Consider the following 55777-nt stretch of genomic DNA (forward strand, 5'->3'; position numbering starts at 1 on the left):
GGCACGCGCGCGTGCCGCCCGCCGCGAGGCGCCGGAGTGGGCGCGGTACACCTCGGCGATCTGGTCGCCCACCGCGTAGTACGGGTCGAGCGAGGACAGCGGGTCCTGGAAGACCATCGCGGCGACCGGGCCGCGCAGCCGCCGCAGTTCGGCGTCCGTGGCCGCGCCGACGTCGGTGCCGCCGACCCGTACGGAGCCCGTCACGCGCGCGCCCGTGCCCCGGTGGAGCCCGAGCAGCGCGGACGCGACGGTCGACTTGCCTGATCCTGACTCGCCGACGAGGCCGAGGGCCCCGCCGCGCTCCAGCGTGAAGGACACCGCGTCCACTGCGCGCACGGCGCCGAACTCGACGCCGAGGTCCTCGACCTGGACAAGACTCATGACAGCACCACCCGTCGGTCGGCCACCGCGTACAGCACATCCGCGACGGCGTTGGCGAGGACCACGAAGAAGCCGGTGACGAGCACCATGCCGACGACCACCGGCAGGTCGACGACCCGGACCGCCTGCACGAGTTCGCGCCCGAGCCCGGGCAGCCCGAACAGCGTCTCGGTGAGCAGGGCGCCGCCGAACATCGACCCGAAGTCGTTGGCGCTGAGCGCGATCACGGGGGCGAGCGCGCCGCGCAGGGCGTGCTTGCCGACGACGGACCGCTCGCCGATGCCGTACGCGCGGAAGGTGCGCACGTGGTCCTCGGCGAGCGTCTCCAGCATCGAGGAGCGGGTCAGGCGGGCGTACTTGGCGGCTTCGATGAGCGCGAGGGACACCCAGGGAAGCAGCAGGTTCCACGCCCACTGCTGCGGGTCCTCGGTGAACGGCACGTACTGCGGGAACGGCAGCCACTGCAGCTGGCCGCAGATGAGGATCATCAGGAGCAGGCCGATGACGAACACGGGCGTGGCCGTGCCCGCGAGGGTGACGGCGGTCAGGATCCGCTCGGTCGCGCGGCCGCGGCGCCAGGCGGAGAGCACGCCGGTGCCGACGCCGAGGATCAGCCACAGCACCATCGCGCCGATCGCGAGCGATCCGGTGACCGGCACCTTGTTCAGGATCAGCTCGGTGACCTGCTGGTCGGTCTGGTACGACAGGCCGAGGCAGGGGGCGTCGCAGTGCAGCACGCTCGTGCCCGTCGAGTAGTCCTGGCCGACGAAAATGCCGCGCAGGAAGTCCAGGTAGCGCGTGTACAGGGGGTCGTCGAGGCGCAACTGCTCGGAGACCTGCTGCACTTGGGCGGGCGAGCAGCGCGGGCCGCAGGTGATCTGGGCGACGTCGCCGGGCGCCACGTAGAAGACGGCGTAGATGACGACGGACAGCACGAAGAGCGTGACGACGGCGCCGAGGGCCCGGCGTACGACGAACCCGGTGAAGCCGCCGCCGAGCAGGCCGCCGAACCCGGCGGTGAGCCCCCGGGACTTGGTGGCCACAGAGGTGGACGCGGTGGACGCGGTCATGAGCCGTCCTCCCGCTTCCGGCCGGTACCGACACGCTTCCGGTCGGTGCCAACGCGCCTCCGGCCGGTACCGACGCGCAGCCGCGAGGCCGCGCGCGGGTCGAGCGCCGTGCGCACCCCGTCGCCGAGGACGGTCAGCGCGAGCACGGTCACGAACAGCGCGGCGGCGGGCAGCAGCAGGTACTGCGGGGCCGCCTGGTACCAGACGTCGGCCGACGTGAGCATCTGTCCCCAGGACGCGGTGGGCGGCTTGACGCCGACGCCGAGGAAGGACAGGGCCGCCTCGACGGTGATGTTCGTGGGGACGAGCAGCGCGGCGTACGTGATGACGGGCGCGGCGAGCGCGGGCAGCAGCTCGCGGCGTGCGATCCGCACCGCGCCCCAGCCGCTGAGCCGGGCCGCCGCCACGTGGTCGAGCGACTTCAGCGAGATGGTCCCGGCGCGCACGACCTTGGCCACGCCGCCCCAGCCCACGAACCCGACGACCAGGGCGACGAGCACCGGTCGCGGAAAGCCGCTCGGCACGACGGCGAGCAGCGCGAGGGCGAGCACCATCAGGGGCAGCGCCACCATGACGTCCGTGGCGCGGCTGAGCGTCTGGTCGAGCCGGCGCCCGCCGAGCCCGCTGGCGAGCCCGACGGCGACGCCGATCACGATCTGCATCAGCGTGGCCGCGAGGGCGACGCCCAGGGAAACGCGCGCTCCGTAGACGAGCCGCGCGAACAGGTCGCGGCCGGTCTGCGGCTCGACGCCGAGCCAGTGCTCGGCGCTCATCCCGCCGAGCGGCCCGACGGGCACACCGCCGCGGGCGGAGTCGATGAGTCCGGGGTGGTACGAGGTGGGGTCCTGGCCCTCCAGGGCGGTGAGCAGGGGCGCGGCGAGCGCGACCAGGACGAGCAGGGCGACGACCGCCGCCGCGACGAGGGCGGCGCGCTGCGTGCGCAGCCGCCGCCAGAACTGACGGGCTCCGGAGGCGGGGACGGGCGCCGTGGTGGCACCCGCCCCCGGAATCTCCGAGGCCAACAGGGCCTCACTCATGACGGTTGACCTGACCGGCCCTACTTGACCGCGACCTGGGAGACGTCGAGGACGCCCGTCCAGTCACTGATCACGACGTTCTTGACGTCCTTGCCGTACAGGCGCTTGTAGACCGGGTGGAACAGCGGCACGTTCAGGGCCTGGGCGCCGATCTTCTTGTCAAGAGCGCCCCACCTCTTGGCGGCCGCGTCGTGATCGGTCAACTCGTTGATTGCGTCAATCTCGGCATTGACCGACTTGTCATTGTGGAAGCTGGAGTTGAAGTTGTATCCATCATTGACAATCTGGCGGCCGTCGAAGATCGGCGACAGGAACGGGCCGCCGGAGGGCCAGTCGGCGCCCCAGTGGGCGAGGAACAGGCCGGGCTCGTCCTTGGCGTCGTGGACCTTGTCTTCGTAGTCGTTGTCCTCGAGGCCCTGGAGCTTGACGGTGATGCCGGCCTTCTTCAGGGCGTCCTGGAGAGCGGTGGCGATCTCGGGGCTGGTCTCGAAGTTCTTGGCGTTGGAATGGGTGAGCGTGATGGTCAGGCCGTCCTTGTGGCCGGCGGCCTTCAGGAGCTCCTTGGCCTTCTTCGGGCTGCCGGAGGCGCCCGCCGGGAAGTGGTCGAACTTCGTGTAGCCGAAGGACTTCTGGTTCGGCAGGAAGGTGGTGGCGGGCTCGGCGAGCGAGGAGCCGCCGGCGGCGTTGACGACGGAGGTGCGGTCGACGGCGTAGGCGATGGCCTGGCGGACCTTCGGGTCGTCGAACGGCTTCACCTTCGGGTTGAAGGCGAGGTAATTGGTGTAGCCGAAGTGGCCGGTGCCGACCTGCGCGGCGAGCTTCTTGTCGCCGCTGACCTTGGCGAGTTCGGCGGGCCCGAGGTTGGTGTCGGTGGTGACGGCGGCGGCGTCGGCGCCCTGCCCCGCGGAGAGCCGCTGGTTGACGACGGACGAGTTGAGGCCGGAGCGTACGTCGATCTTGTCGGGGTAGGCCTTGCGCTCGGCGTCGGTGTCGGCGGACCAGTGCGGATTGCGCTCGAACTGCAGCCGCTCGCCGTCGCCCGAGTTCTTGACGACCTTGTAGGGGCCGGTCGAGACCGGGTGCTCCTCGTACTTGGTGCCCTTGTCCTTGGCCTTCGGGACGGGCGCGAAGGACGTCTGCGTGGCCACGTAGTCGAAGTCACCGACGGGCTTGTTCAGACGGAAGACGATGGTCCGGTCGTCGGGCGTCTCGACGGACTCGAGGCCCTTCTTGTCCTTGTAGGGGCCCTGGTACTCGTCGCCGCCGATCAGCCAGTCCCTCAAGAAGGGCGCGCCGCCGGAGAGTTCGGCGGCGAAGGAGCGCTCGATGCCGTACTTGATGTCCTTGGTCGTGACCGGCGAGCCGTCCTCGAACTTGAGGCCCTTCTTGAGGGTGTACGTCCACACCGTGGCGTTCTTGCTCGGCTTGCCGAGGCTCTCGGCGAGGTCGGGGACGACCTTCGCGCCCTCGGCGCCGTCCTCGCGGTTGCGGGTGGTCAGGGTGCGGAAGACGAGGCTCGGCAGGTTGCCGCCGCCGGAGGTGTACAGGCGCGCCGGGTCGAAGTCGCTCTGCGGGTCGCGGTTGAGGACGGTGAGGGTGCCGCCCTGCCGCGGCTTGCCGTCGCCGCCGCCCGCGTCGTTGCTGTCCTTGGGGCCCGCGCAGGCGGCGGCGCCCGAGGCCAGGACGACCAGGCTGGCGGATGCCGCTGCCACGCGGCGAGATATGACGGACTTCTGACGACGCAGACGCATCGGAGTGCCTCTCGGAAAGCGAAAAAGAAGGAATCAGGGATTCGCGAGAGCCCACCCAGGGCGAGGCACACCGAGTGCGGTTTCAGAACTGCCGCGCCATGCCGTGCGCACCGCGCGAAGGCGGTTCAGGCACACGGCAGGGAGAAATACGGCAGAGCAGAGGAAAAAGGAAGCAAACGCGACGCACTCGCCGGGGGCGGGCGTCAGCGACAGTGAATGTCGGCCACGCAGAGCGCGGTCACGCCGAACAGCGCCAGCTCAAGGGCGGCGCTCGCGGAGGCGTGACGGATCGACATGCGGAGAAATATGGACGATGCCGCGCGGAATGTCAACGCGAGGCCCGGTTCGTCCCCCGTACCGGTGGCGGGACCGGCTCAACTCTCGGGGAACGCCCAGGGGTTGGCCTTGCAGCGGATGCCGTCGTGGTCGAGGAACTTGGTCTGCTGCTGCATGACCGGCGCGAGTTCGCCGTCGCGGCGGCAGTCGACGTGGCCGTAGCCGAGCCGGTGGCCGACCTCGTGGTTGATCAGCATCTGCCGGTACGGGTGTATCCGGTCGCCGTAGGTCTTGGCGCCCTGCGCCCACCGGTAGGCATTGATCATCACGCGGTCCGTGGCGGCCGAATCGCACGACACATTCTGTTCCCAGGTGTCGAGACCGGATTTCGCGCACCATTTCGCGGTGGTTCCCGGGCTGGCCAGCGTAATGACGAAATCGGGCTTTCCGGAGGAGATCCGCTCGAAGGTCCGGCCGCCGCCGTGTGCCCAACTCCGGTCGTCGTTCAGGGTTTTCTGCACGGCCTGCGCGAACAGTGTCCCGTCCAGGCCCATGCCCTTCTCCACGTCGACGCGGTAGCGGAACTTCCGCCCCTTGCCGGGCGCCTTGTCGAATCCGCGGATCACGTCGAATTTCCCGGCCGCGGTGAGTTTCGCGTCCAGCGGGTACTTCTTGCCCATTTTCTCGTCGTACGTCGCCGGGGCCGCGGGCGCGGGGTCGGACGGCGTGGGGCGCTTGTCCGAGCGGGACGCCTCGGAGTCCTGGCCGTCGCGGTTGTCGCCCTTCTCCGCGGCGCGCGTGCGCGGGCCGTCGTCCTTGGCGCCGTCGGCGACCTGACCGGCCACGACGACGGCGAGGACGGTGGTGACGGCGGCCGCGGCGATGCCGGTGACGGTGCGGCCGCGGTTCTTCTCTCGGCCCTGGTCGGTGCGGGTGTCGGGGTGACCGTCGTCGTCGTACGGCCCGTCGTCCTCGGCGTCGTCGGTGCCGTCGCCACCGTCGCCGGGCCCGTCCGTGTCCCAGGTCGTCACGGATTCGTACGGGTCGTGCGGGGGCGTGCGCCGGGCGGTGCCCGCGCCGGCGGCGAAGACGTCCGCGTCGTCGAGGTGGTCGAGACCGTCGCCGGCGTCGACGTCGTCGCCGAACGCGTCGACGTACTCCCGCCGGGGCCCGGGGACCACGGGACCGCGCTGCCGCGGCGGCACGACGCCGTACCCGGCCCCCATCCGGGGCCCGCCGGCCGCACCCCCGACCTCACCCCAGCCGCCCCCGGCCTCCCGCTGCTCGGGGTGACCACCGCGGACGTGCGGGTCGTGCCGCGGGACGCCGTGCGGCGGAGTCTGCTGAGGCACCCCGTGCGGCGGGGTGTGCTGGGGGAAGCCGTGCGGCGGGGTGTGCTGCGGAATGCCGTGCGGCGGAGTCTGCTGCGGGACGCCATGCGGCGGAGTCTGCTGCGGGACGCCATGCGGGGGCGTGTGCTGGGGCACCCCGTGCGGTGGCGTCTGTTGCGGGAAGCCGTGCGGCGGCGTGTTCTGCGGAACGCCGTGCGGCGGCGTCTGCTGCGGCACCCCGCCCGGCGGGGTCGCCTGCGGGACGCCGTGGGCGGGCGTGCCGTCCTGCCCCGCCTCGCCGCGCCTGCGTCGGCCGGGGCCGACTGCGCCGCCCTTGGGCTGCGCCTTCGCGGCACCGGCCTGCTGTATGCCGGAGGTACTTGCGGTGTCCGAGGTGTCGGCCGGGCCCCGGCGGCTATGACGTCCCACGCGGCGCCTCAGCTCCTCGAACCCGAATCGTGGTGGTCACTCACACCGCCACGATCGCGCACCCCACGCGGATCACTCAACTCGTCCGGGCCTGCCACCTCATCGGTATCAGCCACGGCATCGGTCCCGGCATCGGTCGCGACCAACTCGCCCGTCTCGGCGAGCAGTTCACGGATCGCGGCGGCGACCGTCTCCGGATACTCCATCATCGCCACGTGCCCCGCGTCCGGCAGCGTGAGCAGCCGCGAGTCGCGGAAGGCGGCCGACGCCTTGCGCGCCATGCGGTACGACACGAGCTGGTCCCGGCTGCCGTACACGAGCAGCGTCGGCGCGAGCACCCGCTCCGCCTGCCGCCACAGACCGTGCTGACCGCCCAGCGTGTACGCGTTCACGATGCCGCGCGCCGTGCGCGTCATCGCGTCCCAGAAATACGGCAGCGCGAGCCGCCGCTCCATCTCCCGCACCGCGGCGCCGAAGCCCTGGGGGGTGACCCGCGCCGGATCGCCGTAACAGAGACCGAGCACTCCGCGGACCCGCTGCTCGGCCGTCCACTCCCTGGTGAGCCGGGTGAACAGGCGCGTGACGCCGGGCACCGCGAGCAGCCCCGTGGGCACCGCCGTGGGCTGCACCCGCAGCTCGGGCAGGGCGGGCGAGATCAGCGTGAGCGTGCGCACCAGGTCCGGCCGTGCCGCGGCGACGCGCGTCGACACGGCGCCGCCCAGCGAATTGGCCACCAGATGCACGGGGCCGCGCCCGCTGGCGTCCAGATAACGGATGACCGCGCGCGCGTGCCCGGTCACCGAATAGTTGCCGTCGTCCGGCGGCGGCGAGTCGCCGAAGCCCGGCAGGTCGAGCGCCGCGCAGTCCACGACGTCCTCGAGCAGCGGCATCAGCGCCGACCAGTTCTGCGAGGACCCGCCGAGCCCGTGCACGTACAGCGCGGGCGGCAGGCCGGAGCGGGCCGACGGGCGCGAGCGCACGTTCAGAGTGAGCCCGGGAAGGGCGACCGAGTCGAGCCGCTCGCCCTCGGCGACGGCGACGGCGCCCGGCTTGGGGGCGGCGACGGCGGCCAGTACGTCCGGCAACTCGGTCGAAGACATGCGGGCAATGTTACGAGACGATCACGCGTGGGATCGCGTGTTCGGCATCACAGATCCCGTACAGATCGCGTAGCGGCCGGTGCGGGTCTTCCCTAGGCTCAAAGGGAAGAGGACCGGAAGAGGACCAAGAGGCTCGCAAGGCATGACGGCAAGCCCCAGGGAAACAGAGTCACGGCAAGCCCCCAGGGAAGAGAGCCGAGGAGTCCACATGACCGTCGACCCCAGCGACCCCGACACCTTCGCGGCCGAGGAGACCGAGGACGAGGAGAGCAGCCCGGAGACCCCGGAGGCCGACTCCGCGGAGCAGCACACCGACCTCTCGCCGCAGCGGGACGAGTCGCTCAAGGACGCCGACCCGAACGCCGCCAACGAGGCCGATCTGGCCGAACAGGCCCGCGTGGTGTCAATCGACGAGGACGACTACCGCTGATCAGGAGCAGCCGCCCCCGCCGGCCCGGCAAGAACGGCAAGGACGACAAGGACGGAGCTGCCCGTGTTTGTCCTGCTACGCACGGCTGCCGGTGACTGTCGAGGGCATCCAGTCCGTGAAATTCTGCGCTCGCACCGCCCACATCACAGTTACCGAAAAGTACGATGGCGGCGCGGCGCACACCGCAGCACAAGGACGACTTTGGGAGGCGGCGTGACAGCCATCGAGCAGACAGAGGCGGCACGCCCGCGGGGCACACGCCTGCCGCGCCGTGCCCGACGCAATCAACTTCTGGGCGCGGCCCAGGAGGTCTTCGTCGCCCAGGGGTACCACGCGGCGGCCATGGACGACATCGCTGAGCGGGCGGGCGTCAGCAAGCCGGTGCTGTACCAGCACTTCCCCGGCAAGCTCGACCTCTATCTCGCGCTGCTCGACCAGCACTGCGAGAACCTCCTGCAGGCGGTCCGCGCGGCGCTCGCGTCCACCACGGACAACAAGCAGCGCGTCGCGGCGACGATGGACGCCTATTTCGGGTACGTGGAGGACGACGGCGGCGCGTTCCGGCTCGTCTTCGAGTCGGACCTGACGAACGAGCCCGCGGTCCGCGAGCGCGTGGACAAGGTCACCCTGGAGTGCGCGGAGGCGATCTGCGAGGTCATCGCGGAGGACACCGGCCTGTCCAAGTCCGAGTCGATGCTCCTGGCGTCCGGCCTCGGCGGCCTCGCCCAGGTCGTCGCGCGCTACTGGCTGCACAGCGACGGCGGCGTACCGCGCGAGAAGGCGGTGCAGCTGCTCACCTCCCTGGCCTGGCGGGGCATCGCCGGCTTCCCGCTGCACGGGGCCGAGGGTCACTGACCGCGACCGGGAGACACCGGCCCGCGGCCGAGGGGTCACTGACCGCGCGTTTGTTCCCGCGGCCCGCCGGCACCGTGTTCGCTCCTGGCGTGCACGGCCGGAGCCGTTCCCGTCCCCTCTCCGGGCTAATCTGTGCTGGGTACGGCGCGGGCGGCCGCGCACATCACTGACCGTCGGAGGGACAAAGCGTGGAGGTCAAGATCGGCGTGCAGCACGCGCCTCGCGAGATCGTTCTGGAGAGCGGTCAGAGCGTCGAGGAAGTCGAGAGCGCGGTGTCCGACGCCCTGTCGGGCAAGGCCCAGCTGCTGACCCTGGCGGACGACAAGGGCCGCAAGGTCCTGGTGCCGGCCGACCGCCTCGCGTACGTGGAGATCGGCGAGCCGACCGTGCGCAAGGTGGGCTTCGGCGCGCTGTAGGACGGCGCACGCACAGCAACACGGGAACGGCCCGGTGGCACTCGCCACCGGGCCGTTCCGTCGTTCTGCCACGCTGCGGCCGTCGTTCCGCCGCGCTCCAGTGCGCCCTTCCTGGCGCCGGTCCCAGGAGGGTTGCGTTCCGACAGGCAGGGGTAAGACCGGCTACGACCGTTTTGCACCTGGCCACGAGGGAGGGAACACACCGTGATCCTCGAAGCGCTCGGCTCCGCACTCATCGGCCTGGCCCTGGCCTGGGCGACGGCCCGCCGTCTGCCCCACCGGCTGCCCGCGCGGGCGCTGGTGCTCGCGACCGGAGTGGGCGGAGCACTGATCGGAGCGTTCATCACGCACACGGCGCTGGGCTCGGGCCACACTCCCGCGACTCTCGTCGGCGCCCTCGCCGTCTCGGCCGCGCTGCTGTCCCTGCTGCTGCGCCCCACCCGCCGCCTGCACCGCCGCCAGGCACCCGCGTAGGGCCTGGCGGCCGGCGGATGCGGAGCCGAGGACAGACAGCGAGGAAAGAAAGCCCGTCCGGCGATTGAGGACGAGCCCGCAGGGCGACCGACGGCCACCCCGCCCGGGGCCGCGGAGAAGGTGGGCGGCGCGCCAAGACAGCTCGGCTAGGCCGCCAGGCCAAGCGCGGCCATGCGCTTCGTGTGCGCCTCGGTGATCCGGGAGAACATCCGCCCGACCTCCGCGAGGTCGAAGCCGTCCGCGACGCCCCCGACGAGCATGGTCGACAGCGCGTCCCGGTCGGCGACCACCCGCTGCGACTGCGAGAGCGCCTCGCCCATGAGCCGCCGGGCCCACAGCGCGAGCCGTCCGCCGACGCGCGGATCGGCGTCGATCGCGGCCCGCACCTTCTCGACGGCGAAGCTGGCGTGGCCGGTGTCGTCGAGGACGCCGAGGACGAGGCGGCGCGTGTCACCGTCGAGCCGCGCCGCGACCTCGCGGTAGAAGTCACTGGCGATCGAGTCGCCGACGTACGCCTTGACCAGGCCCTCGAGCCAGTCGGACGGCGCCGTCTGCTTGTGGAAGCCGTCGAGCGCCTCGACGAACGGCTCCATCGCCGCCGTCGGCTCCTGCCCGACCGCCGCCAGCCGGTCCCGCAACTGCTCGAAGTGGTGGAACTCGGCGGACGCCATCTTCGCCAGCTCCGCCTTGTCGGCGAGCGTCGGCGCCAGCTTCGCGTCCTCCGCGAGCCGCTCGAACGCCGCCAGCTCGCCGTACGCGAGCGCGCCCAGCAGGTCCACGACGGCGGCGCGGTACTGCGGGTCGGCGGAGGCCTTCGCCCAGTCCTGGGCGGCGACCCCGGTGGGGGCCGCGGTGTCCGCGGTGCCTTCGGGGGATTCGGAGGATTGAGGGGATTCGGGGGGCTGTGCGGCGGTGTCAGGCGTCTCCATGAAGCGCACAATAGCCCGCCTGCCGTAGGGCGTAAGGGCCTGGTCAGCCAGTGTGACGACCACGACGTGACGAAATCGCCGGACACGCATGCGAGATTCCGGGGTACAGTGGTAATGCGCCCGCCGAATATTCGACGGGCCGCATGAATGAGGATGCCCGGTCGGTGGCCCGATCGGCTCCGACCAGACAGCCCTCCAGGGCGGTGCGCACCGTGCGTACGGCATGCGGAGGGACCCCCTCAGCGGTGTGAGCGCTCGAGCGTCGGCAGTGGTCCCGTGCCACCCGGCTCGCCCGGCTCGTTCCCCATCAGGCGGCCGGCAGTCCCCGGCACGGTCACGACCCCCATGCGTTCGCCTCGCGCCGCGTCTCACAGAAGAGGCATTGCCCTGACTACGACTTTCCGAGAGCTCGGGATCCTTCCCGAGACGGCCGAGGCCCTTGAGGCCGTCGGCATCATCAATCCCTTCCCCATCCAGGAGATGACGCTCCCCGTAGCGCTCTCCGGCACCGACGTCATCGGCCAGGCGAAGACCGGCACCGGCAAGACGCTGGGCTTCGGTCTCCCGCTCCTGGAGCGCGTGGTCGTCCCCGCCGACGTCGAGGCGGGCCGCGCCGAGCCCGAGCAGCTCACCGAGGCGCCGCAGGCCCTCGTCGTCGTCCCCACCCGCGAGCTGTGCCAGCAGGTCACCAACGACCTGCTGACCGCCGGCAAGGCGCGCAACGTCCGCGTCCTCGCCATATACGGCGGCCGTGCCTACGAACCGCAGGTCGAGGCCCTGAAGAAGGGCGTCGACGTGGTCGTCGGCACCCCGGGCCGCCTGCTCGACCTCGCCGGTCAGCGCAAGCTGAACCTGAAGCACGTCAAGTGCCTCGTCCTCGACGAGGCCGACGAGATGCTCGACCTGGGCTTCCTGCCCGACGTCGAGAAGATCATCAACATGCTTCCGGTGAAGCGCCAGACGATGCTCTTCTCCGCGACGATGCCGGGCGCCGTCATCGGCCTCGCCCGCCGCTACATGTCGCAGCCCACGCACATCCGCGCCACCGCGCCGGACGACGAGGGCCAGACCGTCGCGAACACCGCGCAGTTCGTCTACCGCGCGCACTCCATGGACAAGCCGGAGATGGTCTCCCGCATCCTGCAGGCCGACGGCCGCGGACTCGCGATGATCTTCTGTCGTACGAAGCGGACGGCCGCCGACATCGCCGAGCAGCTGGAGCGCCGCGGCTTCGCCTCCGGCGCCGTGCACGGCGACCTGGGCCAGGGCGCGCGCGAGCAGGCCCTGCGGGCCTTCCGCAACGGCAAGGTCGACGTGCTCGTGTGCACCGACGTCGCCGCCCGCGGCATCGACGTCGAGGGCGTCACGCACGTCATCAACTACCAGTCGCCGGAGGACGAGAAGACGTACCTCCACCGCATCGGCCGCACCGGCCGCGCGGGCGCCAAGGGCATCGCGATCACGCTCGTCGACTGGGACGACATCCCGCGCTGGCAGCTCATCAACAAGGCGCTCGACCTGAGCTTCAACGACCCGGTCGAGACGTACTCCAGCTCCCCGCACCTGTACGAGGAACTGAACATCCCCGCCGGTACGAAGGGTGTCCTGCCGCGTGCCGAGCGCACCCGGGCCGGGCTCGACGCCGAAGAGGTCGAGGACCTGGGCGAGACCGGGGGCCGCGGCTCCCGTGGCTCCGCCTCCCGCGGTGGCTCGCGGCGTGGTGAGCGTGCGGGTGGCCGGGCGCAGGGTGAGCGTGACCGGGCGCAGGCCGAGGAGGCCGAGCGGCCCGCGCGTACGCCGCGGCGTCGGCGTCGCACCCGTGCGGGTGCCCCGCTCGACGGTGTGGACGCGTCCGCGGTGGCGCAGGACGCCGCCGCTGCGTCCGGCGTGACCGAGGCCGCGCCTGCCGAAGCCACGTCCGCCGTGGCTGCGTCCGCCGCTGCTGCGTCTGTGGTGACCGAGGCTGCCGCGCCTGCTGCTGCGGGGGAGGCTGCTCCGCGTACACCGCGGCGTCGGCGTCGCACCCGTGCGGGGGGCGAGGACGCCGCTTCCGCGGCGGTGAGCTCTGCGGAGTCGGTGGACTCGACGGAGAGCGAGAAGCCTGCGAAGGCCACGAAGGCTGCGAGGTCCACGAAGGCTGCGGCGTCCGCGAAGGTCACGGAGGCCGTGGTGGACGTCGCGGAGGACGCCCCCGTGGCGAAGCCGCGCCGCCGCCGCACCCGCAAGCCCGCGGACTCCGCGGACAGCTAGTCCCAGCTCCACCTTCCACCCACCCGTGCCCGGGGCCACCCGCCCTGGCCACGGGTGGGTGTCGTTGTACCCCGTGCCGGGGCGCCCGCCGCCACCCCGCCACCCCGCCGCTCCGCGGCGGCCCCTCCCACCCGCCCACCCGTTTACTGCGGCCCAGAAGTACGACGGGGGCGTGCGGCGTCCCCGCCAACCACACCCAGCCGGAACCTTCGTCGCCTCGGCGGCAGGGGTCCACTGGCGTCTGCGGCCGGGTGGGGGGCGTCGGCCTCGGCGGCGGGGGTTCACCGACGTCTGGGGCCTGGTGGGGGGCACCTCGGTGGCGGGGGGGGCGGCGTCTGTGGCGGGGTGGGGGGGGCGTCACCCCGATAGCGGGGGCTCACTGACATCTGCGGCTGGGTGGCGGCATCGCCTCGGTAACGAGGGCTCGTCGGCGTCTGCGCCCCGGTGAGGGGCGTCGGCTGGCGGCCCTGGCGGCACCGCGCGCCCCTCCCCCTGTGGGCAGCTGGGCCGCCCAGAGGGCGGCACGGGTGGGCACAGCCCACGCCCACGGCGCCATTACGGCACGCGCAGAGGCACAACCCACCCCCACGGCACCGTCACCGCATGGGCGACACCGGCCCGGTCCCCTCCCCCCTGTGGGCAGCTGGGCCGCCCAGAGGGCGGCACAGGTGGGCACAGCCCACGCCCACGGCGCCATTACGGCGCGGGGAAGGGAACAAGCCCGCGCCCACGGCACCGCAAGGCACGGGGAGGGGCACCGCCCAGGGCCCACGGTGCCGATCCGGCGTGGGGAGGGGCGCCCCGGCCCAAGGCCCCCGGCCAGTAGCCTCGGTGGCATGAGTCGGCCGCCCACCTTCACCCCGCCCGAAGGCACCCTCGCGTACCCCCTCCGCACCGTCCGCGGTGACTTCGCCGTCCTGGACACCCGTCCGGCCGGCGAGGTCAAGGGCACCGCCCTGCTGCTTCCGGGGTTCACCGGGAGCAAGGAGGACTTCATCGCGCTGCTCCGGCCCCTCGCCGCCGCCGGCTACCGCACCGTGTCCATCGACGGCCGCGGCCAGTACGAATCCGCCGGCCCGGACGACGAATCGGCGTACGCCCAGGACGAGTTGGCGAAGGACGTCCTCGCGCAGGCAGCCGCCGTACACACCCCCGACGAGGGGCCCCCGCACCTGCTCGGCCACTCCCTCGGCGGCCTGGTGGCCCGCGCCGCCGTCCTCCTCGCACCCCCCGGCACCTTCGCCTCGCTCACCCTCATGGCGTCCGGACCGGCCCACGTCTCCCCGCCGCAGCAGACCCGCGCCAAGCTCCTCACGGACGCCCTCGCCGCCCACCCCATGGACGTGGTGTGGGCGGCGATGCGGGCCATGGACACCCCCGAGGACGCCGACGTCGACGGCGCCGACCTGCGCGCCCGCTGGCTCCGCAACAGCCCGGCCCAACTCATCGCCACCGGCAGGCAGTTGTGCGCCGAGCCGGACCGCGTCGACGAGCTCGCCGCCGTACCTCTGCCCAAGCACGTCGTCTCCGGCGTACGCGACGACACCTGGCCCGTACCGCTCCTCGACGACATGGCGCGCCGCCTCGACGCGCGCCGCACCGTGATCACCGGCGCGGAGCACTCCCCCAATACCGACCGCCCGCTGGAGACCGCCGCCGCCCTCGCCGCCTTCTGGGACAGGGTGAGCGGGCAGAGCCAGTAAAGAAGCGAGCGAGCGGGGTCAGTAGCACTGCTGCAAGTGGTCCCAGAAGCCGTCCCGCAGCACCCGCCGCAGGTCCGACTGGCCCCGCAGCGAGTAGTCGAGCAGCCGCTCCGCCTCCACGAGCAGCTCCTGGTCGACCGAGCCGGGCAGGTAGGGGTGGCCGGGCAGCAGGCCCACCAGCGCCTCCCGGCCCCGCGCCGAGAGCCACTTCGCGGAGATCTGGGCGCCGACGAAGCGCACGTCGTCCCGTGAGGGCCGGGGCGTCGTCGACAGGCCCTCGTACGGCACGGCGGGGCGGCGCGTGACGAACGGCTTGAAGAAGTCCGCGTCGAACGTGCGCTGGCTGTCGACCTCCCACAGCAGCGGCTCCGCCTGATTGCGGCCGTCCGGCGCGTCGATGCCCCACAGATGCACGCGCGCGCCGTACCCCTGCGCCGCCTCGACCGCCGACACCAGGTCCTCGTCGCCGCCGATCAGCGCCGCGTCGCTGATGGCGCGGTGCCGGGCCAGGGACTCCAGGTCGGAGCGGATCAGCGAATCGACGCCTTTCTGCTGGTTGTTGGCGTTGAGGTTGCCCAGGCGCACCTTGACGTCCGGGAGTTCCGCGATCGCCTGCTGTTCCGAGGTGTGGATGCGGCGTCTCGCGCCGTCGTACCAGTACACGCGCAGCAGGCGACTGTCCGCGAAGATCGTGCGGGCCTTGTCGATCAGCGCCTCGATCAGCCCCTCGGCGTCGAGGTCGAAGGAGCGCCGGTCCTCGGTGCCCGCGGCGAGGCGCCCGGCGGCCGCGTACAGATAGCCGGCGTCGACGAAGATCGCGTGGGTGGACGGGGTCTTCGCCACCTCGGCGAGCATGCGCTCGAGCAGTCCGTTGGTGCGCTCGAGGCGGGCGCTGATCCCGCCGGTCTCGTCATTGGTCTCGTCCATGTCCATACGGAACGCATTGTCCCGCCCGTCACTCTGCGGGCACAACCGGTAGCGGTTACTCAGCGAACACAACCAGCCGCGATACAGTCACGAAACAGGGCGTTCATTAGCCTCGCGAAAATTTTCTTTAGCGTAGGGAATGTTTGAACGGGTCAAGCCGTTGGACCCCTATGTAGCCAGCAGTTCTCCTTCAGGAGGATCACCAGACGAAGGGAGAAGCCCATGCGCTTCGAAATCATGCGACTCGACGACGTCGACGGCACCGCCGTGGACAGCACCGTCGTGGACGCCGCCTCCGTCAACCGGATCGTGCAGCAAGCCGCCGCCATAGGGCAGCGCCTCTACATCCGTCCGGCCGACGCCTCGGCCTCATAACGGCGCCGATCGGCCTCATCTCACACTTCAGAGCCCTGTACGCCACCGGTACGTCCGGTGCCGTACAGGGCTCTGTACGTGGTCGGAGCCTGCCGGGATCACCCGGCAGGCTCAACCGCCTCGGATCACCTGCGTGAGGCCGTTGATGATCTGCTGCACGGCGATCGCCGACAGCATCATTCCGGCGAGGCGCGTCACCAGCACCACACCGCCGTCCTTGATCACGCGGATGATCAGCAGCGAGAAGCGCATCGCCAGGAACAGCACCACATGGATGGCGAGAATCGCCGCCCACACGGAGACCTGCTCCATGCCGTCGGCGTGCTGCACCGCGAGGATCACCTGCACGATCGCGCCCGGCCCGGCGAGCAGCGGCATGCCGAGCGGCACCAGGGCGACGTTGACGTCCTTGGTCTGCTGCGGCTCGTCGTTCTTGCCGGTGAGCAGGTCGAGGGCGACCAGGAGCAGCAGCAGGCCGCCCGCGATCATCAGCGCCTGGGTGGAGACGTGCAGATAGTCGAGGATCTGCTGGCCGACGATGCCGAAGACGGTGATGACTCCGAGGGCCACGCACACCGCCTGGAAGGCCATTTTCTTCTGGACCTTGGCGGGGCGGCCCGCGGTGAGACCGAGGAAGATCGGCGTGACCCCAGGGGGGTCCATGATGACGAAAAGGGTGAGGAAGAGGGAGCCGAAGACGGCGACGTCGAACACAGTGATGGCCTTGCGGAAGAGGGTCGTACGGAGCGATGCGGGTGGGGGCGCGCGGTGATGGCGCCGTGCGCGGACGGTGGTGCGGTGGTGCGGTGGTGCGGTGATGCTTGGGCGCGGTGGCGCGCGTCGCGCGGCCGGGGCGCGGTGATGGGCTGTGGTGCGCGTTACGCGGCCGGGGCTCCGCCCGCGCCCGGGACCGGGAAGGCTCCCGTGGCCCGGCGGGTGATCTCGCCGTAGATCTCGGGGTCGGTGGTGTACTCCCCGAGCACGCATGTCTTGCGGGTGCCGTGGTAGTCGCTCGACCCGGTGACGAGCAGGCCGAGGTCGGCGGCGAGGCCGCGCAGCCGGGGGCCCGACTCGGGCGCGTACGCCAGCTGTTCCGGGTGGTCGACCTCGATGCCGTCGAGGCCCGCGGCGGCCAGCTCGGCTATCGCCGACTCGGGGACGACCTTGCCGCGCTGGGCGGCGGCCGGGTGCGCGAAGACGGTGACGCCGCCCGCGGCCTTGACCAGGCGGATCGCCTCGAAGGGGTCGAGCTCGTGCTTCTCGGCGTAGGCCCGGCCGCCGTCGGCGAGCCAGGCGGGGGTGAAGGCGTCCGACACGGTCGGTACGACACCGAGCTCGACGAGCGCCTCGGCGATGTGCGGGCGGCCGACCGAGCCGTCGCCCGCGATGCGCGCGACCTGGTCCCAGGTGACGGGGACACCGAGCTCCTGGAGCTTGCGGACCATCGTCTGCGCGCGCGGCACGCGGTCGTCGCGGACGAGTTCGCGCTCGCGGGCCAGCTCGGGCTCTTCGGCGTCGAAGAGGTACGCCAGCATGTGCATCCCGATGCCGTCGAGGCGGCAGGACAGCTCGGCGCCGGTGACGAGGGTGAGGCCGGGCGGCAGCGCGGCGATCGCCGCGGCGTGGCCGCGGGTCGTGTCGTGGTCGGTCAGCGCGACCACGTCCAGTCCGGCGGCGGCCGCGTTGCGGACCAGCTCGGCGGGGGTGTCCGTGCCGTCGGAGGCGGTGGAGTGGGTGTGCAGATCTACGCGCACGGGTTGGCTCCACGCTTTTCGGGACCGACGGGGGACGCTTAAGGATAACGGTCCGCGGCCCCCGGCCCCGCCCACGTATGGGGCTACGCCCCTCTCCCCCTCCATCGCCGCTCCGCGCCTCGCCCTCAAACGCCGGGCGGGCTGAAATTCCGCTGCGCGGGCTGTTCCGGCAGGTAGTAAGGGTGGGCGGGCGGGGAATAGCCCGTCCGGCGTTTGAGGACGAGCCGCGAAGCGGCGATACGCCCCCGCGAGGGCCGCGCCCGCCCCTACGGCATCAGCAGTCGCGGCGAAAGCGCCCCGCAAGGCAGCAGGTCCACCTCCGCGCCCGCGTCCCGCAGGTCCGTGAGCACGAGCTCGTCGTACATGAGCAGTCCCGACTGCTCGGGCCAGGCGATCGCCCACAGCCACAGCCCCCGCGCCTCGCCCGCGAACACCGCCCGGTCGTCGGGCGTGCCGGGCACGTGCCACATGGCCGTGGGCCGGCCGGCCGCGAGCACCTTGGCCTGGGCGGGCTTGCCGACGCTCATGGAGGGGCCGGGGTCGGGGCCGTCGATGCCGGCATAGCGCGCGCCGAGGCCGACACCCAACTCCTCGGCGACCAGGACGAGTTCACCGACGCCGCCGAGCGGCGCGGGCCCCGAGCAGGCCACGGCGGTGGCACGGCCGCCACTGCGGTCGTCGCCGGCGCAGACCACGCCGGTGAAGAGCCAGCCGACGGGCAGCGGCCACGGCATCCACACGGGCACCTGGGCACGGTGCACGACGACCTGGAGGGCCTCGACGCTGGGCGGGATCACCGGCTGCAGCGGGTGCACCGTCCCGTGCACATCGCACTGCCAGGAGTCGGCGAAAAGACCGGGAGCCCTGACCCGGCCACCACACTTCGGGCAACTGGGTTCGCCCCTCATAGCGCCCAACGGTCCTCCCCACTCGGCGCCCCGTCAAGGACGATCACCCGTCCGGAGGCGGCCTCCTCTCCCTCCTCCCTCTGCCTTTTCCCGAGCCCACCACCAGGCAAAACTAGATGTAGCTTGCATTAATTAGCCCATCTAACTTATTGTGTGTACGCATCAACGATCTGAAGGAGCGGCGGATGACCACCCCCACGCAAGGAGAGACGGCAGAGCCCGCCGAAGGCGACCCATTCGACGCCGGGGCGGGCGGCCTGCTGCGCCAGCCGAAGGCGGTGTGGGCCACGGCGGGCGCGTCCGTCGTGGCGTTCATGGGCATCGGCCTCGTCGACCCGATCCTGCCGTCCATCGCCCAGGGGCTCGAGGCCACACCCAGCCAGGTCTCGCTCCTGTTCACCTCGTACTTCCTGATCACCGCCGTCGCCATGCTGGTGACCGGCTTCGTCTCCAGCCGCATCGGCGGCAAGAAGACGCTGCTCGCCGGGCTCGCGCTGGTGATCGTGTTCGCCGCCCTTGCCGGTACGTCGGGGTCGGTCGGCGAGCTCGTCGGGTTCCGGGCCGGCTGGGGGCTCGGCAACGCGCTGTTCGTGTCGACGGCGCTCGCCGTCATCGTGGGTGCCGCCGCCGGGGGCAGCGCGGCGGCGATCCTGCTGTACGAGTCGGCGCTCGGGCTCGGCATGGCCTGCGGGCCGCTGCTCGGCGCACTCCTTGGCGACGCGAGCTGGCGCTACCCGTTCTTCGGCACCGCGGCCCTGATGGCCGTCGGCTTCCTGTGCATCACGGCGTTCCTGAAGGAACAGCCGAAGCCCGCGCGCAAGACCTCGCTGCTCGACCCGCTCAAGGCGCTCGGCCACGGCGGCCTGGCCTCGGCGGCCGCGTCGGCGTTCTTCTACAACTACACGTTCTTCACGGTCCTGGCCTTCACGCCGTTCGTCCTGAACATGACGCCGTACAAGTCGGGTGCGGTCTTCTTCGCCTGGGGCGTGCTGCTCGCGGTGTTCTCGGTGCTCGTCGCACCCCGGCTCCAGGAGCGGTTCGGCTCGCTGAAGGTGCTCGGCGGTTCGCTGGTGCTGCTCGCCGCGGACGTGCTGGTGCTCGGGTACGGCAGCCACACCGCCGCCGTCGTCTGCACCATCCTGTCCGGCGCCTTCATCGGCGTGAACAACACCGTCTACACGGAGCTCGCGCTGGGCGTCTCGGACGCGCCGCGCCCCGTGGCGAGCGCCGGCTACAACTTCGTACGCTGGTTCGCCGCCGCGGCGGCCCCCTACTTCGCGCCGAAGATCGAGGAGTGGAGCAATATCCACATCCCGTTCGTGGTCGCGGCCGTCACGGCGGTGCTCGGCGCGGTGGTGGTGTGGGTGCGGCGGAGCGCGCTCACACACGAGGCCGAGGAGCTGGAGACCCGGCACGCCACCGAGGACGGCGTGACCGTCTTCGCCAACTAGCCCCGCCGGGGCGGACGTTCAGGCCGGCGGTCAGTCAAGCCGTACGGACTTGCGCAGCGGATCGCGCAGGTCCGTACCACTGTTGAGCCAGCGTTCCTGGAGCGCGGGCGCGCCGTGCACCCGCTTCCACGCCGCCTCGTTGGGCGTCATCGGCAGCAGCGGCAGGAAACGCACGGGGTCCATCGGCTCGTCCAGCTCCAGGTCCTCCACCAGACCCCCGGACTCCGCGACCAGGACCGAGGTGAACGGCGCGCCCGGCCACAGCGGTTCACCCACGTCGAGGGAGGCGCCCGGCGCGACCACGAGCCCTTCCACCTGCGGGGAGGCGGCGAGCACCGCCAGCGGGCGCAGCACCTTGTCGGTCTCGACGAGGCCGCCGCGTACGGAGAGGACCAGCTCCGCGCGCGGGCCCTGGACCGGGTCGGCGAGTACGGCCGTCGGATCAGCCATCGGGTGGGCGGACATGCCGAGCGTCGCGTACCGCACGACGTCCCCGTCCGTGAACCGCAGCACTTCGATGCGGTCCGTCCCGAGGAACGTCACCGCCGCGCGCGCGTCCGGTTCCCCCAGGCCACCATGGAGCCGGGCCTCGACCAGAGCAAGAACATCAGCCATGACGCGAGCATAGAACTCGTCAGTGATGGGTAAAGGTGGGGGTTTGACGCACCGGTCGGCTGATACTGTTGGCCGCTGGCCCGGGCAGCACGCAGAAGCGTCGCCTTCAAGCCCGGACGCAGGAGACGGCGCCTTGTCGCGCCTGGGACTTCCCCCACGGGGGACCGGCCGGAGGAGGTGGGGCTGCAGTGGATCGAAGTCGACCGTGCAGTACCACTCGCTCTTCCGCCCGCTGAACCTTCCGCAGCAGCGTAGCTGCGGTCCTTCGTACGGCATCCGGGGACGACGCGTTCGTGTCCGGCGCAGCCCGTACGAGACGGAAGAGCACCGCGTTTCACCTGATCTGCATCAGTAGCGTTGCTGCCACCGCGACGGTGCGGTGCTCCCCGCTTTGTGGACGTGCCAGAACCCGCAGAGGACGTCCCCATTCCGGGCAGTTCCACCCGTCGCAGGCGGCCCTTTCGTCGAAGGAGCCTGCCCATGTCGATGATCCGCGACCTGCGTGACGCCGTCCGCCCCTCCCTGCGCAAGGACAGCGCCTCCTACAGCTCGTACGACACCACCCGCGACCCCAGCTCCGTCTCGGCCGTCGTGGACTGCGCCGTCTACCGCGACGGCCGCCGCGTCGCCTGCGACGACACCCTGACGCCGCACGAGGCGATGCTCCAGGTGCGCCGCGACGGCGGCTTCGCGTGGATCGGCCTGCACGAGCCGACGGAGGCCGAGTTCGCCGGGATCGCCGCGGAGTTCGGGCTGCACCCGCTGGCCGTGGAGGACGCCGTGCACGCCCACCAGCGGCCCAAGCTGGAGCGCTACGACGACACGCTGTTCACGGTCTTCAAGACCATCCACTACGTAGAGCACGCCGAACTCACCGCCACCAGCGAGGTCGTCGAGACCGGCGAGGTCATGTGCTTCACCGGACGGGACTTCTTCATCACCGTGCGGCACGGCGGCCACGGCTCGCTGCGCGCCCTGCGGCGCCGCCTCCAGGAGGAGCCCGAGCTGCTCGCCAAGGGCCCCTCGTCGGTCCTGCACACCATCGCCGACCACGTCGTCGACGGCTATCTCGCCGTCGCCGACGCCATGCAGGTCGACATCGACGACGTCGAGAACGAGGTGTTCGCGGCCACCGGCAAGGGGGGCTCGCGGGGCGTCGACGCCGGGCGGATCTACCAGCTCAAGCGCGAGGTCCTGGAGTTCAAGCGCGCGGTGCAGCCGCTGCTGCGGCCCATGCAGCTGCTCAGCGAGCGGCCCATGCGCCTAGTCGACCCCGACATCCAGAAGTACTTCCGCGACGTCGCCGACCACCTCGCGCGCGTCCAGGAGCAGGTCCTCGGCTTCGACGAACTGCTCAACTCGATCCTCCAGGCCAACCTCGCCCAGGCCGCCGTCGCGCAGAACGAGGACATGCGCAAGATCACCTCCTGGGCGGCGATCATCGCCGTGCCGACGGCCGTGTGCGGCGTCTACGGCATGAACTTCGACCACATGCCGGAGCTGCACTGGCGGTTCGGCTACCCGATGGTCCTCGGCCTCATCGGCGTGGTCTGCTACTCGATCCACCGCACGCTGAAGCGCAATGGCTGGCTCTGAGTCGCTGTCATCGGTGCCTCGCTAAGCTGCCTCGCATGACTGCTGCTGCTGACGCGCTGTTCGACCGCGCCCTCGTCGAGGAGGCCACGAAGAAGTCGGGGCTCATCTGGGTGCGCGGCGCCGGCCCCGGCGGCCCCGTCAGGGCGCTGTGGCACGTCTGGGTCGACGGCGCGGTCCACGTCGTCGGGGACGGCCCCGGCGAGCAGCCGCTGCCCGGCCTCGCCGACGGGGCGGGCGCCGAGGTGACCGTACGCAGCAAGGACAAGGGCGGCCGCGTCATCGCCTGGACGGCGGCGGTGGCGGAGCTCGCGCCGCGCTCCGAGGCCTGGGAGGCGGCCGTCGCCGAACTCAAGGGCAAGCGCCTGAACGCGCCCGACGGCGAGCGGATGGTGGACCGCTGGGCGACGGAGTGCCGGGTGCTGCGGCTGGCGCCGCGCGAGTCGACCACGGATCTGCCCGACGGTTCGCTGGCCGAGGCCCCGCTGCCGACGACGGCGACGACCCGGCAGCCGATCCCGGCGGGGCTGCCGCGGCTGCTGGCCCGGCGGGCCAAGAAGCGGTAGCGCTCCGCTGGGGCCGCGGTTTTTCCTCTGCGGGCCGGTGGGGGCTGGTCGCGCCCCGCGGCGGAGCCGCAAGTCGATACAGCCCCGCGCCCCTTCAGGGCGCCTTCGTACCGCAGCGTTCTCGTCCTCTGTCACTCACCTACGAATTCGGCAGTTGCTGCCCGTAGTCCACCGTCTCGTCCTTGCCCGGCTCCTCCAGTGGGAAGTCCTTGCCCCATTCGGTGAGTCGCAGCGTGCCCGCGTCGCCCGCGCGCTGGAGTCGCAGCGGGTAGGGCTTGCCCTCCAGGGACACCTCGAGCGTGCCGCCCGCGCCCTCGTCGCCGGCGATCTTGATGACGCGTCCGGCGCGTGACTCGACGCGGTCGCCCTTGGACAGCGTGCCGTGCAGCGTGAGCGTGCCGTCGAGCAGCACGTCCTTGTCGGTGAAGCCGCTGAGCTGCTGGTACGCGGGGTCGCCGGTGGGCACCTTCACGTACTTGCCGTCGAGTTTCGCCGCCGCCGAATCGTCGGCCGTCGAGCCGCCGCCCTGCCCGCCGGACTCGCCCTGGTGCGTCCAGAAGCCCGAGTCGGCCTTCAGGTACAGATGCTCGCCGACGCGCAGCAGCCGGAACGTGCCGCCCTTGGACGTGACCTCGCCCGTGCCGCCGGAGCCCTTGAGGCGCATGTCGAGCTTGTACGTCTGGCCCTTGCTGACGACGGTGCCGGACAGCCGGACCGCGGTGGCGCCCTTGGCGGCCTGCCGCGTCTTGCTCTGGATCTTCGTCGCGGACAGCTTGCCCACGCCGTTCGTGCCCGCGTCCGGGTCCTCGCCTCCGCCGCCGCATCCCGTCAGGCCCGCGCCGCCCACCACGATCCCCGCGCAGACCGTGGTCACCAGCGCGGCCCTTCGGGTACGGCGGGCCTGTCGCATCGCAGTCACAGGTGGCGCTGCCTCTCGTGCGGACGTCCTCTACGGCTTGCTCTACGGCCCCGGCCGTGGCGCGCCACGGCCTGGCGTACCGCAGCGTACCGGTGCCGCCGACGTGCCTCGGAGCCAGTCCGTCCGGACGTCCCACCAGGCCGGATGCGTGCGGTACGGGCTAGCCTGAAGCCCGTACGAAAGATCGTATAAATGGTCGCAAAGAGCGACACGGATCCGCGCGACGCAGCGCGATCGAGACCGAACGAAGCGAAACGAGCAGCAGCGAGCGGCAGGGAGGCGCCGCGCATGGCGGGAAGCGCGCCCCGGATCTTCGTCTCGCACCTGGCCGGCACCGCCGTCTTCGACCCGAACGGCGACGAGATGGGCCGCGTGCGCGACCTCGTCGCCATGCTCCGCGTCGGTCGCAGGCCGCCCCGGCTGCTCGGCCTCGTCGTGGAGCTCGCCACGCGCCGGCACATCTTCCTGCCCATCACCCGGGTGACCGGCATCGAGTCGGGCCAGGTCATCACCACCGGCGTGCTGAACGTGCAGCGCTTCGAGCAGCGCCCCACCGAGCGGCTGATCCTCGGCGAGATGCTCGACCGCCGGGTGCACCTGGTGGAGAGCGGCGAGGAGGTGACCGTCCTCGACGTCTCCGTGCAGCAGCTCCCGGCCCGCCGGGACTGGGAGGTGGACCGGGTCTTCGTACGCAAGGGCAAGGGAGGGGCCTTCCGGCGCAAGGGGGAGGCGCTGACCGTCGACTGGTCGGCCGTGGACGGGTTCTCGCTGGAGGAGCACGGGCAGGGTGCCGAGAGCCTGCTCGCCACCTTCGAGGAGCTCCGCCCCGCCGACCTCGCCAACGTGCTGCACCACCTGTCGCCGAAGCGGCGCGCGGAGGTCGCCGCCGCGCTCGACGACGACCGGCTCGCGGACGTCCTCGAAGAGCTCCCGGAGGACGACCAGATCGAGATCCTCGGCAAGCTCAAGGAGGAGCGCGCCGCCGACGTCCTGGAGGCGATGGACCCCGACGACGCCGCCGACCTGCTCTCCGAGCTCCCCGAGGACGACAAGGAGCGCCTGCTCACCCTGATGCGGCCGGACGACGCGGCCGACGTGCGCCGGCTGATGGCGTACGAGGAGCGCACGGCGGGCGGTCTGATGACGACCGAGCCGATCGTGCTGCGCCCGGACGCGACGGTCGCGGACGCGCTCGCGCGGGTGCGGCAGCAGGACCTCTCCCCCGCGCTCGCCGCGCAGGTGTACGTGTGCCGCCCGCCGGACGAGACCCCGACCGGCAAGTACCTGGGCACCGTGCACTTCCAGCGGCTGCTCCGCGACCCGCCGTACACGCTGGTCGGCTCGATCATCGACGACGATCTGCGGCCGCTGCGGCCGGAGGCCGAGCTGCCGGTCGTGGCGGGCTTCTTCGCGGCGTACGACATGGTCGCGGCGCCGGTGGTCGACGAGGGCGGTTCGCTGCTCGGCGCGGTCACCGTCGACGACGTACTCGACCACATGCTGCCCGACGACTGGCGCGAGACGGAGTTCCACCTCCAGGAGGGGGCCGGTCATGGCGGCGGCTGAGCGGGAGCGGGAGCGCGACAAGGACCGGGAGGGGCGCGGCCGGAGCCGGTTCCGGCTCGACCAGCCGCGGGCGCCGCGCCGCAAGCTGCTGCCGGACTACGACCCGGAGGCCTTCGGGCGGCTCTCGGAGCGCATCGCGCGGTTCCTCGGCACGGGCCGGTTCATCGTCTGGATGACGGTCGTCATCATCCTGTGGGTCGTCTGGAACGTCTCCGCCCCCGCCGACCTGCGCTTCGACCGCTACCCGTTCATCTTCCTGACCCTGATGCTCTCGCTCCAGGCCTCGTACGCGGCCCCGCTGATCCTGCTCGCGCAGAACCGCCAGGACGACCGCGACCGCGTCACCCACGAACAGGACCGCAAACAGAACGAGCGCTCCATCGCCGACACCGAGTACCTCACCCGGGAGATCGCCTCGCTGCGCATGGGCCTCGGCGAGGTCGCCACCCGCGACTGGATCCGCTCCGAACTCCAGGACCTGGCCAAGGAGCTGGAGGACCAGCACACCGTATTCCCGTCCGAGGACGCCCGGGTACGTGACGTAGGCGACCGCTGACAGCCCTTTCCTGCCACGGGTTACCGCGCCGTACTATCGGGTGTATGGCAGCTACGGAAGACGCGGTGCGTGACGCACTGGCGACGGTGAACGACCCCGAGATCCAGCGACCCATCACCGAGTTGGGGATGGTCAAATCCGTGGAGATCGGCGCGGACGGCGCGGTCGCCGTCACCGTGTATCTGACGGTCTCCGGCTGCCCGATGCGCGAGACGATCACGAAGAACGTGACGGACGCGGTGGCCGCCGTCGAGGGCGTCACGCGTGTCGACGTGACCCTGGACGTGATGAGCGACGAGCAGCGCAAGGAGCTGGCGTCCGCGCTGCGCGGCGGCACCGCCGAGCGCGAGGTCCCCTTCGCCAAGCCCGGCTCCCTGACCCGGGTCTACGCGGTCGCCTCCGGCAAGGGCGGCGTCGGCAAGTCGTCCGTGACGGTGAACCTGGCGGCGGCGATGGCCGCTGACGGCCTCAAGGTCGGCGTCGTGGACGCGGACATCTACGGCCACAGCGTGCCCCGCATGCTCGGCGCCGACGGGCGGCCCACCCAGGTCGAGAACATGATCATGCCGCCGTCGGCGCACGGCGTGAAGGTCATCTCCATCGGCATGTTCACGCCCGGCAACGCGCCGGTGGTGTGGCGCGGCCCGATGCTGCACCGCGCGCTCCAGCAGTTCCTCGCGGATGTGTTCTGGGGCGACCTGGACGTGCTGCTCCTGGACCTGCCGCCGGGCACGGGCGACATCGCGATCTCCGTCGCGCAGCTCGTCCCGAACGCGGAGATCCTGGTCGTCACCACCCCGCAGCAGGCCGCGGCCGAGGTCGCCGAGCGCGCGGGTTCCATCGCCGTGCAGACCCACCAGAAGATCGTCGGCGTGGTCGAGAACATGTCCGGGCTGCCCTGCCCGCACTGCGACGAGATGGTCGACGTGTTCGGCACGGGCGGCGGCCAGAAGGTCGCGGAGGGCCTGACGAGGACCACGGGCGCGACGGTGCCGGTGCTCGGCTCCATCCCCATCGACGTACGCCTGCGCGAGGGCGGCGACGAGGGCAAGCCCGTCGTCCTCACCGACCCGGAGTCGCCGGCGGGCAGCGCGCTGCGCACCATCGCGGGCAAGCTGGGCGGCCGCCAGCGCGGGCTGTCGGGCATGACCTTGGGGCTCACGCCGCGCAACAAGTTCTGACCGTTCGGGGGTATTAACAGCCCGTCCAGCGATTGCGGGGGGGATTGACAGCCCGTCCAGCGATTGCGGGGGGATTGACAGCCCGTCCAGCGATTGCGGGGGGATTGACAGCCCGTCCAGCGATTGCGGGGGGATTGACAGCCCGTCCAGCGATTGCGGGGGGATTGACAGCCCGTCCGGCGATTGCGGGGGGATTGACAGCCCGTCCGGCGTTTGAGGACGAGGCCGAAGGCCGATACGCGTTCACGCAGTGTGGGGCGCCGTCAGCGCGACGGCGCCCCCACTGCGTACCCGTCCGGAGGACTACTTCGCGTAGGCGCCGATGTCCTGTACGACGGAGAAGCCGAGGCCGTACGCGCTCATCCCGCGTCCGTACGCCCCCAGATGCACCCCCTCCTTGGTGGACCCGGCGAGCACCCAGCCGTACTCGGACTCCCGGTAGTGGAACGAGGTCGGGACCCCGTCCACCGGCAGGGAGAGGGTCGACCAGTCCGACCCGTGCAGATCGTCCGCGAGGACCCACGCGGTCTCCGTCTGCTGGTCGAGCCAGTCGTCCCGCAGGCTGTGGTCCATCTGGCCGGGCCAGGTGAAGGTCAGCAGGCCCACGCCGGCCAGCCACGCCGCGGAGGACACCGAGGTGGCCTCCAGGACGCCGGTGCCGTCGGCGCTGCGCCGCACCGGATTGGCGGCGACGGTCACCACGACCGCGAACCGCTCCTTGTCGCCGTTGCCGGACCCTTCGGCCCGCACCGACGGCTCGTCACCGTGACCGATGGAGCCGTGCTCCACGGCTCCGTCCGCGGCGGTCCCGACCTGCATCAGCCAGCGCGGTCCCGTGAAGGCCTCGTCCAGGCCGTACCAGGGGAAGGGCGCCAGCAGGTAGCCGTCGACCGTGCGCCGGGCGGAGGGCACCGCTTGCGCGGCACCGTCCGCTGCTGGCGCCTGCGCGCCCACCCGACTTGTCGTCTCCATGTACCCGGCCGCCTCCTCGCTCTCGTCGGTCCGGAGCGGCCCGCCCCCCTCGGGCGTCCTCACGCCGGACAACAAGGCAGGATAGCCACACCCATTCCGGATGCTGGTCAACCAGTCGGCGGACGGGTGTACTCGACGCCTCCGACCAGGCCCGTCGCGGGCGCCGGGCGGCGCGCCACGGGCGTCAAGGGGCGCACGTCGGCACCGGGGTGGCACGGGGCCCGCCGGGCGGGTTCTGGGGGCTTCGGGCGGGCTCGGGCCGGGGGGTGTCCGGGGCGGCGGGCCTGGGCGGCAGGCGCGGGCTCAGGTGGCGTCCTGGGCCGTGGGCCTGGGCGGCAGGCGCCGGCTCACGGGGCGTCCGCAGGCTCAGGTGACAGCCGTCGGCCCAGGTGGCATCCGGGGCCGCGGGCCTGGGCAGCCGCAGGATCAGGTGGCGTCCGCGTCGAAGGGCGGCGGGTCGCCGGCCGCCGGCTTGTCCGGTTGCGGACGCTTCTCCATGTCGAGACGGCCGCTGCCGGAGCCGTTGGCCGGGGCGGTCGCCGAACCCGTGGTGGAACGGCCGGAGTCCTCGGCGGAATCGCTGTCACGGCCGTGCACGGCATCCGCGACTTCGGCCATTTCCTTCTTCAGGTCGAAGCCGTTGCGGATTTCCTTCAGACCGAGATCGTCGTTCTCCATCTGCTTGCGGATGAACTTCTTCGGGTTCAGGTCTTCGAACTCGAAGTCCTTGAATTCCGGGCCCAGTTCATTCCGTATGTCCTGCTTCGCACTGTCGGAGAATTGGCGGATCTTGCGAATGGTCCGCGACACGTCCTGAATGAGCTTCGGCAGCTTGTCCGGTCCGAAGATGAGCACGGCGAGGATGACCAGCGTCACTATCTCGAGTGCGCCAATGTCGTTGAACACCTTGAAAGCTCCTTGCCGTCCGGACCCGCTCTACGGTACCCGGCGTGACTGTCCGTCCGGTAGCCGCACGGCGACAACGCAGCCAACGAGGACACGGCGGATGCCTCGGGCACCATGGCTCACTCCCCGCTCGCCGTGCCGAGGACCAGCGTCACCTTCCGCTCGTCCCCGTCCCGCTCGACGGTCAGCTCCAGGCGGTCCTTCGGGCGGTGGGCGCGGACCTTGACGATGAGCTCGTCGCCGGAGTGCACGCGGTCGCCGTCCACCGCGGTGATCACGTCGCCCGGCTTCAGGCCCGCCTTGGCGCCGGGGCCGCCGCGGTTGACGGCCGGGCCGCCGCTCCGGCTCTTCCGCGCGATGCGGGCGCCGTCGCCGGTGAACTGCTTGTCGATGGTGACGCCGATGACCGGGTGGGTGGCCCGGCCGGTGTTGATGAGCTCTTCGGCGACGCGCTTGCCCTGGTTGATGGGTATGGCGAAGCCGAGCCCGATGGAGCCGGACTGGCCGCCCTCGGGGGCGGAGCCGTTGTCGGCGGAGCGGATGGCGCTGTTGATGCCGATGACGCGGGCCTTGGCGTCGACGAGAGGTCCGCCGGAGTTGCCCGGGTTGATGGGCGCGTCCGTCTGGAGGGCGTTGACGTACGACACGTCGCTGCCGTCGCCCTTCTCGCCGCCCGCCGTGATGGGGCGCTCCTTGGCGCTGATAATTCCGGAGGTGACGGTGTTGGCGAGGTCGAAGGGCGCGCCGATGGCGACAACGGGATCACCGACCTGCACGTTCTCGGAGTTCCCGAGCGGCAGCGGCTTGAGTCCGCGGACGCCTGACACCTTGACGACGGCGAGGTCGTAGCCCGCGTCCCGGCCGATGACCTTGGCGCTCGCGGTCTCGCCGCCGCTGAACGTCACCGTTATCTCGCCGCCCGTCCCGGCGGGTTCGACCACGTGGTTGTTGGTGAGGATGTGGCCCTTGCCGTCGAGGACGAAGCCGGTGCCGGTGCCCGCGCCGTCGTCGCCGCGGACGTGCAGCGTCACGACGCCCGGCAGCGCGCTCGCCGCGATTCCGGCCACGCTGTCCTTGGGCCGCTTCTCGGACTCCGAACCGGCCTGCGGCAGCTCGACATCGGTCCCGATGCCGCCCTCCCGCTCCAGATACGCCCCGACGACGCCGCCGATCCCCCCGGCCACCAGCGCGATGACGAAGGCCCCCACAACAATCGCCCGCCGCCCACGCCGCCGCCGCTCCCCCTGAGTGGCGACGGCGGCCCCGGTCTGCTGCAGCGGGGCACTCCAGGGGTCGTACCGCTGCCAAGGGCTGGCGGGGGCGCCTGGGGCGGGGGCGCCCTGCGCGTGGCCGGGTGCGGGGGTTCCTGTTCCCGGTGCGGGTTGCGCGGGCACGCCGTGCGCCCCCGCGTTGGTGTGGGTGGGGTGGCCGTGCGGCGGGACGGCCTCGTGCGGGGCGCCGCCGACCGGGGGTGTGCCGTGCATGGAGACTCCCGGGGCCGGGGTGCTGTGCGCGGGACTGCCTTGGGCCGGGGCGCCGGGAGCTTGGGTCCCCTGGGCCGCGGTGCCCGGGTGCGGGCCGTGCCCGTGAGCGTCGGCGTACTGACCGCCGTGCGGGGGCGCGGCCTGCGCGCGGGTGTCGGGGGCGGGCATGCCGTGGGAGCCGGGGGCCGCTGTGCCCGGGTGCAGGGCGTGCCCCTGGGCGTCGGCGTACTGACCGCCGTGCGGGGGCGTGCCCTGCGCAGGGGCGGCCGGGGCACCGCCATGCGTAGGCGGCCCGGGAGGCTGGGCTCCCTGCCCCGGAGCGCTGTGGTGCTGGACTCCGTGCGGAGGCGTGCCGGGGGAGCCGGGGGCCGCGGTGCCCGGGTGCGGGCCGTGCCCGTGGGCGTCGGCGTACTGGCCGCTGCGCGGGGGCGTGCCCTGCGCGGAGGCGGCCGGGGCACCGCCATGCGTAGGCGGCCCGGGAGGCTGGGCTCCCTGCCCCGGAGCGCTGTGGTGCTGGACTCCGTGTGGAGGCGTGCCTGGGGCCGGGGCGCCGGGTATGGGCGTGCCGTGCCCCGGGGTCCCGTAGACGGGGGTGCCTTGGGCCGGGGTCGCCACCGGGTGCTGTACGGGCGGTGCGGGGGCCCAGGGGCCGGGCTCGCCGTAGGGCGGTGTGCTGTACGGGTCGGGGTCGTGCAGCGGCCGGGGTCGGTCGGCGCGGGCCTGGGCGGCGGGCACCTCGGTCGTGGACGACGCGTGAACGACGGCCGGAGGCGCACCGTCCAGGACGGCGGCACCCTCGGCAGCGCCCGCACCGCCGGCTTCAGCCGCACCACCTACGACACCGGCTCCGTTGCCAACCGCACCACCAGGCACCAAGCTCCGATCCCCTGCAAGCCCCCCGGACACGGCACCCTGAGGCACCACATCCCGCGCCACCCCAGCCGAAGGCACCACATCCTGAGGCACCCCATCCCCGGACACCGCGCCCCGAGGCCCCGCAAGCCCCCCGGACACCGCACCCTGAGGCACCACATCCCCCGCCGCACCAGCCGAAGGCACCGCGTCCCCCGCCACCTCAGCCGAAGGCACCGCATCCTGAGGCGCTCCACCCGCGGGCACCGTGCCCTGAGGTTCCCCAACGGGGGCCGCCGCCCCCTGTCCGCCTCCGTCCCGGGACACCCCGGGAGGGGAAGCCTCGTCGGGGGTCACCCCGGAACCCTGCTCAGGCCCAGTGCCAACGTCCATGCTCTCCCCACAACTGGCCCGCGGCGACGCCGATTACGTGCTGCATTCCGTGGCCGCCGAGTTCCGGCGGGCACGGTCCACCGAGGATTCAACCAGGTCTGCGGGCCGACGCGCAGGGCACGTCAGTGGATCTGGGAGGTGCCCCGCAGCGGTCCGGCGTCGGGTTTCGGCGAGGCCTTGGGGGCGGGATCGGCGGTGACGTTGAGCGTGAGGCCCTGTGGCGCGCCGTCCGGGGCGTCCTCGGTCACGGCCCGCACCAGCGGGGACATCACGCCGGCCCCGGCCAGCAGCGGGGCGGTGAGCTGGTGCCCCTCGGGTGGATGGCCGGGCCGCATGGGCGCCCCGGAAAGCAGCGGCGTGACGGCCGTCGTGGGCGCGAGCGCCTGGGGCTGTCGCGGTCCCTGCACGGAGAGCGGGTTGCCGCTGCGGCGCCGCACGGAGTCGGGAACGGCGGCGTTGGGGGTGCTCGGGGACCGCAGCGGGGTCGCGTTGCTGTTGGCCGTGCCGGCACCGCCGGCACGCTGCTCGCCTGCGGTGAGGGGCGTGCCCATGGTGACCCCGCCGAGGGCTATCGCCGCCAGCGACACGGCCCCGGCCGCGGCGAACGCGAACCGCCGCCCGAGCCACACGGACCGCTCGGACTCGGACCTGCCGACGTCATGGATGCGGAAGCCGCGCTCCTCACTGGGGAGCACCGCGGCGTGGGCGCCGGAGGGGACATACCCGGCGAAGGGCTCGGGTCTTCCTCCGCGGACGCTGAAGACACCGCCGTTGGGCAGGCCGGTGGAGTCCGACGAGCCGGTGGCGAAGCCGTCGTCGACGGGCGTGCGCGGGCCCCCGGACCGGCCGATGTCGTCGATATCGGCGCCGGGAAGGCTCTGCAGGCGGGCGAGGAAGCTCTCGCTGGGAGGCGGCGGCGCCGACTGCGCGAAGACGTTCTTGAGCCGGCGCTGCGCGTCGGCTTCGGTCTTGCACTTCGGACAGGTCGCAAGGTGCGCGAGCACTCGCTCGCGTGCGTCATGACCGAGCTCACCGTCGACCAGCGCGGCGAGCCGGTCCCCCAGGTGCTGCTCGGCGAGATGCCGCTCGGCAGGATTGGACCGTGATCCACTCACGCGGTCGCGCCCCCTCCTCCCAGCGCCACGGCTCCGCTCACTGCGAGCGAGCGACGCTCCGCGCGGGCCTCGGGGGAACGGTGCTGGAGGGCCTTGCGCAGCTGGGAGCGGCCACGGTGGATACGGCTGCGGACCGTACCGAGCTTGACGCCCAGGGTGGCGGCGATCTCCTCGTACGAAAGGCCTTCGATGTCGCACAGGACGACGGCGGCACGGAACTCGGGCGCGAGGGTGTCGAGCGCCTGCTGGACGTCCGCGTCGAAGTGCGTGTCGTTGAACACCTGCTGTGGCGAGGGCTCGCGGCTGGGCAGCCGCTCCGCCGCGTCGTCCCCGAGGGCGTCGAAGCGGATGCGCTGCTTGCGGCGGACCATGTCCAGGAAGAGGTTCGTGGTGATGCGGTGCAGCCAGCCCTCGAACGTGCCCGGCGTATACGTCGACAGGGAGCGGAAGACGCGGACGAAGACCTCTTGGGTGAGGTCCTCGGCGTCGTGTTGGTTGCCCGTCAGGCGGTAGGCGAGACGATAGACCCGGCCGCTGTGCGTGCTGACGATCTCCTCCCACGTGGGAGGAGTCCACGCCTGCGATTCCGCGTCAGCGGCAAAGGTCGCGGTCTGAGCGGAATCGGTGGCGCGGGAACGGTCAGCGGTGTCGGTCACGGATTTCGGCTTACCCGCCAATCCGAGAAAGCGCCGAAGCACTCCTCCCCGATCCGCGGACGCAGCCGCACCTCCCCTGTCGGCTCTGGTGGTGTCCAGTGGAGCCCCTACCATAACCACCTCGCCCGTTAGCTCCGGATAAGCGTTTTTACGTGAATTTGGTACTTGCCTCTTGATGTGCCGGGTCCGCTCGGTCCGCAGAGTGCGGACTTCGCGTCCCGACTTCAGTTCCAGATCCATGACCATGCCCCGGCTGCCCCCCGTTGTCCTCACACCCCTTCTAAACGCACGGTCCCATCTGCGGGTTCCCGGCCCCAACGGATACAGTCACGGCCAGGCAACCACGGGGACAGGAGAGGGCCATTACCGGCAACCGGCAGACGAGCTGGGCGTTCGCCGACGCCTTTGTCGCCGAGGACGAGGCGCTGCGCTGGGCCCGTGACCGGGCGCGGGAAGCGGGGCTTCGCTCGGTGTCGCCCGGCACCGGCGCCGCGCTCGGGATGCTGGCCGCCACCGTGGACGCCAAGGCGGTCGCCGAGATCGGTACGGGCACGGGAGTGTCGGGCATCCACCTGTTGCACGGAATGCGCCCCGACGGCGTCCTCACCACCGTCGATCCGGATCCGGAGCGCCAGCAGTTCGCCCGCACGGCGTTCCGCGCCGCGGGCTTCGCCGGCAACCGCGCCCGTTTCATCCCGGGCCGCGCCCTCGACGTCCTGCCCCGCCTCGCGGACGGCGGCTACGACCTGGTGTTCTGCGACGGCGACCGCACGGAGTGCATCGACTATCTCGCTGAATCGTTGCGCCTGCTCCGCCCGGGCGGGCTCGTCTGCTTCGAGGGAGTCTTCGCCGACGGCCGCACCGTGGACTCCGGGCCGCAGCCCGTGGAGGTGCTGCGGCTGCGCGAGCTGCTGCGCGCGGTGCGCGAGAGCCAGGACCTGGTGCCGTCGCTGCTCCCGGTGGGCGACGGCCTCCTCTGCGCCGTGAAGCGCTGAGCGCTTCGCTGGATGTGCGGTGCTGAGCTCTTCGTCGGCTGCGCACCGCGACACCTGCGGGCCGTCAGTGGCTGGTCGCGCCCACGCGGCGGAGCCGCACATGGACGCAGCCTCGCGCCCCTTCGGGGCGCTGACGGGCGTCATCCGCTCGGCCGTCCAGGTGACGCCCACCCCGCGCCCCGCTCAAACCAGTCCTCCGGCCCGAGGATTCAGGCCTTTCGGCCCGCCGGATTCCGGACGTTCCCGCAGGCCGCCCGGGCCGCCGCGACATGCCTCCCGTCAAGATCACGTATGCCCGCGGCCCCCGGACACAGCACTGCCCCGGCTCGTCGTACGATGCCGGGGCAGCTCAAAAGTGTGGTGAAAAGTGTGGCCGCTTGCGCGTCAGCCGACAACCTTCTTCAGGGCGTCGCCGAGGGCGTCGGCCTCGTCCGGGGTCAGTTCGACGACAAGTCGACCGCCGCCTTCGAGCGGAACGCGCATGACGATGCCCCGCCCCTCCTTGGTCACCTCGAGCGGGCCGTCGCCCGTCCGCGGCTTCATGGCCGCCATGCTCGTTCCCCTTCCTGAAACCAGCTTGTCGCAGCCGACAACCCAGGTGTCACCGGCATCGAACACATTGCTTCCAGGTCATTATCCCGCATCGCGGGACCCGATGACCAACATCAGTCGGCATCGCTTGCGCAACGCGCGGCCGCAAAACCACTCAATTCGGCGATGTGACTGCAATACTGCGCCGCCCCACACGGTTCTCCCGCCACAAAGACTTTGACGCAGGTCACATCCGCGGCCGCATACCGGCGGCCGATGATCTAGGTCATGCTGGCTCCGAAGCCCACACGACCCGTCACACGACGGTCACAGGACCAGCGGAGGGGACCCACCATGGCCGACACCGTGCTCTACGAAGTGAGCGACGGGCTCGCGACGATCACGCTGAACCGCCCCGACGCGATGAACGCGATGAACGTCGAGGCCAAGGTCGCCCTGCGGGAGGCGGCCCGCTCGGCCGCGGCGGACCCTGCGGTGCGCGCCGTGCTGCTCACCGCGACGGGGCGCGCCTTCTGCGTGGGCCAGGACCTCAAGGAGCACGTCGGCCTGCTCGCCGCCGACCGCGAATCGGGCTCCGGGCAGACGATGAGCACGGTGCGTGAGCACTACAACCCGATCGTGCGGGCCCTGACCGGCATGCCCAAGCCGGTGGTGGCCGGGGTCAACGGCGTGGCGGCCGGGGCGGGCTTCGGCTTCGCGCTCGCCGCGGACTACCGCGTCGTCGCGGACACGGCTTCCTTCAACACCTCGTTCGCGGGCGTCGCGCTGACCGCCGACTCCGGGGTCTCCTGGACCCTCTCGCGCCTGATCGGCCCGGGCCGCGCCGCCGACCTGCTGCTCTTCCCGCGCGGCATCAAGGCGCAGGAGGCATACGACCTGGGGATCGCGAACAAGGTCGTGCCCGCGGACGCGCTGGCGGACGAGGCGCGCACGGTGGCCCGCGCGCTCGCCGAGGGGCCGACGCTCGCGTACGCGGCGCTCAAGGAGTCGCTCGCGTACGCCGCCGGCCACTCCCTGGACGAGACCTTGGACAAGGAGGACGAACTCCAGACGAAGGCGGGCGCCTCCGAGGACCACGCCATCGCCGTCCAGGCCTTCCTCGACAAGGCCAGGCCCAAGTACCTGGGCCGCTAGCCAGTCGTGCTCGGGCCGCGGGCCAGTCTTCCGGCGGCGCTCGCCTCGCGGGCCACGCAGTCCGCGAGATGGTCGTTCACCAGGCCGCAGGCCTGCATCAGGGCATAGGCCGTGGTGGGGCCGACGAAGCGGAGGCCGCGCTTCTTGAGGGTCTTGGACAGGGCCGTCGACTCGTCCGTGACCGCGGGCACGTCGGCGAGCGTCCGCGGCACCGGGCGCGCGGCCGCGTCCGGGGCGAACGACCAGATCAGCTCGTCCAGTTCACCGGCGGGCCAGTCGGCGAGCACACGCGCGTTGGCGAGGGTCGCGTCCACCTTCGCGCGGTTGCGGATGATGCCCGCGTCGGCGAGCAGCCGCTCGCGGTCGGCCTCGCCGAACTCGGCGACCGCGGCGATCTTGAAGCCGGAGAAGGCGGCGCGGAAGCCCTCGCGGCGGCGCAGGATCGTGAGCCAGGACAGGCCCGACTGGAAGGCCTCCAGGGAGAGGCGCTCGAACAGCGCGTCGTCGCCGTGGACCGGGCGGCCCCACTCCGCGTCGTGGTACGCCACATAGTCCTCGGTCGACAGGCCCCACGGGCAGCGCAGGCCGCCGTCCGGGCCGGGGATGGCGGCGCTCACTTGTCGTCCTCCGGTCGCTCGTCGGCCGGCGCCGGGGCGCCGGGGTGTGCGGGGCCGCGCTCCGCCGCGCCGTACCCCTTGAGCAGGCCCGGGCCGCCGACCGCCGTGGCCTGGGCGCCGGCGAGGGCGGTCTCCAGCTCGGCGATGCGCGCGTCGCGCTCGGCCAGCTCGGCGGCGATGCGGTCCAGGGCCTCGTCCACATCGACCATGCGATAGCCGCGGACCGTCATGGGGAAGCGCACCGCCTCCACGTCGGCCCGGCGCAGCGGGCGGTCCGGTGGCAGCGGGTCCGTGAACCGCTCCGGCGCCACGTCGGGCAGCGCGCCGCTCTCCCCGCCGCCGAGGACCGCCAGGGTCACCGCCCCGACCACGACGACGAGGGCGATGACCAAGAACAGGAACATGACCATCTCTGCGGTCCCCACGCTCGGAGCCGGACCGCTCGGCGGCCGGCACGGAAACTGTCTGGCTCCGATCGTGCCATGCGGCTCTGACAGTTAAGGTCGCAGGCGGCCGGACCGCGAGGCCGGCCGACGGAACGACGAGGAGGCTCACAGGGGATGCTCAGGCTGGGCAGGCGCGTGTTCGAGGCGCACGAACCGGTGATCATGGCGATCGTGAACCGGACCCCGGACTCCTTCTACGACCAGGGCGCCACCTTCCGCGACGAGCCCGCCCTCGCGCGCGTGGAGCAGGCCGTGGCCGAAGGTGCGGCGATCATCGACATCGGCGGGGTGAAGGCCGGGCCCGGCGAGGAGGTCACCGCCGCGGAGGAGGCGCGGCGCACCGTCGGCTTCGTCGCGGAGGTGCGGCGGCGCTTCCCTGATGTCGTCATCAGCGTCGACACCTGGCGGCACGAGGTCGGCGAGGCCGTCTGCGACGTCGGGGCCGATGTGCTCAACGACGCGTGGGGCGGGGTGGATCCGAAGCTCGCGGAGGTCGCCGCGCGGTACGGGGTCGGGCTCGTGTGCACGCACGCGGGCGGCGCGGAGCCGCGTACGCGGCCCCATCGTGTCGAGTACGACGACGTCGTCGCCGACATCCTGCGGGTGACCGTGGGGCTTGCCGAGCGGGCCGTGCAGCTCGGGGTTCCGCGGGAGTCCGTCCTCATCGATCCCGGGCACGACTTCGGCAAGAACACGCGGCATTCGCTGGAGGCGACCCGGCGGTTGCCGGAGCTGGTGTCCACGGGGTGGCCCGTGCTGGTTTCCCTCTCCAACAAGGACTTTGTCGGGGAGACGCTTGACCGGCCGCTCAAGGAGCGGGTGATCGGGACGTTGGCCACCACCGCGGTGTCCGCGTGGCTCGGTGCGCAGGTGTACCGCGTCCACGAAGTCGCCGAGACCCGTCAGGTCCTCGACATGGTCACCACGATCGCGGGCCACCGGGAGCCGAGGGTGGCCCGGAGGGGGCTGGCGTAGGGCCCTGCCGGGGGCTCCCCAATCCCACCCCTTCCCGAAACTGGGGGCTCTGCCCCCAGACCCCCGCTCCTCAAACGCCGGAGGGGCTGGATTTCCCGCCCGAAGGGCGAGAAGGGGCGGGCGGGTAGGGAAGAGCCCGTCCGGCGTTTGAGGACGAGCGCGCAGCGCGATCTGCGGCGGCCCGTCCCACCCGCACAGGGACACCCACCCGCCCCGCAGGGACCCCTCAGCGGCCCACTTCCTTCGTCACCAGGGCCACCGCCTCCTCCACCTCGTCCGTGACGTGGAACAGTGCCAGGTCCTTGTGGGAGGCCTTGCCCTGGGCGATCACGGTGTCGCGGAGCCAGTCGACCAGGCCGCCCCAGTAGGCCGACCCGAAGAGGACGATGGGGAAGCGGGTGACCTTGCGGGTCTGGACGAGGGTGAGCGCTTCGAAGAGCTCGTCGAGGGTGCCGAGCCCGCCGGGCAGGACCACGAACCCCTGCGCGTACTTCACGAACATGGTCTTGCGCACGAAGAAGTAGCGGAAGTTGACGCCGATGTCGACGTGCGGATTGAGCCCCTGCTCGAAGGGCAGCTCGATGCCGAGCCCGACGGAGATGCCCTTGGCCTCACGGGCCCCCTTGTTGGCGGCCTCCATGGCCCCGGGCCCACCCCCGGTGATGACCGCGAAGCCCGCGTCGACCAGCGCCTTGCCGATCCGCACCCCGGCCTCGTACTCGGCGGAGCCGGGCAGGGTCCGGGCGGAGCCGAAGACGCTGATGGCGCTGGGGAGTTCGGCGAGGGCGCCGAAGCCTTCGACGAACTCGGACTGGATGCGCATGACCCGCCAGGGATCGGTGTGCACCCACTCGGTGTCGCCCTCGGTGTCGAGGAGTCGCTGGTCCGTGGTGCCGGGCGTGATCTGATCGCGCCGCCGCACCACCGGCCCCAGGTGCTGCTCCTCCGGCGGACCCTGCGCTTCCGGATTGCCCATGAACATCCCCTTCCACTGCCGGTCGACCCCGGCCCCATCCGCGCGGCCGCGCTCAACTCGCTCGTTGTGCCACTTCAGCGTAGGTCTACGGGCGTTACGCGGGGCGTAACTCCAGAAGTCGGGAGGTCGGGTCAGGAGGTCAGCCAGGACCGCAGCCGGGCCTCGGCCTCCGGGATCAGGGACGCCTGGACCCGCTCGTCGATCTTGTGGGCGAGGATCGGGTTGCCGGGGCTGTAGTTGACCGCGGGCACGCCGAGCGCGCTGAAGCGGGAGACGTCCGTCCAGCCGTACTTGGGCCGCGCCTCGCCGCCGATCGCGGCCAGGAAGGCCGCCGCCGCGGGGTGCGTGAGGCCGGGACGCGCACCCCCGGTGTGGTCGTCGACGACGAACTCGTCGACCCCGCAGTCCGCGAAGTAATCGCGTACGAAGGCCTCGGCCTCCTCCGGAGTACGGTCCGGCGCGTAGCGGAAGTTGACGGTGACGGTGCACACGTCCGGGATGACGTTGGTGGCGACGCCGCCCTCGATCCGGACGGCGTTGAGGCCCTCGTGGTACTGGAGGCCGTCGACGAACGGCGTGCGCGGTTCGTACGCGGCCAGCTTCGCCAGGATCGGGGTCGCGGCGTGGATCGCGTTGGAGCCCATCCACGCGCGCGCGGAGTGCGCCCTTTCGCCCTTGGTCCGCAGCAGGACCCGCAGGGTGCCCTGGCAGCCGCCCTCCACCTGCCCGTCGGTGGGCTCCAGGAGGACCGCGAAGTCGCCCGCCAGCCAGTCGGGGTGAGCCTCGGCCACGTGTCCCAGGCCGTTCAGGTGCGCGGCGACCTCTTCGTTGTCGTAGAAGATGAAGGTGAGGTCGCGGTTGGGCTCGGTGACCGTCTGCGCGATGCGCAACTGCACCGCGACGCCCGACTTCATGTCGCAGGTGCCGCAGCCCCACAGCACGCCGTCCTCGTCCAGGCGGGAAGGGACGTTGGGCGGGTTGTCCGCGACCGGCACCGTGTCGATGTGTCCCGCCAGGATCACGCGCTCACCGCGGCCCAGGTGGGTGCGGGCCACCACGTTGTTGCCGTACCGGTCGACCGTCAGGTGCGGCAGGGCCCGCAGGGCCGCCTCGATGGCGTCCGCGAGGGCCTTCTCCTCGCCGCTCGGCGACGGGAAGTCGACCAGCGCGGCGGTCAGCGCGGCGGCGTCGAGAGTGAGGTCGAGCGGGGCCGCGCCGGGGCGGGCGGTCGCGGTGGCCGCGTCGGTGCGGGCGGGCTGAGCGGCGGAGTGAGCAGGCGTCCGGTCCATGGCTCCGACCCTAACTCGCCGCGCCCGGACCCGACTCGCCGCGCCCGTCCCGTCACTGTCAGTGGGCTCCAGTACCTTGGTTCGCGTGTCCGAGCCCACGTCACTCGTCCGGCGCGGCCGCCTCCCGCGCATCGGGGCGGCCGTCGTCGTGCTGCTCGCGGTCGCCGGATATGTGGTGATGCAGTACGTCTCCGGGGAGCCCGAACCGCGGTGCACGGTGGTGTCGGGCACCGGCGACGGAGCGGCGTACGAACTGAGCGCGGAGCAAGCCGCGAACGCCTCGACGGTCGCGGCCGTCGGCACCCGGCGCGGGATGCCGGAGCGCGCCGTGACGATCGCCCTCGCGACGGCGCTGCAGGAGTCCGCCCTGCACAACATCCGCCACGGCGACCGCGATTCGCTGGGCCTGTTCCAGCAGCGGCCCTCACAGGGCTGGGGCTCCGAACGCCAGATCATGAACCCGGTGTATGCGGCCGGGCGGTTCTACGCCCGCCTGGACCAGGTCCCCGGATACACGCACCTGCCCCTGACGGTCGCCGCACAGCGCGTGCAGCGCAGCGGCTTCCCACGGGCGTACGCCAAGCACGAGCCGGACGCCGCCCTGCTCGCCGCCGCGCTCACCGGCCGGGCACCCGCGACCCTCACCTGCGACGGCCGTCCCGACCTCGGCCCCGGCGGCCCGGCCGAGGTGCGCCGGGCGCTCGCGCGGGACTTCGGGGACGACGCGTCGCCGAAGGGCGGCGGCGCGGGAGGGAAGCCGGAAGGGAAGAAGGCAGCGGGCGAGAAGGCGGCGGCGAAGGTGGTGCGCGTCCCCGTGACGGGCACGGCGGCGGCGCGGGCGCCCGCGCAACGCGGCTGGAAGCTGGCCCATTGGGCCGTGGCCAACGCCTCCGCGCTCCACATCGAACGGGTCTCCTACGCGGGCCGCGAGTGGAAAGCCGGGGATTCTGGGGATGGGTGGCGAAAGACGAAGCCCGGTCCCGAGAAGTCCCAAGTGCGCGAAAAGAGCGAGAATAGCGAGCCCGCAAGGGTGAATTCCCGTTCCGGAGACGGCAGTTCCGGTTCCGGGGCCGACGGCTCCAGCTCCGCGGCCGACGGCTCCGCCCCTCGGGGCGAACCCCTTGGGGGCGACAGCCCCGGCGCCGCGGACGGCCGCCACGGAGGGCCGGAGTCGGCCGCCGAGGTCCGAATCGTCACTGGGCAGTAGTGCGGCCGCTCACCCGTAGGGGGCATCGCGATCACCGCGCGATGACGCCGGAAGCGGATCTTCCGGAGGTTCGCGGCGCACGCCCCACAACCCTTGTAAACAAAGGGCGTCGAGCGGATCGGGCCCTTTCGGGATGAATGTCGTTTGCCCGATTTTATCCGGAGCCGATAATGCGACGCATTACCAACTCTTTACGTTGGCGCACCGCAACCTTCGGGAGCTTCGAGCGGTAGTCACTGCGTCCGAGCGCCGGTATCCGCACCGCATCCGCACCGCGGGACGGCCGGACACCTCAACGTTCTCTCCGTCTGAAGGAGCATCATGTCCCTCCCCCTGACCCGTCGGATCGCCCGTGCCGCACTGCTCGTCGCGGCGGGAGCGGCACCCGTGGTCGGTGCGGCCGGCTCCGCCAGCGCCGCCGAACTCCCCGCCACCAGCGACCTCAGCGGGATCACCACCCTGGACGGTGCCAACGTGGGTGACACGGTCGACGACACGGCCCAGAAGGTCACCAACCTCGCGGGCCACACCGGAAGCAAGGCCGTGAAGAAGGGCGCTCCGGCCGTGGGGCAGGCCCTGGGCAAGAGCGTCAGGACCACCGCGCCCGCCGCGCAGCAGGTCGGCAGTGACGTCACCGAGACCGCCGGTGACGTGGTCGGCGACACCACGGACACCGCCACCGACAGCGGGCTGGCCGGCGACTCGCTGGGCAAGGGCGCGCCGACGTCCGGGCTCCCGCAGCTGCCGCTCGGCTGATCCGGCCGCGTACACGCCGAACGCGTACACACCGAAGGGGTGCGGGAAGCAGTCAGCTTCCCGCACCCCTTCAGCATTGTCCGGTCGTCCGGGACACACACCTCACCGCAGCCGCGACACCGCGGCCGCCACCCGCTCGTCCGTCGCCGTGATGGCCACGCGGACGAAGTTCCGCCCCGCCTCGCCGTAGAAGTCGCCGGGGGCCACCAGGACGCCGAGCGACGCGAGGTGGGCGACGGTGTCCCAGCACGACTCGTCCCGCGTGGCCCACAGGTACAGGCTCGCCTCGCTGTGCTCGATGCGGAAGCCGTGCCCCAGGAGGGCGTCACGCAGGGCCGCGCGGCGGGCCGCGTAGCGCTCGCGCTGTTCGTGGACGTGGGTGTCGTCGCCGAGCGCGGCCACCGTCGCCGCCTGCGTCGGGGCGGGCGTCATCATTCCGCCGTGCCTGCGGATCTGGAGGAGGTCGCCGAGCACGGCGGCGTCGCCGGCCAGGAACGCCGCCCGGTAGCCGGCGAGGTTGGAGCGCTTGGACAGGGAGTGCACCGCGACGATGCCCTCGTACGAACCGCCGCACACGTCCGGGTGCAGGACCGACGTGGGCTCCGCCTCCCAGCCCAGCTCCAGGTAGCACTCGTCGCTGGCCAGGAGCACGCCGTGCTCGCGCGCCCAGGTGACGACGCGTGTCAGCTCGTCCTTCGACAGGACGCGGCCGGTCGGGTTGGAGGGCGAGTTGAGCCACAGGAGCTTCAGGCCCGCCGGGTCCACGTCGGTCGGGCTGTCGTACGCGACGTACTCCGCGCGGGCCAGGCGCGCGCCGACCTCGTACGTGGGGTAGGCGAGCCTCGGGTAGGCCACGTTGTCACCAGGGCCGAGGCCGAGCTGGGTCGGCAGCCAGGCCACCAGTTCCTTGGAGCCGACCACCGGCAGCACGTTCCGGTGGGTGAGACCGCGGGCGCCGAGACGGCGCTCGCACCAGCCGGTGATCGCGTCGCGCAGCTCGGGAGTGCCCCACACCGTGGGATAGCCCGGCGAGTCGGCCGCTTCCGCCAGCGCCTTCTGGATCAGCTCGGGCACCGGGTCGACCGGCGCCCCCACGGACAGGTCGACGATGCCGTCGGGGTGGGCGGCGGCCGCGGCCTTGTAGGGCTCGAGCCTGTCCCAGGGAAAGGCGGGGAGACGGTCGGAGAAGGCTGACACGGACGGGCTCCAGTGGTGCGTAGTTCTGTACGTAGTTCCGCGCGAGCGCTGTACAAACGCCCCGGTCCCGTACAGCGCGAAATGCCGTACGGGACCGGGGCGGCGCCAGGCGGCCGCTACTGGTTCTGCGGCGGCAGTGCGGCGATGAAGGCGTGGTCGCGCTCGATCAGGCCGAGCTTGCTGGCGCCGCCGGGCGAGCCGAGCTCGTCGAAGAACTCGACGTTCGCCTTGTAGTAGTCCTTCCACTCTTCCGGAGTGTCGTCTTCATAGAAGATCGCCTCGACCGGGCAGACCGGTTCGCAGGCTCCGCAGTCGACGCATTCGTCCGGGTGGATGTACAAGGACCGGTTGCCCTCGTAAATGCAGTCGACCGGGCACTCCTCGATGCACGCCTTGTCCTTGACGTCGACACAAGGCTGCGCGATGACGTAGGTCACGCTGTCGTTCCTCCTCGATACGGGCGTTGGCGGGCCGTCCTCAGGCTCCGCTCGCCTGGCGCGCGGGAGCGCGGCGTCGTCGATGCCCGCACCTAGTATCTCCGTTCCCGGGCATGATCCGAACAGGAGGGGCGTACAGAGCTGTGGAATTCACTGCGGGCGGACGACTCGAGGTCCGAATTGCCCCTTCTGACGTGGGCAAACGTGTCTCTGTCCGACGCCTGGACGAGAGTGGTGCGCGAGGCGGCGGGTTCACCGACACCGTCGGCGTTCTCACATCGTGGGACAACGGTGTGGTGGTGATCACACGACGGGACGGTGAAATCGTCCGCATCCCGGAGCGCACGCTGGTCGCCGGGAAGACCGTGCCCGCGGCTCCGGCCCGTCGGCGCGGTCCCGCGGCGACGTACGAGGAGCTGGCGCGGGTCACCGCGCGGTCCTGGCGGCCGGTGGAGAGCGAGCGGCTCGGTGGGTGGGAGCTGCGGGCGGCGTCCGGGTTCACGCGGCGCGCCAACTCCGTGCTGCCGCTGGGGGATCCGGACCGCCCGCTCGACGACGCGCTGGCGTTCGTGCGGCGCTGGTACGCCGACCGGGGGCTGCCCGCGTACGTGCAGACCGCGACCGGGGCCGAGGGCACGCAGGAGCTGCTCTGCGCGGAGCTGGCGGAGCGCGGCTGGGAGCGGGAGGTCAGCGCCGAGGTGTGGGTCGGCGGGCTCGCCCAGGTCGGGGACCTCGACGCGGACACGGACCGCGTGGTCCTCTCGCGGACCGTCGACGAGGCGTGGCTCGGCCGCTACCAGCGGTCCGGGAAGCCGGGACCGCACGTGCTCGAGGTGCTGACGAGCGGACCGTCGGTGTGGTTCGCTGCCGTGCCCGCCGCGGACGGGCCGCCCGCGGCGATCGGGCGGTGCGTGGTCGACGGGCGGTGGGCGGGCTTCATGGCGGTGGAGGTGGATCCGGCGCGGCGGCGCGCGGGCCTGGCCACGGCCGTGATGACGGCGCTGGCCCGGCGGGCGCTCGACGAGGGCGCGTCGGCCGCGTGGCTCCAGGTGGAGGAGGACAACGGCGGCGCGCGGGCGCTGTACGACGGGATGGGCTTCGCGGCGCATCACAGCTACCACCACTACAAGGAGCCGCACGCCACGTGACCGTCGTGACTGCGCGGCGTGACGGAAACGGCCAAGACTTGGACGGTCCGGACCGCGAAGAGTGCGGACAGCGAGCGCGGGCATGAGCGGTTCGATACGGCCAGTCACCAGTGGTACGAACGCTTACGGCTAAGGTCCCACGGGAATTTGCCTCTGCGGCAATGAGGCGATGCGGCCGGCACCCCGCATTACGTACGACAGCACGCAGCACCACATACGACAGCACATCGCACCACAGACGAGCCCCACCGGCGGATCCCACCGGTACCGGACACGCCAAACAGACCAGACAGACCAGACGGACCAGACAGAAACGACAGAGGCACGGATGCGCGCACAGCCCGCGAAGTCCAGTGAATGGCGGCGCAGGTTCGCCGACGAGGCCAGGGCCGAGCGGCCCGACCTGTCCTTGCTGTGCCTGCTGCTGAGCGGGGAGGCGGACCCGGAGCTGGACGAGGCGGGCATCGACGCGGCGCAGATCCAGCTGGACACGCTCGCCGGAGAGCTGCCCTTTCGGCCGGGCGGCCCGCGCGAGTGGGCGTCCGCGGTCGGCGAGCTCCTTGGCGGGCGGCACGGGTTCCACGGCACACCGGCCGACTACCACCGTCTTGAGTCGTCCCTGCTGCACAAGGTTCTGCGGACCGGGCGCGGGCTGCCGATCCTGCTCTCCGTCGTCTGGATCGAGGTCGCCCGCCGCGCCGGCGCCCCGGTCTACGGCGTCGCCCTGCCCGGCCACTTCGTCGTCGGCTTCGGCTCCCCCGACGCGTACGGCAAGCCGGGGCAGGTGCTCGCCGATCCGTTCAACGGCGGGCGGCTGCTGTCCACCGAAGACGCCGAGCAGCTGGTCGCGCAGGCGTCGGGCGGCAGGCTGAACCCCTCGCTCCTGACGGCGGCCGATCCCCTGAACATCATGCTGCGCATCCTCAACAACATCCGCGCCTGGGCGGCGGCCCGCTCCGAGCGCTCGCACGTGGCGCTGTGGGCCCTCGAACTGTCCCTTCTGCTGCCCGCGCACCCGGCGCGGCTGCGCTACGAACGGGCCCAGTTGCTGGTCGAGCGCGGCGACTTCCTCGAGGGGGCGCGGGGTCTCGAGGAGTACGCCGAGGTGGTGGAGTCGATCGAGCCGACGACGGCGGAGCGGGTGCGGCTGGAGGCGCGGGCGGCGCGGGCGAAGCTCAACTGAGGGCGAAGCCCGGCTGCCGCGGTGCGCCTCCTACGTATGAGCTGGACGGCGTACCTGCAAACCCCGGTGGCGTACCGCTTGGCCGTCGCGAGGACCGGTAGCGATCGGTCCGGCCGGGCACCAGGGACGTATGCACCCCCGACCTGCCCGCAGTACGCGGTGGCGCCGGGCCTTCGCCGCCGAGGCCAGGGCCGAGCGGCCCGATCTCGCGCGGCTGTGCCTGCTGATCGGCGCGGAGGCGGATCCCGCGCTGGACGAGCCGGGCATCGCGGCGGCGCGCCGGACCCTCGACCGGCTCGCGGCCCTGCTGCCCACGGGCCCGGCGTGCCCGCGCGCGTGGGCGGCCACGGTCGCCGACCTGCTCGGCGCGCGCTGCGGGTTCCGGGGCCGCCCCGGCGACTACCAGCGCCTGGAGTCGTCCCTGCTGCACCAGGTCCTGCGGCGCGGGCGCGGGCTGCCGATCCTGCTCTCCGTCGTCTGGATCGAGGTCGCCCGCCGCGCCGGAGCCCCGGTCCACGGTGTCGCCCTGCCCGGCCACTTCGTCGTCGGCTTCGGCACACCGGACGTCTGCGCCCAGGGGGCATGCGGCGCGTACGGCGGCTGCGGCGCCGGTGGTGGTCGGGGCGCCCGGGACGCGTACGAGGAGCGCGTGCTGGCCGATCCGTTCGACGGAGGGCGGGTACTGAGCCCTACGGACGCGCAGTTGCTGGTGGCGGGGGCCACCGGGGCGCCGCTCGACGCCGCGATGCTGCGGCCCGCCGGTGTGCTGGACATCGTGCAGCGCGTCCTCAACAACATCCGCGCGTGGGCCGCGGCCCGCCCGGAGCGTTCCGACGTCGCCCTGTGGGCCGTCGAGCTGTCCCTGCTGCTTCCCGCGCACGCGGACCGGCTGCACTACGACCGCGCCCAGCTCCTCGTCCAGCGCGGCGACTTCCATGCCGGTGCCGCCGAACTCGACACGTACGCCGACGCGCTGGCTGCCGCCGACGAGGGGGCGGCGGACCGGGTACGACTGCAGGCGCGGGCGGCGCGGGCGCGGCTGAACTAGGCCTGCGTGCTCGGACCGGCGCGGAGCGACCGGCTCAGAGCCAGCCCTTCTCCCGTGCGATGCCTACCGCCTCCGCGCGGTTGCGTGCTGCCAGCTTCTGGATGGCCGTCGAGAGGTAGTTGCGGACCGTGCCCTGGGAGAGGTGCAGGGCGGCGGCGAGCTCGGCGTTCGTGGCGCCGTCGGCCGCGGCGCGCAGGATCTCGCGCTCGCGGTCCGTCAGCGGGTTGGCGCCCTCGGCCAGGGCGGCGGCCGCCAGCGTGGGATCGATGACGCGTTCCCCCGCGAGCACCCGGCGCACCGCGTCGGCGAGCTGGGCCGCGGGCGCGTCCTTGACCAGGAAGGCGACCGCCCCGGCCTCCATGGCGCTGCGCAGATAGCCGGGCCGCCCGAACGTGGTGAGCACGACGACCTTCAGCTCCGGCAGCGCGGCCCGCAGCTCCGCGGCCGCCTCGATGCCGGTCCGCCCGGGCATCTCGATGTCCAGGAGCGCCACGTCCACGGCGTGGGCGCGGGCGGCGGCCAGGACCTCGTCGCCCCGGGCCGCCTGCGCGACGACCTCGATGTCCGGCTCCAGGCCGAGCAGCGCCGCGAGCGCCTCGCGGACCATCGACTGGTCCTCGGCCAGGAGCACCCGGATGGGCTGCCCCTCACCGGCGTCGGTGGGGCGGTCGGGTGCGGGCCCGGTGGCCTCCGCGGGGCTGTGCGTGCCGGTCATGCGGACGATCCTAGGGCGGTGGGCGCGGCGTGCTCCGCCGGGCCCGGCCCCATGGGTACGCGGGCGACGAGCCGGAATCCCGGCCGGTCACCGCCCTGCCGCCGCGGGCCGCGGCCGGGGCCCGTGCGGGTGCCGGGGCCCGTGCCCGAGGTGACGTCGAGGGCGCCGCCGACCGCCTCGAGCCGCTCCGTGAGCCCCGTCAGGCCGTTGCCGGGGCCACTGCCGGGCGCGGGCCCCACGCCGTCGTCCTCGACGACCAGCTCCAGGACGGGGCCCGCGAGGGTCTGGCGGCGGGCGAGGCCGACCGTGCAGCGGCGGGCGCCGCTGTGCCGCACGACGTTGGTGACCGCCTCGCGCAGCGCCCAGGCGAGGGCGGCCTCCCGCTCCTCGTCGTCCACACGCTCCTCGTCGGCCACGACACGGTCCTCGTCGGCCACACACTGCTCGTCGGCCACATCCTCCCCGCCGGACCTGCGCCCCCCGTCCGGAACCTCCAGCGGCACCTCCGCGTCGATCCCCGCCGCCGTGAGGGCCGTGCGGGCCCCGGCGAGCTGTCCGGGCAGGGTGAGCCTGCGATAGCCGGTGACGGCCTCGCGCACGTCCACCAGGGCCTGGCGGCTGACCTGTTCGATGTCCGCCACCTGCTGGGCGGCCTTGTCCGGGTGGCCGGGGAGCATCCGCCCGGCCAGCTCGCTCTTCAGCGTGATCAGCGACAGGGAGTGGCCGAGCAGGTCGTGCAGATCGCGGGCGAGCCGCAGCCGCTCCTCGTTGGCGGCCAGTTGGGCGACCGTCGCCCGCGCCTGGCGGAGCTGGACCGTCGTACGGATCAGATGGCGTACGCCGGACATCGCGAACCCGACGAGGAAGGTCGTCACGCCGAGCCCGGTGACCATGTCGGCCACCCCCACCCCTTGGGCGTACACGCCGATCGCCAGCATCAGCGCGGTGACGGACGGGATCACCCACAGCGCCTGCCGCATCGGCAGGACCGCGCCCGCGGACACCGCGACGTACACCCACAGGCCGAGCCAGGCGGCGTCCATGCCGGTCGACAGGGCGGCCGCGAGGACCACGAGCGCCCCGTACGTGACGTACACCCAGCGCCAGACGAGCACCCTCGTCGTGTAGCGGAAGACCAGGACGAGGTAGCAGCCGATGAACGCGGCGAGGCCGAGCGAGCCGAGCACGGTCGCCGCCGCGGAGCGGCCGCCGTCCGCCAGGTCCTTCACCGGCGCCGCCATGAAGACCAGCCAGATGCCGATCCAGCCGAGCTTCGCGCGGGCCGCACGGCGGTCCGTGGGCGCGCGGCCGAAGCTGTGCATGGGGTGACGGCGGTCGTCGAGGTCCAGTGGTTCGTTCACGCCTTCAGTGTGTCCTTCCGGTACAGCCACGCGGCGCCCGCCGCGAACAGCACGAAGTACGCCACAAGCAGCGCGACGTCGCCCGCGTGCGGCGCGTCGCCCAGCTCGATGGACCGGCCGAGCGCGGCGTACGCGTGGGTGGGCAGCCAGTCGGCGACCTTCTGGAGCCACGTCGGGAACGTGGTCGCCGGCATCCACAGGCCGCCGAGCACGGACAGCGCGAAGTACAGGATCATCGCGATCGGCCGCACCGAGTCGCCCGTCGCGAGATAGCCGACGGCCACGCCGAGCGCGGCGAAGCACAGGCTGCCCGCCCAGATGGCGCCGGTCAGCGCGAGCCACTGCCAGGCGTCCAGGCGTACGTCCTTGACCAGGGCGGCGACGGCGAACACGACCACGATCGACGGCAGGCTGACCACGGCCGCGCTGGCCGTCTTGGCGAGCACATAGCCGCGGCCCGGCAGGCTCGTCAGCCTGAGCTGGCGCACCCAGCCGCTCTCGCGCTCCTTGGCGATGCGCTCGCTGTTGCCCATGAGGACGGCCGTCAGCGCGCCGAACGACGCCATCGACACCATCATGAACGCGGGCATGCTCAGCCCGCTGTCCCCGACCCGGGTGGAACTGTCCGCTCCGCCCGCGATGATCAGGAAGAGCATCGCCGGATAGAGCACGGAGAAGAACAGGAACTTCTTGTTCCGCAGGGAGCGGGTCAGCTCCAGCTTGACGAGGGCTCCCGACGTGAAGGCGGCGGTGCTGCGCGGGCTGGTCATGGGGGTCTCCGTGGTGCCGGTTGGCGAGGTGGCGTACGAGGTGTCGGTGGGCGCGGCCGGGGTGCTGGTGCGCGCGGCCGGGGTGTTGGTAGGCGCGGTCGTCATGCTGCCTTCGCCTCCTCCGCCGCCGTGATCGCGACGAACGCCTGCTCCAGGCCGAGGCCCGCGACCTCCAGGTTGCGGGGGTAGACGCCGAGGCCGTACAGCGCGTGCACGGTCGCGTCGGCGTCCGTCGACTGGAGCCGGACCGTGTGCCCGGACACGTCGAGCGTGGACACGAACGGCAGCTGCCGCAGCTCCAGGGCGAGCTCCCCGTCGTGCTCGTACAGCTCCTCCAGGTCGAAGCTGACCTTGCGGGCGCCCGCCTTCGCCTTGATCTCGGCGGCCGTGCCGTCCGCGAGGAGCCTCCCGCGGTGCAGCACCAGGACCCGGTCCGCGATCGCGTCGGCCTCCTCCAGGTAGTGCGTGGCGAACAGGACCGCGCGGCCCTGGTCCGCCTGCTCCCGCATGGTCGCCCAGAAGGCCTGGCGCGCCGTCACGTCCATGCCGGTCGTCGGCTCGTCCAGGACGACCAGGTCGTTGGCCCCTGCGGTGGCGAGCGCGAACCGGACGCGCTGCTCCTGGCCACCGGAGAGCTTGTTGACCTTGCGGTCGGCGATCTGGGTGATGCCCGCGTGGGCGAGGACGTCGTTCACGCGGTACGGGCGCGGGTGCAGGGCGCAGGCGAGGCGGACCAGCTCGCGGACGGTGACCTCGTCCATGAGGCCGCCGCTCTGCAGCATCGCGCCGACGCGGCCCGCGGTGATCGCCTCGCGCGGGCTCGTGCCGAACACGCTCACCGTGCCGCTGTCGGGGGTCTTGAGCCCGAGCAGCAGGTCGAGGGTGGTCGACTTGCCCGCACCGTTCGGCCCGAGCAGCGCCACCGTCTCGCCGGGGTACAGGTCGAGGCTCAGGCCGTCGACGGCTCGTACGTCGCCGTAGGCCTTGGTCACCGCGTCGAACCGCACGGCGCTCGCGGCAGGGCGGGCCGCACGTCCCGCCGTGGTTGTCACTGTCGTCGTCATGTGCACCATCGTTGCTGGTCAGAGCGGTGCGACGGCAGTGTCGACTGTGGTGACATCCGCATGACAGATGTCATGCGGGCGGGGTGACGGACGGCTCGGACGGCACACACGAAGGCGCCGGGCGGGCCAGAAACCTGGACCCGCCCGGCGCCTTCGGAAACAGCCGCGCTAGTTCGCGTTCGTCTCGATCACACCCGTCCGCTCCGCCGTCGTCTTGCCCCGCAGGGCCTTGCCCATCGCCTGGGCGACGTCCGTCGGCTGGACCGGTGTCTTCTTGCCGTTGCCGCGCTGGATCAGGATGCCGTCGAAGGTGTTGCCGTAGAGCTGCTTGAGCGCTGCGAGGTCGTACGTCTCGACGAGCTTGCCGCCGTTGACGACCTTCACGCCGAGCACCTGCGGCAGCGACTTCGCCGGGCCGAGCGGGATCGACTTGCCGCCCGCCGTGATCGTGACGTTGGCGGACATGGCGGGCTTGGCGAACTGCTTCATGAACCGGTCGACCTCGGCGTTCGAGACGCGCGGCTTCCGGTTGGTGACGGGCACCGCGACAGTGCCCGCGCTGCCGGTCTCGACCTGCTTCTTGTACGCCTCGGCGACCGCCGTCGACGACTTCTCGGCGTCGATGCCCTTGCCCGCCTTGCCGTAGACGGGGACGGCCTTGCCGGGCACGAACTTGACCGTGCCCTCCTTGGCCGAGCCGGAACCGCCGGCGGAGCGCTCCAGGGCGGCCGTCAGCTTCTCCTCGTCGACGGGCATGACGGGCTCGACGACGCGCTCGCCGCCGAAGAGGCCGCCGATCACCGACACCGGGTTGTAGTCGCTGCCCGCGGCTTCGCGCACGGTGGCCTGGCTGTCGAGGGTGAGGCCCGCCTGGTCCGGCTTCAGGGTGACCTGGTCGCCGCCCACCGTCAGCTTCAGCGGCTTGTTCACGCGCTCGCCGAGCGCCGCGTCGAGCTTCTTCACGGCCTCGTCGCGGGTGCCGCCGCCGACGTCGACACCGAGGACGGTGGTGCCCTTCGGTACGTCGGCGTGGTTCATCAACAGGCCCGCGCCGTACGCCCCGCAGCCGAGGACGACGACCAGGCCGCCCAGGAGGACCAGCTTGTTGCGGCCCTTCTTCTTGGGCGCGGGCGCGGCCGGCACGTTCGGCTTGACCGGCTCGGGCAGCTTGGGCGGGGTGTGCGGGCCCGGCTCTTCCAGGTGCGCGCCGGGCGCGAACGGCGAGTTCTGCGCGGGCGGGACGACCGGGATGCCGCTGTTCAGGGTGTCGCCGGAGACATTGCCGCCGGGGGCGCCCGCACCGGGGACGCCGGGCCCGGGCGGGCGCTGGCCGCCGGGGCCGCCCGGGCCGCCGGGCACGGGCTTCTGCGGGGTGAGGATGGCGGTGTCGTCGCTCATGCGGCCGGGGCCACCGGGGCCGCCGAGGCCGTCGCCCAGGGGGCCCGAGCCGTCGGGGAAGGCGTCGGACCCGGAACCGTAGGGTCCGTTGTCGTACGTACCGCCACGGTCGTCGTACGCGTCGGAACCGTCGGGGTACCCGCCCTGCTGGGCCTGCGGCGGCGTGGGCGGCAGCATCGGACCGTCGCCGGTCACCGGCCCCCCGGTCGGCCCGGCGGGACCGTAGTCGCCTTCGCCGCCGGAGAAGTACGGCAGGTCCCCGCGCTGCGGCTCGCCGCCGCCCGGTCCTCCCGACCCCAGCGGCCCGGCCGCGACGGCACCGGACACGTCGTACGAACCGGTGCCGGAACCCGAACCCGAGCCGGGCAGACCGGAAGAAGCAGACGAAGGCGAACCGGAAGGAGTCTCCCCTCCCGAAGCCGCCCCACCCTTCGGGGAACTCTTGCGCGGCGCGAACCAGTCACTCGTCTTCTCGTCGCCGTCCTCATCCCCGGCGGAAGCCTGCGGCGGCGCCGCGGAGGGAGAACCGGCGGCGGAGCCCGCGGAGGCGGCGGACGAGGGCGCGGAGGACGCCCCCGTGGCCGAAGGACCGGAGAGCCCCGTCGCGCCCGCGCCGCTGAGGGCACCCGCGCTCGCGCCCGAACCCGCGCTCCCGGCGCCGTCCGCGCGCGTGGGGTCGGTGCCTCTCTCGCCGTCGCCGTCGCCGACCGGCGTGCGCATCACGACGGGCGGGATCGGCCGCGAACCGGGGATGTTGATCCGGATGCGGGTGGTCAGCGTGGTCTCGGTCTTGGGTTCGTCGTTCCGCTCGTCGCCGGCCCCCTGGCCGACGCCGTCCGGGCCGCCGTCGGGCGTGGCGCCCTGTGCGGGCGAGCCGTACGGCGGCGTCCCCGAGGGGTACGCAGCTCCCGTGCGCCCCTGGGGACCGGAGGACGAACTGTCAGTTTCACGACTCAAGGCAGGTTCTCCTGGTTGGCTCCGCCGCCCGTCTCGACCACTCGGGCGGCTCGGCGGCGCGCACCACCATACTGGCCGCCGCCCACGGGCATCCCGTGACCGGCTTCAAACCCGTGCAGGACAAGGGTTCAAGTGGTACGTCACTTGCCAAGTCGGGCGTCGGACGGGCCCGGTTGCGGTGACTGCCCGAGGGTGGCACACATCACAGCCACGCCCATACCGCCCAGCAGGAACGCGTACGAGCCGATGCCCGCGCCGAACACGAAGTCGCCCTCCGGCCGCGTGGCCGTGAGCAGCATGACGGCGGCGAGCCAGCCCGCGGCGGGGGCCACGGCCCCGCCCCGGGTGCCCGTGGCGCGCGAGCCGCCGTAGAAGGCGCCCGCGGAGCCGAGGAGGGCCAGCAGCAACCCGCCCGGGAACCACGCCTGTTGGACCAGCGCGCCCGCGAGGCCGACGACCGCGCCGAGCACGAAGAGCCCGGCGTACGCGGCCAGGCGGGCGACGTTGAGCGGCTGCGCCAGGAAGCTTCCCGGCGCCGCGGCCGCACCGGACCCGCCGGACCCACCGGAACCGGCGGCCCCACGCGCGGGAGCCGCCGCTCCCCCGCGCCCGACACCCCCGGAAGCACCTCTTCCGCTCCCCCCGGACACCCCCCCGGCACGGGCACCCTTGGCCGCCTTGCCCGCCGCGGCCTTGCCTGCCGCGCTCTTGCCTGCCGAGGCGTTGCCCGCCGCGGACTTACCCGCCGAGGCCTTGCCGCCCGTCGAGCCCTTGCCCGCCGAGCCCCCGGCAGACGAGCCCTTGCCCACCCCGTCCTGCCCCGCCGACTTGCCCGCCGACGAAGAAGCCCTGGACCGCGCGCTCACTTCGCGCCCTCCGTCTCCGCCGCGTCGCGCCCCGCGCGGTCGCGCCCCGCGGAGTCGAGCCCGTCGAGCCCCGCGAACAGATCCGTCTCGCGCACTCCGCGCACCGTGCCCGCCTCGCCTCTCACCAGTTCGTAGTACTCCACGTCGAAGATCGGCTGCGCCAGGCCGTTGGACAGCGCGAACAGCGGCTCGCTGACCTCGATCTGGGTCGCGTGGGCGCGCATCGCCGCCGCCTTGGCCGCCCCGAAGGCCCGCGCGTCGATCTCCGCCGTGACGCGCTCGTCGTCGGTCACGCCCGGCACGTCGGCCACCGTGGCGGTGGCCGTGAACGGCGAGTCGCCGAGGGCGCCCGCCAGCCACCGGAAGCGTTCCTCGACGACGGAGCGGGGCGCGCGGTTCCAGTAGATCTTGGCGACGGTGTGCGGCTCGCCCAGGTCGGCGCGGAAGGCGGGCTCGGCCGCGAGGTCCGCGGCGCGCATGGCGACGCGGTGGGCCTGGATGTGGTCGGGGTGGCCGTAGCCGCCGTCCGGGTCGTACGTGACGAGCACCTGGGGCCGGACCTCGCGGATCACCTCGACGAGATGCGCGGCGGCCTCGTCGACGTCGGCGGACCAGAAGGCGCCGGGGCGGTGGTTCTGCTCGATGCCCATCATCCCGGAGTCGCGGTAGCGGCCGGTCCCGCCGAGGAAACGGTGGTCGGCGACGCCGAGCTCCTTCATCGCGGCGGCGAGCTCACCGATGCGGTGCGCGCCGAGCGCGTCCTCCCGGTCGGCGGTCAGCTGCGCCAGCGAGGGCGGGATGACCTCGCCCTCCTCGCCGAGCGTGCAGGTCACCACCGTGACTCGGGCGCCCTCCGCCGCGTACTTGGCCATGGTCGCGCCATTGTTGATCGACTCGTCGTCGGGGTGCGCGTGCACGAGCAGCAGGCGCCGGGCGGGCTGTTCCGTCATGGGAACAGCCTACGAGCCCGCGGCGCACCGCCGCGGGCCCGAGCCCTCGTCCCCGTTGGCCTCCCCGTCCCCGTTGGCCCCCGCCCCCCCTGGCCTCCCCGGGCCGCCGGACAGCGGCCACGCCCATCGGGCACCGTCAGAACTTGATGTCCTCGATGACCCCCGCGAGGTTCGTCGACAGCTCATCGATGGTCGGCGCGAGCGACGAACTGGCGAGATAGAAGCCGAGCAGCGCGCACACGATCGCGTGGATCGTCTTGAGCCCCTGTTTCCGCACCAGCATGACCACGATGATCGCCAGCAGCAGCACCACCGATACCGAGAGTGCCACGGCGGTTCACCTCCCATTCCCGTGTCCTGACAAAGATCCCGACCCACTGTCCCGAGCTGCCCCGAGCCGCCCCCTGCGTCTGGCCGACAGGACTCAACTCACCGTGCCAGCAAGGTCATACCCACCAAGCGCTACGGATCATAACTATGTGTCGGGCCACATGAGTCGGAGCACCGCAGCACGA

55 protein-coding genes (1 of these 55 only partly in view) are annotated in these 55777 nt (G+C 72.3%); 21 read left to right on the forward strand and 34 right to left on the reverse strand.

The window, feature by feature from the left end; translation table 11 throughout:
• From AC0KTA_RS12530 to AC0KTA_RS12560, 7 genes are all read right to left on the reverse strand, one after another.
• Positions 1–381, reverse strand: partial view of a dipeptide ABC transporter ATP-binding protein gene (locus tag AC0KTA_RS12530; protein WP_481055199.1) — the 5' end (the start) only. The gene continues 1299 nt to the left of window position 1, outside the view; only the first 381 of its 1680 coding nucleotides appear in the window; the start codon lies at positions 379–381; the stop codon falls past the left edge of the window.
• Positions 378–1451, reverse strand: coding sequence for an ABC transporter permease (locus AC0KTA_RS12535; protein WP_481055200.1), 1074 nt, complete (start codon positions 1449–1451; stop codon positions 378–380). Before AC0KTA_RS12535 ends, AC0KTA_RS12530 begins: the two co-directional genes overlap by 4 nt.
• Positions 1448–2488, reverse strand: a complete 1041-nt coding sequence (locus AC0KTA_RS12540; RefSeq protein ID WP_481055201.1) for an ABC transporter permease — start codon at positions 2486–2488, stop codon at positions 1448–1450. The genes AC0KTA_RS12535 and AC0KTA_RS12540 overlap by 4 nt, the downstream gene beginning before the upstream one ends.
• A gap of 20 nt (positions 2489–2508) precedes the next feature.
• Positions 2509–4239 carry an ABC transporter substrate-binding protein gene (locus AC0KTA_RS12545; RefSeq protein WP_481055202.1) on the reverse strand — a complete coding sequence of 577 codons (1731 nt, stop codon included), beginning with the start codon at positions 4237–4239 and terminating at the stop codon, positions 2509–2511.
• A gap of 203 nt (positions 4240–4442) precedes the next feature.
• Positions 4443–4535, reverse strand: a complete 93-nt coding sequence (locus AC0KTA_RS12550) for an Ms4533A family Cys-rich leader peptide (RefSeq protein WP_310592296.1) — start codon at positions 4533–4535, stop codon at positions 4443–4445.
• A gap of 78 nt (positions 4536–4613) precedes the next feature.
• Complete coding sequence (locus AC0KTA_RS12555) at positions 4614–6275, reverse strand: DUF3152 domain-containing protein (RefSeq protein WP_481055203.1); 1662 nt, start codon at positions 6273–6275, stop codon at positions 4614–4616.
• A gap of 8 nt (positions 6276–6283) precedes the next feature.
• On the reverse strand, positions 6284–7375 hold the full coding sequence (locus tag AC0KTA_RS12560) for an alpha/beta fold hydrolase (RefSeq protein WP_481055204.1): 1092 nt from the start codon (positions 7373–7375) through the stop codon (positions 6284–6286).
• 208 nt (positions 7376–7583) lie between these two features.
• Between AC0KTA_RS12560 and AC0KTA_RS12565 the strand changes: the two genes are divergently transcribed.
• The 4 genes from AC0KTA_RS12565 (at position 7584) to AC0KTA_RS12580 (ending at position 9550) form a co-directional block, all read left to right on the forward strand.
• On the forward strand, positions 7584–7805 hold the full coding sequence (locus tag AC0KTA_RS12565) for a hypothetical protein (RefSeq protein ID WP_481055205.1): 222 nt from the start codon (positions 7584–7586) through the stop codon (positions 7803–7805).
• A gap of 213 nt (positions 7806–8018) precedes the next feature.
• Positions 8019–8660, forward strand: a complete 642-nt coding sequence (locus tag AC0KTA_RS12570) for a TetR/AcrR family transcriptional regulator (protein WP_016644517.1) — start codon at positions 8019–8021, stop codon at positions 8658–8660.
• Between the two features lie 188 nt (positions 8661–8848).
• Positions 8849–9076 (forward strand): DUF3107 domain-containing protein, encoded by a 228-nt coding sequence (locus tag AC0KTA_RS12575; RefSeq protein ID WP_481055206.1) that lies wholly within the window; start codon positions 8849–8851, stop codon positions 9074–9076.
• A gap of 204 nt (positions 9077–9280) precedes the next feature.
• Positions 9281–9550 (forward strand): hypothetical protein, encoded by a 270-nt coding sequence (locus tag AC0KTA_RS12580; RefSeq protein ID WP_481055207.1) that lies wholly within the window; start codon positions 9281–9283, stop codon positions 9548–9550.
• Positions 9551–9696: 146 nt separating this feature from the next.
• On the opposite strand, the gene AC0KTA_RS12585 is transcribed toward AC0KTA_RS12580, so the two are convergent.
• Entirely contained in the window at positions 9697–10488 is a 792-nt protein-coding gene (locus AC0KTA_RS12585) for a ferritin-like fold-containing protein (RefSeq protein WP_481056400.1), read from the reverse strand.
• Between the two features lie 138 nt (positions 10489–10626).
• On the opposite strand from AC0KTA_RS12585, the gene AC0KTA_RS12590 reads away from it, so the two are divergent.
• Together AC0KTA_RS12590 and AC0KTA_RS12595 are read left to right on the forward strand one after the other, a co-directional pair.
• Positions 10627–12729, forward strand: a complete 2103-nt coding sequence (locus AC0KTA_RS12590) for a DEAD/DEAH box helicase (protein WP_481055208.1) — start codon at positions 10627–10629, stop codon at positions 12727–12729.
• Between the two features lie 836 nt (positions 12730–13565).
• Positions 13566–14432, forward strand: a complete 867-nt coding sequence (locus AC0KTA_RS12595; protein ID WP_481055209.1) for an alpha/beta fold hydrolase — start codon at positions 13566–13568, stop codon at positions 14430–14432.
• Between the two features lie 18 nt (positions 14433–14450).
• On the opposite strand, the gene AC0KTA_RS12600 is transcribed toward AC0KTA_RS12595, so the two are convergent.
• Positions 14451–15365: an NYN domain-containing protein gene (locus tag AC0KTA_RS12600; protein WP_481055210.1), complete on the reverse strand. Its 915-nt coding sequence runs from the start codon at positions 15363–15365 to the stop codon at positions 14451–14453.
• A gap of 216 nt (positions 15366–15581) precedes the next feature.
• Between AC0KTA_RS12600 and AC0KTA_RS12605 the strand changes: the two genes are divergently transcribed.
• Complete coding sequence (locus tag AC0KTA_RS12605; RefSeq protein ID WP_481055211.1) at positions 15582–15734, forward strand: hypothetical protein; 153 nt, start codon at positions 15582–15584, stop codon at positions 15732–15734.
• A gap of 111 nt (positions 15735–15845) precedes the next feature.
• On the opposite strand, the gene AC0KTA_RS12610 is transcribed toward AC0KTA_RS12605, so the two are convergent.
• The 3 genes from AC0KTA_RS12610 to AC0KTA_RS12620 form a co-directional block, all read right to left on the reverse strand.
• The gene (locus tag AC0KTA_RS12610) at positions 15846–16448 is read right to left on the reverse strand and encodes a MarC family protein (RefSeq protein ID WP_481055212.1); all 603 of its coding nucleotides are present in this window, start codon (positions 16446–16448) and stop codon (positions 15846–15848) included.
• Positions 16449–16612: 164 nt separating this feature from the next.
• Positions 16613–17488, reverse strand: a complete 876-nt coding sequence (locus tag AC0KTA_RS12615) for a PHP domain-containing protein (protein WP_481055213.1) — start codon at positions 17486–17488, stop codon at positions 16613–16615.
• 266 nt (positions 17489–17754) lie between these two features.
• Entirely contained in the window at positions 17755–18396 is a 642-nt protein-coding gene (locus AC0KTA_RS12620) for a DUF6758 family protein (protein ID WP_481055214.1), read from the reverse strand.
• A 185-nt stretch (positions 18397–18581) separates the two neighbouring features.
• Between AC0KTA_RS12620 and AC0KTA_RS12625 the strand changes: the two genes are divergently transcribed.
• The gene (locus AC0KTA_RS12625; protein WP_481055215.1) at positions 18582–19847 is read left to right on the forward strand and encodes an MFS transporter; all 1266 of its coding nucleotides are present in this window, start codon (positions 18582–18584) and stop codon (positions 19845–19847) included.
• 30 nt (positions 19848–19877) lie between these two features.
• On the opposite strand, the gene AC0KTA_RS12630 is transcribed toward AC0KTA_RS12625, so the two are convergent.
• A complete protein-coding gene (locus AC0KTA_RS12630; RefSeq protein WP_481055216.1) occupies positions 19878–20462 on the reverse strand; it encodes a suppressor of fused domain protein in 585 nt (194 codons plus the stop codon).
• Between the two features lie 480 nt (positions 20463–20942).
• Between AC0KTA_RS12630 and AC0KTA_RS12635 the strand changes: the two genes are divergently transcribed.
• Together AC0KTA_RS12635 and AC0KTA_RS12640 are read left to right on the forward strand one after the other, a co-directional pair.
• Positions 20943–22058: a magnesium and cobalt transport protein CorA gene (locus AC0KTA_RS12635; RefSeq protein WP_481055217.1), complete on the forward strand. Its 1116-nt coding sequence runs from the start codon at positions 20943–20945 to the stop codon at positions 22056–22058.
• Between the two features lie 35 nt (positions 22059–22093).
• On the forward strand, positions 22094–22621 hold the full coding sequence (locus tag AC0KTA_RS12640) for a hypothetical protein (RefSeq protein ID WP_481055218.1): 528 nt from the start codon (positions 22094–22096) through the stop codon (positions 22619–22621).
• Positions 22622–22760: 139 nt separating this feature from the next.
• On the opposite strand, the gene AC0KTA_RS12645 is transcribed toward AC0KTA_RS12640, so the two are convergent.
• Positions 22761–23531 carry a hypothetical protein gene (locus AC0KTA_RS12645; RefSeq protein WP_481056401.1) on the reverse strand — a complete coding sequence of 257 codons (771 nt, stop codon included), beginning with the start codon at positions 23529–23531 and terminating at the stop codon, positions 22761–22763.
• A gap of 297 nt (positions 23532–23828) precedes the next feature.
• Here AC0KTA_RS12645 and AC0KTA_RS12650 point away from each other — a divergent pair, with 297 nt between their 5' ends.
• Genes AC0KTA_RS12650 through AC0KTA_RS12660 form a run of 3 tightly spaced genes read left to right on the forward strand, consistent with a single transcriptional unit; the run spans position 23829 to position 26843 of the window.
• Positions 23829–25106: a magnesium transporter MgtE N-terminal domain-containing protein gene (locus AC0KTA_RS12650; RefSeq protein ID WP_481055219.1), complete on the forward strand. Its 1278-nt coding sequence runs from the start codon at positions 23829–23831 to the stop codon at positions 25104–25106.
• Positions 25093–25662, forward strand: coding sequence for a DUF1003 domain-containing protein (locus tag AC0KTA_RS12655; RefSeq protein ID WP_481055220.1), 570 nt, complete (start codon positions 25093–25095; stop codon positions 25660–25662). Before AC0KTA_RS12650 ends, AC0KTA_RS12655 begins: the two co-directional genes overlap by 14 nt.
• Positions 25663–25706: 44 nt before the next feature.
• The gene (locus tag AC0KTA_RS12660; RefSeq protein ID WP_481055221.1) at positions 25707–26843 is read left to right on the forward strand and encodes an Mrp/NBP35 family ATP-binding protein; all 1137 of its coding nucleotides are present in this window, start codon (positions 25707–25709) and stop codon (positions 26841–26843) included.
• Positions 26844–27146: 303 nt separating this feature from the next.
• Here the strand turns inward: AC0KTA_RS12660 and AC0KTA_RS12665 are convergent, their stop codons facing one another.
• From AC0KTA_RS12665 to sigE, 5 genes are all read right to left on the reverse strand, one after another.
• The gene (locus AC0KTA_RS12665; RefSeq protein ID WP_481055222.1) at positions 27147–27815 is read right to left on the reverse strand and encodes a hypothetical protein; all 669 of its coding nucleotides are present in this window, start codon (positions 27813–27815) and stop codon (positions 27147–27149) included.
• Positions 27816–28241: 426 nt separating this feature from the next.
• Positions 28242–28721, reverse strand: coding sequence for a sec-independent translocase (locus tag AC0KTA_RS12670; protein WP_481055223.1), 480 nt, complete (start codon positions 28719–28721; stop codon positions 28242–28244).
• A 119-nt stretch (positions 28722–28840) separates the two neighbouring features.
• Positions 28841–30940 carry a S1C family serine protease gene (locus tag AC0KTA_RS12675; RefSeq protein WP_481055224.1) on the reverse strand — a complete coding sequence of 700 codons (2100 nt, stop codon included), beginning with the start codon at positions 30938–30940 and terminating at the stop codon, positions 28841–28843.
• 632 nt (positions 30941–31572) lie between these two features.
• The gene (locus AC0KTA_RS12680) at positions 31573–32565 is read right to left on the reverse strand and encodes an anti-sigma factor family protein (protein WP_481055225.1); all 993 of its coding nucleotides are present in this window, start codon (positions 32563–32565) and stop codon (positions 31573–31575) included.
• Positions 32562–33335: an RNA polymerase sigma factor SigE gene (gene sigE, locus AC0KTA_RS12685; protein ID WP_481055226.1), complete on the reverse strand. Its 774-nt coding sequence runs from the start codon at positions 33333–33335 to the stop codon at positions 32562–32564. The genes AC0KTA_RS12680 and sigE overlap by 4 nt, the downstream gene beginning before the upstream one ends.
• Positions 33336–33517: 182 nt before the next feature.
• Between sigE and AC0KTA_RS12690 the strand changes: the two genes are divergently transcribed.
• The gene (locus AC0KTA_RS12690) at positions 33518–34216 is read left to right on the forward strand and encodes an O-methyltransferase (RefSeq protein ID WP_189729278.1); all 699 of its coding nucleotides are present in this window, start codon (positions 33518–33520) and stop codon (positions 34214–34216) included.
• A gap of 384 nt (positions 34217–34600) precedes the next feature.
• Here AC0KTA_RS12690 and AC0KTA_RS12695 read toward each other — a convergent pair whose 3' ends face one another.
• A complete protein-coding gene (locus tag AC0KTA_RS12695) occupies positions 34601–34768 on the reverse strand; it encodes a DUF3117 domain-containing protein (protein WP_003966491.1) in 168 nt (55 codons plus the stop codon).
• A gap of 333 nt (positions 34769–35101) precedes the next feature.
• Here AC0KTA_RS12695 and chcB point away from each other — a divergent pair, with 333 nt between their 5' ends.
• Positions 35102–35902 (forward strand): 2-cyclohexenylcarbonyl CoA isomerase, encoded by an 801-nt coding sequence (gene chcB / locus AC0KTA_RS12700; RefSeq protein ID WP_481055227.1) that lies wholly within the window; start codon positions 35102–35104, stop codon positions 35900–35902.
• Here the strand turns inward: chcB and AC0KTA_RS12705 are convergent.
• Both AC0KTA_RS12705 and AC0KTA_RS12710 read right to left on the reverse strand, forming a co-directional pair.
• A complete protein-coding gene (locus AC0KTA_RS12705) occupies positions 35899–36519 on the reverse strand; it encodes a DNA-3-methyladenine glycosylase I (protein ID WP_481055228.1) in 621 nt (206 codons plus the stop codon). The two genes, chcB and AC0KTA_RS12705, sit on opposite strands and share 4 nt — an antisense overlap.
• On the reverse strand, positions 36516–36929 hold the full coding sequence (locus AC0KTA_RS12710) for a DivIVA domain-containing protein (protein WP_481056402.1): 414 nt from the start codon (positions 36927–36929) through the stop codon (positions 36516–36518). Before AC0KTA_RS12710 ends, AC0KTA_RS12705 begins: the two co-directional genes overlap by 4 nt.
• Positions 36930–37079: 150 nt before the next feature.
• Here AC0KTA_RS12710 and folP point away from each other — a divergent pair, with 150 nt between their 5' ends.
• A complete protein-coding gene (gene folP / locus AC0KTA_RS12715; RefSeq protein WP_481055229.1) occupies positions 37080–37940 on the forward strand; it encodes a dihydropteroate synthase in 861 nt (286 codons plus the stop codon).
• A 226-nt stretch (positions 37941–38166) separates the two neighbouring features.
• Here the strand turns inward: folP and AC0KTA_RS12720 are convergent, their stop codons facing one another.
• Both AC0KTA_RS12720 and dapE read right to left on the reverse strand, forming a co-directional pair.
• The gene (locus AC0KTA_RS12720; RefSeq protein WP_481055230.1) at positions 38167–38916 is read right to left on the reverse strand and encodes an LOG family protein; all 750 of its coding nucleotides are present in this window, start codon (positions 38914–38916) and stop codon (positions 38167–38169) included.
• Positions 38917–39047: 131 nt separating this feature from the next.
• Positions 39048–40205, reverse strand: a complete 1158-nt coding sequence (gene dapE, locus AC0KTA_RS12725) for a succinyl-diaminopimelate desuccinylase (protein ID WP_481055231.1) — start codon at positions 40203–40205, stop codon at positions 39048–39050.
• Between the two features lie 85 nt (positions 40206–40290).
• Here dapE and AC0KTA_RS12730 point away from each other — a divergent pair, with 85 nt between their 5' ends.
• Together AC0KTA_RS12730 and AC0KTA_RS12735 are read left to right on the forward strand one after the other, a co-directional pair.
• Complete coding sequence (locus AC0KTA_RS12730; protein ID WP_481055232.1) at positions 40291–41412, forward strand: VldE C-terminal domain-containing protein; 1122 nt, start codon at positions 40291–40293, stop codon at positions 41410–41412.
• Between the two features lie 321 nt (positions 41413–41733).
• On the forward strand, positions 41734–42168 hold the full coding sequence (locus tag AC0KTA_RS12735) for an ATP-binding protein (RefSeq protein WP_481055233.1): 435 nt from the start codon (positions 41734–41736) through the stop codon (positions 42166–42168).
• Positions 42169–42270: 102 nt separating this feature from the next.
• Here the strand turns inward: AC0KTA_RS12735 and AC0KTA_RS12740 are convergent, their stop codons facing one another.
• Complete coding sequence (locus AC0KTA_RS12740; RefSeq protein ID WP_481055234.1) at positions 42271–43365, reverse strand: bifunctional succinyldiaminopimelate transaminase/glutamate-prephenate aminotransferase; 1095 nt, start codon at positions 43363–43365, stop codon at positions 42271–42273.
• Between the two features lie 116 nt (positions 43366–43481).
• Positions 43482–43802: a ferredoxin gene (gene fdxA, locus AC0KTA_RS12745; protein WP_058849731.1), complete on the reverse strand. Its 321-nt coding sequence runs from the start codon at positions 43800–43802 to the stop codon at positions 43482–43484.
• A gap of 143 nt (positions 43803–43945) precedes the next feature.
• Between fdxA and AC0KTA_RS12750 the strand changes: the two genes are divergently transcribed.
• The 3 genes from AC0KTA_RS12750 (at position 43946) to AC0KTA_RS12760 (ending at position 47181) form a co-directional block, all read left to right on the forward strand.
• Complete coding sequence (locus tag AC0KTA_RS12750; protein ID WP_481055235.1) at positions 43946–44950, forward strand: GNAT family N-acetyltransferase; 1005 nt, start codon at positions 43946–43948, stop codon at positions 44948–44950.
• 328 nt (positions 44951–45278) lie between these two features.
• A complete protein-coding gene (locus tag AC0KTA_RS12755) occupies positions 45279–46133 on the forward strand; it encodes a transglutaminase-like domain-containing protein (protein ID WP_481055236.1) in 855 nt (284 codons plus the stop codon).
• A 130-nt stretch (positions 46134–46263) separates the two neighbouring features.
• The gene (locus AC0KTA_RS12760; RefSeq protein ID WP_481055237.1) at positions 46264–47181 is read left to right on the forward strand and encodes a transglutaminase family protein; all 918 of its coding nucleotides are present in this window, start codon (positions 46264–46266) and stop codon (positions 47179–47181) included.
• Between the two features lie 34 nt (positions 47182–47215).
• On the opposite strand, the gene AC0KTA_RS12765 is transcribed toward AC0KTA_RS12760, so the two are convergent.
• The 8 genes from AC0KTA_RS12765 to AC0KTA_RS12800 form a co-directional block, all read right to left on the reverse strand.
• Positions 47216–47896: a response regulator transcription factor gene (locus tag AC0KTA_RS12765; protein ID WP_481055238.1), complete on the reverse strand. Its 681-nt coding sequence runs from the start codon at positions 47894–47896 to the stop codon at positions 47216–47218.
• Entirely contained in the window at positions 47893–49218 is a 1326-nt protein-coding gene (locus AC0KTA_RS12770) for a sensor histidine kinase (protein ID WP_481056403.1), read from the reverse strand. The genes AC0KTA_RS12765 and AC0KTA_RS12770 overlap by 4 nt, the downstream gene beginning before the upstream one ends.
• A gap of 35 nt (positions 49219–49253) precedes the next feature.
• The gene (locus AC0KTA_RS12775) at positions 49254–50027 is read right to left on the reverse strand and encodes an ABC transporter permease (RefSeq protein ID WP_481056404.1); all 774 of its coding nucleotides are present in this window, start codon (positions 50025–50027) and stop codon (positions 49254–49256) included.
• A 101-nt stretch (positions 50028–50128) separates the two neighbouring features.
• Complete coding sequence (locus tag AC0KTA_RS12780; RefSeq protein WP_481055239.1) at positions 50129–51100, reverse strand: ABC transporter ATP-binding protein; 972 nt, start codon at positions 51098–51100, stop codon at positions 50129–50131.
• 159 nt (positions 51101–51259) lie between these two features.
• Entirely contained in the window at positions 51260–53446 is a 2187-nt protein-coding gene (locus tag AC0KTA_RS12785) for a hypothetical protein (RefSeq protein WP_481055240.1), read from the reverse strand.
• A 140-nt stretch (positions 53447–53586) separates the two neighbouring features.
• Positions 53587–53967: a DUF6113 family protein gene (locus AC0KTA_RS12790; RefSeq protein WP_481056405.1), complete on the reverse strand. Its 381-nt coding sequence runs from the start codon at positions 53965–53967 to the stop codon at positions 53587–53589.
• A 341-nt stretch (positions 53968–54308) separates the two neighbouring features.
• The gene (gene mshB, locus AC0KTA_RS12795; protein ID WP_481055241.1) at positions 54309–55262 is read right to left on the reverse strand and encodes an N-acetyl-1-D-myo-inositol-2-amino-2-deoxy-alpha-D-glucopyranoside deacetylase; all 954 of its coding nucleotides are present in this window, start codon (positions 55260–55262) and stop codon (positions 54309–54311) included.
• Between the two features lie 136 nt (positions 55263–55398).
• The gene (locus AC0KTA_RS12800; RefSeq protein ID WP_030359751.1) at positions 55399–55593 is read right to left on the reverse strand and encodes a hypothetical protein; all 195 of its coding nucleotides are present in this window, start codon (positions 55591–55593) and stop codon (positions 55399–55401) included.
• Positions 55594–55777 lie beyond the last annotated feature (184 nt).

The organism is Streptomyces sp. Y309, assembly GCF_056712025.1.

Coding starts and splice junctions, on each gene's coding strand:
- mshB (WP_481055241.1), bottom strand. CDS start 55,262: ATGACGGAACAGCCCGCCCGGCGCCTGCTGCTCGTGCACGCGCACCCC.
- AC0KTA_RS12630 (WP_481055216.1), bottom strand. CDS start 20,462: ATGGCTGATGTTCTTGCTCTGGTCGAGGCCCGGCTCCATGGTGGCCTG.
- AC0KTA_RS12770 (WP_481056403.1), bottom strand. CDS start 49,218: ATGCACAGCTTCGGCCGCGCGCCCACGGACCGCCGTGCGGCCCGCGCG.
- AC0KTA_RS12595 (WP_481055209.1), top strand. CDS start 13,566: ATGAGTCGGCCGCCCACCTTCACCCCGCCCGAAGGCACCCTCGCGTAC.
- AC0KTA_RS12535 (WP_481055200.1), bottom strand. CDS start 1,451: ATGACCGCGTCCACCGCGTCCACCTCTGTGGCCACCAAGTCCCGGGGG.
- AC0KTA_RS12760 (WP_481055237.1), top strand. CDS start 46,264: ATGCACCCCCGACCTGCCCGCAGTACGCGGTGGCGCCGGGCCTTCGCC.
- AC0KTA_RS12665 (WP_481055222.1), bottom strand. CDS start 27,815: ATGGAGACGACAAGTCGGGTGGGCGCGCAGGCGCCAGCAGCGGACGGT.
- AC0KTA_RS12620 (WP_481055214.1), bottom strand. CDS start 18,396: ATGAGGGGCGAACCCAGTTGCCCGAAGTGTGGTGGCCGGGTCAGGGCT.
- AC0KTA_RS12565 (WP_481055205.1), top strand. CDS start 7,584: ATGACCGTCGACCCCAGCGACCCCGACACCTTCGCGGCCGAGGAGACC.
- AC0KTA_RS12695 (WP_003966491.1), bottom strand. CDS start 34,768: ATGGCGGCCATGAAGCCGCGGACGGGCGACGGCCCGCTCGAGGTGACC.
- AC0KTA_RS12625 (WP_481055215.1), top strand. CDS start 18,582: ATGACCACCCCCACGCAAGGAGAGACGGCAGAGCCCGCCGAAGGCGAC.
- AC0KTA_RS12645 (WP_481056401.1), bottom strand. CDS start 23,531: ATGCGACAGGCCCGCCGTACCCGAAGGGCCGCGCTGGTGACCACGGTC.
- AC0KTA_RS12720 (WP_481055230.1), bottom strand. CDS start 38,916: ATGGGCAATCCGGAAGCGCAGGGTCCGCCGGAGGAGCAGCACCTGGGG.
- folP (WP_481055229.1), top strand. CDS start 37,080: ATGCTCAGGCTGGGCAGGCGCGTGTTCGAGGCGCACGAACCGGTGATC.
- AC0KTA_RS12545 (WP_481055202.1), bottom strand. CDS start 4,239: ATGCGTCTGCGTCGTCAGAAGTCCGTCATATCTCGCCGCGTGGCAGCG.
- AC0KTA_RS12765 (WP_481055238.1), bottom strand. CDS start 47,896: ATGACCGGCACGCACAGCCCCGCGGAGGCCACCGGGCCCGCACCCGAC.
- chcB (WP_481055227.1), top strand. CDS start 35,102: ATGGCCGACACCGTGCTCTACGAAGTGAGCGACGGGCTCGCGACGATC.
- AC0KTA_RS12635 (WP_481055217.1), top strand. CDS start 20,943: ATGTCGATGATCCGCGACCTGCGTGACGCCGTCCGCCCCTCCCTGCGC.
- AC0KTA_RS12655 (WP_481055220.1), top strand. CDS start 25,093: ATGGCGGCGGCTGAGCGGGAGCGGGAGCGCGACAAGGACCGGGAGGGG.
- AC0KTA_RS12600 (WP_481055210.1), bottom strand. CDS start 15,365: ATGGACATGGACGAGACCAATGACGAGACCGGCGGGATCAGCGCCCGC.
- AC0KTA_RS12540 (WP_481055201.1), bottom strand. CDS start 2,488: ATGAGTGAGGCCCTGTTGGCCTCGGAGATTCCGGGGGCGGGTGCCACC.
- AC0KTA_RS12780 (WP_481055239.1), bottom strand. CDS start 51,100: ATGGTGCACATGACGACGACAGTGACAACCACGGCGGGACGTGCGGCC.
- sigE (WP_481055226.1), bottom strand. CDS start 33,335: ATGGTAGGGGCTCCACTGGACACCACCAGAGCCGACAGGGGAGGTGCG.
- AC0KTA_RS12735 (WP_481055233.1), top strand. CDS start 41,734: ATGTCCCTCCCCCTGACCCGTCGGATCGCCCGTGCCGCACTGCTCGTC.
- dapE (WP_481055231.1), bottom strand. CDS start 40,205: ATGGACCGGACGCCTGCTCACTCCGCCGCTCAGCCCGCCCGCACCGAC.
- AC0KTA_RS12710 (WP_481056402.1), bottom strand. CDS start 36,929: ATGGTCATGTTCCTGTTCTTGGTCATCGCCCTCGTCGTCGTGGTCGGG.
- AC0KTA_RS12660 (WP_481055221.1), top strand. CDS start 25,707: ATGGCAGCTACGGAAGACGCGGTGCGTGACGCACTGGCGACGGTGAAC.
- AC0KTA_RS12560 (WP_481055204.1), bottom strand. CDS start 7,375: ATGTCTTCGACCGAGTTGCCGGACGTACTGGCCGCCGTCGCCGCCCCC.
- AC0KTA_RS12550 (WP_310592296.1), bottom strand. CDS start 4,535: ATGTCGATCCGTCACGCCTCCGCGAGCGCCGCCCTTGAGCTGGCGCTG.
- AC0KTA_RS12590 (WP_481055208.1), top strand. CDS start 10,627: ATGAGGATGCCCGGTCGGTGGCCCGATCGGCTCCGACCAGACAGCCCT.
- AC0KTA_RS12640 (WP_481055218.1), top strand. CDS start 22,094: ATGACTGCTGCTGCTGACGCGCTGTTCGACCGCGCCCTCGTCGAGGAG.
- AC0KTA_RS12775 (WP_481056404.1), bottom strand. CDS start 50,027: ATGACCAGCCCGCGCAGCACCGCCGCCTTCACGTCGGGAGCCCTCGTC.
- AC0KTA_RS12605 (WP_481055211.1), top strand. CDS start 15,582: ATGCGCTTCGAAATCATGCGACTCGACGACGTCGACGGCACCGCCGTG.
- AC0KTA_RS12755 (WP_481055236.1), top strand. CDS start 45,279: ATGCGCGCACAGCCCGCGAAGTCCAGTGAATGGCGGCGCAGGTTCGCC.
- AC0KTA_RS12650 (WP_481055219.1), top strand. CDS start 23,829: ATGGCGGGAAGCGCGCCCCGGATCTTCGTCTCGCACCTGGCCGGCACC.